Genomic DNA, 53,703 nt, shown 5'->3' with positions numbered 1-53,703 from the left:
TTTCATAGGGTGAGTCCTCTGTGTGTTCAGGCGATGCGTTGCAGCGGGAGCAGATCGATACCGACCAGCCGCTCGCCGAACGTGTGGGTGAAATGCTGGAAGTGGCGCGTTGCGCGGTGCTGATCCAGCGCCTCGGCGTCGCGCCATCGTTCGATCATCACGAACTGCTCGGCGCGCGTTTGATGGCGATGTAGGTCGTACTGCAGGCAGCCGGGTTCGGCGCGGCTGGCGGTGACCAGTTCCTGCAGGCCAGCGGCGACTGCCTCGGTATGCGCCGGCAAAGCGTTGATGGTGGCGATGAGCGTGATTTCAGCGGTCATGGCAGGCTCCGATGTTGGGGTGGCGTCATGCTCGTTTATTTGTATGGCGAGAAAAAGATGATGGTTATAGAGTCTCTTTCATCATAATTTTGAAAATTAGCCATCATGCTGCGTTTCGATGACCTGCAACTCTTCGTGCGTACCGCTGAAACCGGCAGCCTGTCGGCCGCGGCGCGGCTACTCGACGTATCACCGGCGGTAGCCAGCGCCGCGCTCAAGCGCCTGGAACAGCAACTGCAGGTGCGTCTGCTGGCGCGCTCGACGCGCAGCCTGCGCCTGACGCCCGAGGGCGAGCTGTATCTGGTGCACGCGCGCCTGGCCTTGCAGAGCCTGGAAGAGGGGCGCCAGCAACTGGCCGGCAGCCAGGAAGGCATTCGTGGAGTGTTGCAGCTGTCGGCGCCCTCGGACTTCGGCCGCAACACCCTGCTGTCCTGGCTGGACGAGTTCCAGGGCGAGCATCCGCAACTGCAGCTGCGCCTGCTGCTGGCCGACCGGGTCGCCGATCTGTTCCGCGAGCCGGTGGACATCGCCCTGCGCTATGGCGCGCCGGAAGACTCCAGCCTGGTGGCCTTGCCGGTAGCGCCGGACAATCGCCGCGTGCTCTGCGCCTCGCCGGCCTATCTTGCGCGGCAGGGGGCGCCGCAGACGGTGGAGGCGCTGCGCCAGCACAACTGTCTGTTGTACATGCTGCACGGCCGCGTACATGACCGCTGGCGTTTTCAGGACGGCAAGCGCGAGATGGTCATGAGCGTTGCCGGCAATCGGGTGTGCGACGATGCCGATGTCACCCGGCGCTGGGCTGTGGCCGGACAGGGCGTGGTCTACAAGTCCTGGCTGGACGTGGCCGACGATGTCCGTGAAGGGCGCCTGCAGGTGCTGTTGCCCGGCTGGTTGGGCGAGCCGACGCCGCTGTATCTGGTCTGCGCGCACCGGGCTCAACTGAGCAAGGCGGTGCATTTGCTGCGCGAGTTCCTCCAGGTGCGCTGCGAGACGTTGCTGGCAGCGGCACCCTGGCGATGACGATAAAGTGCCGGGCGCCTGCTAGACTCCCGTACCAGGCCTCTGCGGCAACGTACCGCAGTGTCGCGCTGCCATCCTCTGTTTAGAGTCACGCTCCATGAAACTGGCCCGCAAAGACCGCTCACTGACCGCCTGGGTGCTGTACTTCAGCATTCTGTTCAGTGCGTTCGTCTGCGCCATCAGCCACGGCCAGATGGCCGGCATGCAGCTCAGCGGTCTGGACGGACAGTACTGTTCGTTCGAAGGCAACTTCGGCGCAGGAGCCGACCTCGACGGCTCCGGCATCGTCGCGCCGAACCCGGCCACAGGCTCCAACTGCGCCCTGGCCAGCCTGTTCAGCGCCATCATTCTTGCGGCTTTCTTCGGCCTGCTCGGGTTGCTGGCTGCCGAGCGCAGTTGGTCGGCATCCGCGCTGCATCTGCCGCGTATCACCCGTTATCGCTGGCCTCCGGCCAATCCCCGCGCTTCTCCTTTGTTCGCCTGATCCGTCCGCCCGCTCCGGGCGTCCCTATCATGCGAATGCCTGACCGCGCGTCGACGACCGCGGTGGGCTGGAGAAAGCTTCATGGCGTCTTCCCCCGATTGCACCGCGCCTGCTCGTGCGGCCCCGTCTTTCTATAACCTGGCCTGGCGCTGGCATTTCTATGCCGGGTTGTTCGTCATCCCGTTCATGATCCTGTTGTCGATCACCGGGATGATCTATCTGTTCAAGCCGCAGCTCGATACTTGGCTGTACCCGCATCTGATGCTGGCGCCGGCGGCCGAGCAGCGCGTCAGCGCCGACCAGCAGCTGGCCTTGGTCGAGCAGTTGTATCCCGGTGCCGCGGTGAGCAAGTACCTGCCCCCGGTCGGCGAGGGGCGCAGCGCGCAGTTCGTCATCGAGCATGATGGCCGCCTGCTCAACCTGTTCGTCGATCCCTACCGCGGCACCCTGCTCGGCGAGCAGGACGGGCAATGGAACCTACAGGCCGTGGCGCGCACCCTGCACGGCGACCTGATGATCGGCACTCTGGGCGACCGGCTGATCGAGCTGGCTGCCGGCTGGGGCATCGTGTTGGTGGTGTCCGGCCTGTATCTGTGGTGGCCGCGCGGCAACAACCCGGCCGGCGTACTCTGGCCGCGGCTGCATGCCCGAGGACGCCTGCTGTGGCGCGACCTGCATGCAGTGATCGGATTCTGGGGCTCCCTGCTGCTGTTGTTCATGCTGCTCACCGGGATGACCTGGACAGGCTTCTGGGGCGCTCAGTTCGCCGGTGCCTGGAATCAGTTCCCGGCAGCGATGTGGGATGACGTGCCGAAGTCCGGGCAGCTTGCCGGCAGCCTCAACAGCAGCCGCGAGCAGACCGTTTCCTGGGCGGCGGAGGTCACGCCGCTGCCGGCATCCGATGCGCATGCCGCGCATCGCGGCCATGTCGGTCACGACCAGGGTCCGGCGGCGCCACGCATCAGCCTGCAGCAGGTGGTCGACAGCGCCGATGCGCGTGGCGTGCAGCGCGGCTACAGCATCAGCTTCCCGCAGGGCGCCAGCGGCGTTTACAGCGTCGCATTGTTCGCCGATGACCCTCGCAACGACGCCACCCTGCATCTGGACCAGTACAGCGGCGCGGTGCTGGCCGATGTGCGCTGGGCGGACTACGGCATGGTGGCGCGGGCGGTGGAGAGCGGGGTGAAGCTGCACGAGGGCAAGATGTTCGGCCTGGCCAACCAGATCCTGATGGCGCTGGTCTGCCTGCTGATCCTCTTCAGCTCGGTCAGCGGCCTGGTGCTCTGGTGGAAACGCCGCCCGGCTGGCCGCCTCGGTGTACCGCCACTGCGCCATGACCTGCCGCGCTGGAAGACCGCCATCGGCGTGATGATCGTGCTGGGCATGGTCTTTCCGCTGGTGGGCGTCTCGCTATTGCTGATGTGGGCGCTCGACCGCTCCCTGGGTTTGCTGCCCAGACCCCGACTCGCCAACTGAAGACGTGCCATGATTTTCAACGATACCAACCCGGAGACAACTCATATGAACCTGCGCAAAACCCTGCTGGGCCTCGCTCTGATCCTGCCCACGATGCTGGCCCAGGCCCACGAGTACGAAGTCGGCCAACTGCATATCGATCACCCCTGGTCGCGCGAGATGCCGCCAGTGGCGCCAACCGCGGCGGCCTATTTCGTTGTGCACAACAAGGGCAGCGAGGCCGATCGTCTGCTTACCGTCAGTAGCCCGGTGGCCGGCAAGGCCGAACTGCACGAGCACGTACACGCCGATGGCGTGATGAAGATGCAGCAGGTTCAGGACGTTGCCATCCCCGCGGGTGGCGAGGTGAAGTTCGAGCCCATGGGCTACCACGTCATGCTGTTCAACCTGAAGCAGCAGGCCAAGGACGGTGAACGTTTCCCGTTGACCCTGACCTTCGAGAAGGCCGGCAGCGTCGAGGTGGAGGTGGCCGTGCAGCAAGAGGCTCCGGCCGGCCACGACCATGCGGCCGGCCACGACGCAGGCAAGCACCAGCACTGATGATGAACATGGCGCGCAGACGGACTTTCGCCGCCCATCTCGGGCTGCTGGCGTTCGTCCTCGCGATGCTGGCGCCTCTGGCGTCGCAGCTGCGTGCCGAGTCGGTGGACTGGCGCTGGTTGAACGAACTGGCCTGTCACGAGGGCAGTGATTCCGTTCGGTTGGCCGGCACTATCAGCGAGCCGCTGCTACAGGTGGATGCCTGTGGCTACTGCTCGTTGTTTTCCTATTGCCCCGCGGCGGCAGACAGCCGTTGGCCGTTAGCTGGGCGGCTGCCCCCCGCTCATGAAACTGGCGCAGCGCTGCCGCTGGTGCCTCGTACTGAGCCTCACTTCCCCCGTGCGCTGTCACGCGCACCGCCCACGCGCGCCTGAATTCATCTTCAGCGAGGGCTAGCCGGCCCTTTTTGCAAATCGACCATTCAGGTATCCGCATGTCCGTTTCCTTCGTACCGGGCAGCGCCTCCGTGCGCGCTCGTTTTCCCCTGTCTGCCCTGGCCATCGCCTGTGGCTTGTGCACCATTACAGCGTTGCATGCCGAGGAGCATGTTCACGAACTGCCGCCTACGGTGATCACGGCAATCCAGCAGAGCTCACCACTGACCGTGGTGGCCGACCCCAAGGACCCGCGCCAGCCCGTGCCAGCCAGCGACGCTGCTGATTACCTCAAGACCATCCCGGGTTTCTCGGCGATTCGCAGCGGCGGCAGCAACAGCGACCCGGTGCTGCGCGGGATGTTCGGTTCGCGCCTGCTGCTGCTCACCGACGGCGGCCAGATACTCGGCGCCTGCCCCGGTCGGATGGATGCCCCAAGCTCCTATATCGCTCCGGAAACCTATGATCTGCTGACCGTGACCAAGGGCCCGCAGACGGTGATCTGGGGCCCAGGTGCCTCGGCCGGCGTGGTGCGCTTCGAGCGTGAGCCGGAGCGTTTCGGCGAGCTGGGCGCGCGCTTGCATGCCAGCGTGCTGGCTGGTTCCAACGGCCGCTTCGACCGCCTGCTCGACGGCGCCGTAGGCGGTGAGCAGGGTTACCTGCGGGTGATGGCCAACCGTTCGCATTCGGATGATTACGACAATGGTGACGGCGACACCATCGGCTCGCGCTGGGATAAATGGAACACCGACGTGACGTTGGGCTGGACGCCGGATGCCGACACCCTGATCGAACTCAGCGCCGGCCGTGGCGATGGTGAGGCGCGCTACGCCGGGCGAGGCATGGACGGCACCCAGTTCAAGCGCGAAAGCCTGGGCTTGCGCATCGAGCGCAGCAACCTCGGCGGCGTGCTGGATAAGGTCGAGGCCAAGGTCTACTACAACTACGCCGACCACATCATGGACAACTTCCGCCTGCGCGTGCCGAACCCGGCCAGCATGATGGCCATGCCGATGGCCTCGCAGGTCGACCGGCGCACCCTCGGTGCCCGGTTGGCGGCGATCTGGAAGTGGGACGACCTCGAGCTGATCACCGGCATCGATGCGCAGCGCAGCGAGCACCGTGGACGTCGCTCCACCTACAGCATGATGACGGGCTACACGGACGCCGACCGCTTCCCCTGGAGCAAGGACGCGCTGATGCACAACTACGGCGCATTCGCCGAGGCCACCTGGAGCCTGGCCGAGCGTGATCGGCTGGTTTCCGGGGCGCGGGTGGATCGAGCCTCGGCCAAGGACTACCGGCAGAGTTTTCGCAGCATGATGGGCATGGCGCGGCCCAACCCGACGGCGGGTGAGACGCGCGCCGAGACCCTGCCCAGCGGTTTCGTGCGCTACGAGCATGACCTGGCCGGTTCGCCGACCACCCTCTATGCCGGCCTCGGCCATGTGCAGCGCTTCCCCGATTACTGGGAGCTGTTCTCCGCAGGGCTGAACGGCCCGGCCGGTTCGCGCAATGCGTTCGACGGCATCGAGCCGGAGAAGACCACCCAGTTCGACATCGGCATCCAGTACCAGGACGACAAGCTGCAGGCCTGGGCTTCGGCCTATGTCGGGCAGATCCGCGACTACATCCTGTTCGACTATCGCGGCATGGGCACCCAGGCCGACAACGTCGATGCGCGCATCGTGGGCGGCGAGCTGGGCGTGGCCTACGCCTTCGCCTCCAACTGGAAGGCCGATGCGACCCTGGCCTATGCCTGGGGCAAGAACAGCTCGGACGGCGAAGCGCTGCCGCAGATGCCGCCGCTGGAAGCGCGCCTGGGCCTGAGCTACCAGCGCGATGATTGGAGCGTCGGCGCGCTCTGGCGTGTGGTCGATGGCCAGGGTCGCACCGCCGACGGGCGCGGCAACGTGGTCGGGCAGGACTTTGGCGACAGCGCCGGCTTCGGCGTGCTCTCGCTCAACGGTGCCTACCGCCTCAGCGAGCAGGTCAAGCTCAGCGCCGGGGTGGATAACCTGCTCGACAAGCGCTACGCCGAGCACCTCAACCTGGCGGGCGATGCCGGCTTCGGCTTCCCGGCCGAAAGCCGCATCGACGAGCCAGGCCGCACACTCTGGGCCAAGGTCGATTTCGACTTCTGAAGTGTTTGTGGAAGGGGCTTCAGCCGCGACTGACAAGGCTGCAGCTCTTCCCCGCAGTTATTGGATGCGTAGCCTGGATGCAATCCGGGCTACCGATTCGTGCGCGCTAATAGAGCCTTAAGGTTCAGGCGCGAGAGTGGTCCCCGCAGACCTACTTTCCCCTGCACCGAAGAGGATTCGATCATGCGCAAATTGCTTCTGCTTTCGCTGGCTCTGGCCAGCCCGTTGACCTTCGCTGCCACGCAATGCACCACCGCCGACAAGTCGCAGTGGCAGGACCAGGACAAGTTCCAGGCTGGCCTCAAGGCCCAGGGCTACGAGATCAACAAGTTCAAGGTCACCAAAGGCAACTGCTACGAAATCTACGGCTTCAACAAGGACGGCAAGAAGGTCGAGATCTACTTCGACCCGGTCAGTGGTGATGCCGTCAAGAGCAACGTGGAAAATTGATGGGCGCCGCGACCGTACGCCTGTGGGACCCAGTGGTGCGCCTGTTCCACTGGTCCCTGGCCGGCGCTTTTCTGGCCAACTACTTCCTGACCGAAGAGGGCGAGGAGTGGCATCGCTGGTTCGGTTACTACGCGGTGGCCTGGCTGGCGATTCGCCTGGTCTGGGGTTTCGTCGGTACGCCAGCGGCGCGCTGGGCCGATTTCTGGCCGACCCCGGCACGCCTCGGTGCGCATCTGCGTGCGTTGATTGCCGGGCAGCCGTATCACCGTCTCGGGCACTCGCCGCTGGGCGCGCTGGTGATGATCCTGATGATGACGCTGATGCTCGGTTTGGGCGTGACCGGCTTTCTGATGGAGGAGGTCGATTATTTCTGGGGCGCGGATCTGCCACTAGAGATCCACGAGTTCTGTGCCAATGCGCTGATGGCACTGGTGGGCCTGCATATCGCCGCCGCCTTGTTCGAGAGCTACCGGCTGCGCGAGAACCTGCCGCTGTCGATGGTGACTGGCAAGCGGCGCAAGCTCTCGGAACACTGATACTCAAGTCGCGGCTGAAGCCCCTCCCACAGTTCGCACGCCCCGTGGGAGGGGCTTCAGCCGCGATGGCCTTGCTCAGGCCAGGCGCGCGTCCAGGCTGTTCTGCGCCAGGCGTTTGGCCTGTGCCTCGGTCATGCCCAGGTGTTCGTGCAGGGCGGCGAAGTTCTCGCCGACGTAGCCGCCGAAGTAGGCCGGATCATCGGAGTTCACCGTGACCTTCACGCCGCGCTCGAGCATCTCGAGGATGTTGTGCTGGCCCATGTGCTCGAACACGCAGAGCTTGATGTTGGACAGCGGGCAGACGGTCAGCGGGATCTGCTCGTCGATGATGCGCTGCATCAGGCGCTCGTCCTCGGTGGCGCGCACGCCATGGTCGATGCGCTTGATCTTGAGCAGATCCAACGCTTCCCAGATGTACTCGGGTGGGCCTTCCTCACCGGCATGCGCCACCGCGTGCAGGCCTTCGCTGCGCGCCTTGGCGAACACCCGCTCGAACAGGCGGGGCGGGAAGCCCTTTTCCGAGCTGTCGAGGCCGACGCCGATGAAGGCATCGCGGAACGGCATGGCCTGCTCCAGGGTCTTGAACGCCTCCTCTTCTGGTAGGTGACGCAGGAAGCTGAGGATCAGGCCGTGGCTGATACCCATTTGTTTCTCGCCGTCGAGCAGCGCCTGCTGGATGCCACGCAGCACTACCTCGAAGGGAATGCCACGGTCGGTGTGGGTTTGCGGGTCGAAGAAGGGTTCGACGTGGATGACGTTCTGCGCCTTGCAGCGTTGCAGGTAGGCCCAGGTCAGGTCGTAGAAGTCCTGCTCGGTGCGCAGCACGTTGGCGCCGGCGTAATACAGATCGAGAAATTCCTGCAGGTTGTTGAAGGCATAGGCCGCGCGCAGGGTCTCGACATCGCTCCAGGGTAGGGCGATCTGGTTGCGTTCGGCCAGAGCGAACAGCAGTTCGGGTTCCAGCGAGCCCTCCAGATGCAGGTGCAGTTCGGCCTTGGGCAGGGCGTTGAGCCATTCGGGCATGGTGGTTTCTCGTGGTCAGGCTTGGGTAACCGGTAAGTTTAACCGCTCGGACAGGATCGTGCTGTGCCGATGGGCGGGGCTCCCCTTGTGGGAGCGGACTTGTCCGCGAATGCCGGGTTCGTCTTGAGTATCCTGTAGGAGTGGATTCATCCGCGGATTTCCGATCATTCCCGCGCTCCGCGTGGGAATGCCGTTGCAGACGCTCCGCGTCTGAGGGACGCAGAGCGTCCCTGGCTGGTCTCCCACGCCGGAGCGTGGGAGCCATCATCACGCCCGCTTCAGCCCTGCGTTTCCTCGCGCCGATAGGCATAGGTATCGGCGAAGCGCGACAGCAGGTACTCGGCGCTGGTTACCGGTGTGTATTTGGCCGGGTTGTCCGCGCTGGAACAGTTCGGCAGGCAATCGATCAGCGTGTCGGGGTGCGGTTCGGCGAAGAAGGGCATGGAGTAGCGATCCACCCCCAGCGGGCTGATCACCCGGTGCGGCGTCGAGGTGTAACGGTCGTTGCTCCAGCGCGCCATCATGTCGCCGATGTTGACCACGAAACTGCCGGCAATGGGCGGCGCGTCGATCCACTTGCCACTGCGCGCGCGAACCTGCAGGCCACCGGCTTCATCCTGATAGAGCAGGGTGACGCAGCCGTAGTCGGTGTGTGCGCCGGCGCCCTGTTGCTCGGCGCTGCTGGCGGTATGGCGCGGCGGGTAGTGGATCATGCGCAGCACGCTGATCGGCTCATGAAAGCGTGCCTCGAAGAAGTCGTGCTCGATGTCCAGCGCCATGGCCATGGCGCGCAGCAGGGTCTTAGCCAAGTCCTGCATGTCGCCGTAGTGGGCTTCCATCAGCTCGGCCCAGCCGGGCATGTCCGGGTGACGGTTCGGCCCACGCAAGGGTTTGCCGGCCAGCACCTCGGGGTGATCGGCGGGCATGTGGAAACCCATGTCGAAGGTTTCCTTGAGGTCGCTCGGCTTGCTCGGGTCGAGCTGTTCGGTGGCGATGGCGCCGTAGCCGCGGTGGTGGGCGGTCTGGGTGATATCGATCCTGAGTTTTTCCTCGGCCGGTTGGGCGAAGAAGGTCTTCGCCGCGCTGAGCAGGGCGTCGATTCGCTCGGCGCCGATGGGATGGCCGACGATATAGAAAAAGCCCCAGTCGCGGCAGGCACGGTCGATCTGCTCGGCCACGGCAGGCCAGGCCGAAGCGTCGTCGGCGTAGAGAGGGGCGATGTCGATGATGGGTAATGCGTTCATGTTGAGCCTCGGGTGGGCGGTGCTGCGAGTCTTCTCGTACCCAGGGCAGCGGAAAGAGACCTCGGATGAGATCCCCTTGATGCGGTTCTGCCGGTAGCAGGGACGGCATCGGTGATTTCTTGATCATCGCGGCTGAAGCCGCTCCTACGGGGGCAGGAGGCATTCCGCTTCAGCCGCGATGCTTTGTGTAGTTACTTCGGCAGCTCGGCCTTCACGTTTTCCACGTAATAGTTCATCGCAGCCAGCTCGGCATTGGTCGCGCTCACGCCATCGGCGATGCGCACTGCGCCGCTCTGATCCTTGATCGGGCCGGTGAAGGGGTGGAACTTGCCGCTGCGAATGTCGGCGATGATCTGCTCGGCCTCGCTCTTCACGCCGGCAGGCACCAGATCGCTGATCGGCAGTGAGAGGGTGTCCTCGGCCAGGCCGCCCCAGAAATCTTCGGATTTCCAGGTACCGTCGATCACCGCCTGGGTGGACTTGATGTAGTGCGGGCCCCAGTCGTTGACGATGGAGGTGAGCACGGCCTTCGGCCCGAAGTGAGCCATGTCCGAGGCGTAGCCGACGGAGTAGATGCCACGGCGCTCGGCGGTCTGGATCGGCGCCGGGCTGTCGGTGTGCTGGAACATGACGTCCACGCCCTGGTCGATCAGCGCATTGGCGGCGTCGGATTCCTTGCCCGGATCGAACCAGGTGTTGACCCACACCACCTTGATCTCGGTGCCCGGGTTGTACTTGTCCAGGGCCAGCTGGATGGCGTTGATGTCGCGGATCACCTCGGGGATCGGGAAGGAGGCGATGTAGCCGACTTTCTTGGTCTTGGTCATCTTCGCCGCGAGGAAGCCGCCGACGTAGCGCCCCTCGTAGGAGCGCGACAGGTAGGTGCCGACGTTCTTGTCCTGCTTGTAGCCGGTGGCGTGCTCGAAGGTGACCTTGGGGAATTGCTTGGCCACCTTGATGGTCGGGTTCATGTAGCCGAAGGAGGTGGTGAAGATCAGGTCGAAACCGCCCTTGGCCATGTTGCGAATCACCCGCTCGGCATCGGCACCTTCCGGCACGTTCTCTACGAAGCTGGTGGTGACCTTGTCGCCCATTTCCTTGATCAGCATCTGCCGGCCTTGTTCGTGCTGGTAAGTCCAGCCGTGGTCGCCGATAGGGCCGATGTAGACGAAGCCGACTTTCAAGGGATCGGCGGCGGAGGCGCTGAGCATGGCGCCAAAGCCCAGGGCGGCGACGAGGGTGCGCAGCAGCGGTTTTTTGCTCTTCTCGAACATGGTGGGTGCAGCTCCAGTCTTGGTATTGGGATGGCCGTTGGTTGGCTGATCCCATGACTGCAAAAAGCTGACCAATAAGACAGATAGCCGTGGCGGACCCATTTCATGCAGATGCGGTTGTACGGGATGGAACGGTCTTGGTGCGCAGCGCGTGCAGTTGCCGTTTTGTGGTGCGCAAAGGGCGACTGCTTGTGGGATGTACGCAGGTAGGAGCGAGCTCTGCTCGCGAAGCTTTCTAGGTATGAGCCTTCGCGAGCAGTGCTCGCTCCTACAGCCGATTAATCGCTGACCGCTCGTAGGGTGCGCCGTGCGCACCTTGGTTCACCAGCGCGCACGGCTCACCCTGCGGATCGTCCTCAGCCGTTGATCAGCTCACGCGCCGCCTGGCGGTGATTGGCGATCAGCTGCGCCACATCGAGCCCTTCGATCTGCCCATCGATAACGCGCCAGGTGCCGCCGATCATCATCCGGTCGGCGCGGTCGGCGCCGCACAGCAGCAGTGCGGAGAGTGGATCGTGACTGCCGGAGAAGCGCAGCTCATCGAGCTTGAACAGCGCCAGGTCGGCCTGCTTGCCTACAGCCAGTTCACCGATGTCGCTGCGCCCCAGCAGTTTCGCCGAGCCCTTGCTGGCCCAGCCAAGCACGCGCTGCGGGGTGATCTGCTCGGCGCCGTAGCGCAGGCGCTGGATGTACAGCGCCTGGCGCGCTTCGAGGATCATGTTCGAGGCATCGTTGGAGGCAGAGCCATCGACGCCCAGGCCCAGCGGCGCACCGGCGGCTTCCAGCTCGACGCTGGGGCAGATGCCCGAAGCCAGGCGCATGTTGGAGCTGGGGCAATGACAGATGCCGGTGCCGGCAGCGCCCAGACGGGTGATCTCGTCAGGGTTGAAATGAATGCCATGTGCCAGCCAGGTGCGCGGGCCGAGCCAGCCGACGCTGTCCAGGTAATCCACGGTGCGCAGGCCAAAGCGCTGCAGGCAGAAGTCCTCCTCGTCGAGGGTTTCGGCCAGGTGGGTGTGCAGACGCACGTCCAGCGCCTCGGCCAGTTCGGCGCTCTGGCGCATGATTTCCTGAGTCACCGAGAAGGGCGAGCAGGGCGCCAGGGCGATCTGGATCTGCGCCCCGTCGCCGCGCTCGTGGTACTGGCCGATCAGGCGCTGGCTGTCCGCCAGGATCACCTCGCCCTGCTGTACCGTTTGCTGCGGCGGCAGGCCGCCGTCGGCTTCGCCCAGGCTCATCGAACCGCGGGTGAGCATGGCGCGCATGCCCAGTTCGCGTACCGCTTCGACCTGCACATCGATCGCGTTCTCCAGGCCGCCGGGGAACAGGTAATGATGATCGGCGGCCGTGCTGCAGCCGGACAGCAGTAGTTCGGCCAGCGCCACCTTGCTGGCCAGGGCGAGCTTCTCGGGAGTGAGGCGTGCCCAGACCGGATAGAGCGTCTTCAGCCAGGGGAACAGCGGCTGGTTGACCACCGGCGCCCAGGCGCGGGTGAGGGTCTGGTAGAAGTGATGGTGGGTATTGATCAGGCCCGGCAGCACCACGTGCTCGCGGGCATCGAACACTTGCTGGCAGGGCGCGGCAGGTTGCTGGCCGGCACCGAGCACTTCGACGATGCGGCCATCCTCGATCACCAGGCCGCCGGAAGCGTCCAGGTCATTGGCGGTGAAGATGGCAAGGGGATTCTTGATCCAGATACGGGTAGCTGCCATGAGCAGGCTCCTCTGAGGTTGATGTCAGGTAAGCCAGCTCAGTGTTGACCCTGTCTGCTGATCCAGGTGCGTCGGCATCGACGTGCGCGGAAGATAGCTGACTTTTTGGTCAGCAAGCAATCGCTGTCAGGCGCGCAGCGGGCAGGTGGTGGTCAGGCGCTGCAGCAGTTCGCTGCGCAATTGCTGCAGTTCGTCGATGCGGCGCTCGATAAGTGCCAGCTTGTCCTGCAGTAGTTGGGTCACCGACTGATCCGGGTCGCTGGTCTGCCACAGGCCGCCGACATGCTGGCTGATCTCGCCAAGGCTGAAACCCAGGCGCTGCGCGGTCTTGATATAGGTGACCAGTTGCACCATCTCGACGGGGTAGTCGCGGTAGCCGTTGGCAGTACGCCGCGCGGCGATCAGCCCGCGTTGCTCGTAGAAACGCAGGGTGTCGCGGCTCACGTCGCAGGCTTCGGCCAGTTCTCCGATTCGCATTTTTTCGCTCGGTGGGGTGTTGACCTTGGAGCATACTCCAGGCCTTAGCCTGGGTGCTCCTTCAATGACTGGAGCAACACCCATGTGGACCCCCGAACACTATCGTCGCCTGGTACGGGCCAGCGGCTGGTATGACCTGCTGGTGGCCGCGGCCTTCGTTACGCCCTGGAGCTTCATGGCGCTGCATGGCCTGCTGCAAAGCCTGCATCACGGCCTCGGCCTGCCGGGCGCGCTGCCGGCCTTCGAACCGATGCATATGCTGCTGGGCAACCTGATGGGCTCGATCATCTGCGTCTGGTCGGTGCTGCGTATTCGCGATCCGCAAGCAGTGTTCGGTCGCTATGACGCGGCTGGTCGCCTGCTGTTCTCCACCTGGCAGATCTACGCCCTGATGCACGGCGCAACGCCGCTGATCGCGATCTTCCTGGTCTTCGAACTGGCCTGGGGCGTGGCGCAGTTGTGGCCGGTTAGGGAGAAGTAAACCTGTCGCGGCTAAAGCCCCTCCCACAGGTTGGCGCTGTTCTTGTGGGAGGGGCTTTAGCCGCGACTATTGACTGTCAATGCCCCGGCTGCCACGGCTGGCCTAGCGACACCGGCGCATACAGCCGGGTCTTGATCGCATCGCGCGAGAGCAGTACCAACACCACGATGGTGGCGACGTAGGGCAGCATGGCCAGCAGGTTCGACGGGATCGACAGGCCGATGCCCTGCGCCACCAGGTGGAGGATGCTGGCCAGGCCGAACAGGTAGGCGCCGAGCAACACGCGGAACACGCGCCAACTGGCGAATACCACCAGGGCCAGGGCGATCCAGCCGCGGCCGGCGGTCATGTTTTCCGCCCACATCGGCGTGTAGGCCAGCGACAGGTAACCACCTGCTAGACCAGCCATTGCGCCGCCGAACAGCACCGCCAGGGTACGCACGCGCAGCACCGGCAGGCCCATGGCACTTGCAGCGTCCGGGTTCTCGCCGACGGCCTGGATGACCAGGCCGACACGGCTTTTCAGCAGCACCCAGGCCACCAGCGCAAAGAGGGCGAAGGACAGATAGATCAGCACGTCCTGGGCGAACAGCATGCGCCCGATCAGCGGGATGTCGGACAGCAGCGGGATGACGATGGGCTCGAAACCGCTCAGCGGCTTGCCAACCCAGGCTGCGCCGACGAAGGTGGAAAGACCCACGCCAAAGATGGTCAGGGCCAGGCCGGTGGCTACCTGGCTGGCGTTGAAGCCCAGCGCCACAGCGGCGAACAGCATCGACAGCAGCATGCCGGCGGCAATCGCCAGCAGCACGCCCAGCCACAGGCTGCCGGTGCTGAAGGCGACGATAAAACCGATCACCGCACCGAACAGCATCATGCCTTCCTGGCCGAGGTTGAGCACGCCGCTCTTCTCGCACACCAACTCGCCCAGGGCCACCAGCAGCAGCGGTGTGCCGGTGCGCACCATGGCGTAGAAAATATTGGTCAACAGATCGAGATCCATGGGGATTCCTTGGCGTTCAAGTGGTGGCTTCGGCAAGCGTTTCGCGACGTGTCCATTTCCACTTCAGCCGTGGCCGGTAGAGGATCAGCACGTCACAGGCCAGCAGGTAGAACAGCATCATTCCCTGAAACAGCTGGGTGATCGCCTGCGGCAGATTGAGGTTCATCTGCGCGTTCTCGCCGCCCAGGTACAGCAGCGCCATCAACAGGCTGGCAAACAGAATGCCGAGCGGATTGAGACGGCCGAGAAAGGCCACGGTGATCGCCGCATAGCCGTAGCCCGGCGAGACCTGCGGTACCAGTTGGCCAATCGGCCCGGCCACTTCGCCGACGCCGGCCATGCCGGCCAGCGCGCCGCTGACCAGCAGGGCGAACCACACCAGGCGCTTCTCGCGAAAGCCGACGAAACCAGCGGCTCGGCTGTCCAGGCCCAGCACCTTGATCTGGAAGCCGAGAAAGCTCTTGTGCAGCAGCACCCACACCGCCACCAGTGCCAGCAGCGCCAGGTACAGGCCGCCGTGCAGGCGCCCGTCCTCGCTGACCAGCGGCAGGCGGCTGGCATCGCCGAACATCGCCGATTCGGGAAAGTTGAAACCGGCCGGGTCTTTCAGCGGCCCATGCACGAAGAACAGCAGCAGGTTCAGCGCGATGTAGTTGAGCATGATGCTGGTGAGGATTTCGTTGGCGTTGAACTGCGTGCGCAGCCAGGCGGTCAGCCCGGCCCAGGCCGCGCCCGCACAGGTGCCGGCGAGCACTACCCAGGCCAGCGCCCAGCGACTGTCCCAGTCGATCAGTTGCAGGGCCATGGCGCTGCCGGCCAGGGCGCCGATCAGCAACTGGCCTTCGGCGCCGATGTTCCAGATGCGCGCCTGGTAGGCCACCGTCAGGCCGAGGGCGCAGAGCAGAATCGGCAGCGCCTTGACCAGCAGTTCGGACACGCCGTACCAGTCGCTGACCGGGGCGATGAGCAGGGTGTGCAGGGTTTCCAGCGGGGCATGACCGAGCAGGGTGAATAGCAGCATGCCGCTGAGCAGCGTCAGCACGGCGGCCAACAGCGGCGACAGCCAGAGCATGGGGCGCGACTCCTGGCCGCGCGGTTCCAGGGATAACAACATGACGGCTCCGTCAGCAGGCCGCAGCGGCGGCGGGTTGATCGAATTCACCGGCCATCCAGCGGCCGACTTCCACGGTGGACACTTGCGCCGTCGTGGCCAGCGGCGACAGCCGCCCGCTGCACAGCGCGCCGATGCGGTCGCTGATCTGGAACAGCTCGTCGAGGTCTTCGGAGATCACCAGGATCGCTGCGCCGGCATCGCGCAGGGCGATCAGCGCACGGTGGATGGCCGCAGCGGCGCCAACGTCCACGCCCCAGGTCGGGTGCGCGGCCACCAGCAGTTTCGGGTTCTGCAGAATCTCGCGGCCAAGGATGAACTTCTGCAGGTTGCCGCCGGACAGGCTGCGCGCCGCCGTGTCGGCATCCGGCGTCTTTACCGCGAAGCGCTGGATGATCTGCTCGGCCAGCGCGCGCACCTTGCCGCGCTGCACCAGGCCACCCTTGACCAAGCCCTGACCGAAGGCAGTGAGCAGAGCGTTGTCCACCAGGCTCATCTCCGGCACCGCACCATGGCCGAGGCGCTCGGCGGGGACGAAGGCCAGGCCCAGCCCGCGCCGCGCATCCGGGTGCAGATTGGCTACCGCTGCGGCATCCAGGCTGACCCGCTCACGCTCGCCACGCGGCAGGCGGGTTTCGCCGCTGAGCAGGGCGAGCAGCTCGTCCTGGCCATTGCCAGACACCCCGGCGATACCGACGATCTCGCCGCTACGCACCTCCAGGCGAATGCGTTCCAGCGAGCAGCCGAAGGGATCGGGGTTGTGCCAACTGAGGTCATCGACGCGCAGCCGTGGCAGGCCCCCGCTGACTTTCGGGTAACTGCTTTCCAGCCCCTCGGCGTCGCCGACCATCAGCCGCGCCAGCTCCAGGTCGCTGCATTCGGCCGGTACGCAATGGCCGGACACCCGCCCGCCGCGCAGCACCGTGGCGCTCTGGCACAGCGCGCGCACTTCGCCGAGCTTGTGGCTGATGAAGAGGATGCTGCAGCCCTCGGCGGCCAAACGGCGCAGGGTGACGAACAGCTCGTCGGCCTCCTGCGGGGTGAGCACCGAGGTGGGCTCGTCGAGGATCAGCAGTTTGATGTCCTGCATCAGGCAGCGCACGATCTCCACTCGCTGACGTTCGCCGATGGACAGGCTGTGCACCAGGCGCGTCGGCTCCAGCGCCATGCCATAGCGCTGCGACACCTCGCGAATCTTCGGCTCCAGCTGCTTCGGCGTGCCGGCCTCCGCCCCCATGGCCAGGGCGATGTTCTCGGCGACGGTCAGCGTCTCGAACAGCGAGAAATGCTGGAACACCATGCCGATGCCCAGCCGGCGCGCCATGGCCGGGTCGCGCATCGTCAGCCGCTCACCCTGCCATTGAATCTCGCCGCTAGTGGGTTGAGTGACGCCGTAGATGATCTTCATCAGCGTGCTCTTGCCGGCGCCGTTCTCGCCGAGCAGGGCGCGGATCTCGCCTGGGGCGATGGTCAGGTCGATACGGTCGTTGGCCAGGCAGCCGGGGTACTGCTTGCTGATGGCGGTCAGTTGCAAGCGTGGGGAATCGGGTGAGGCAGACATGGAAAGCGCTCATGGAGATAACTGAGCGGGGCTAAAGCAAAAACCTGGCCATGGAGTCAGAAAATGCGCTGGCACGAGGCTCGCCCTCGGCCACGAGTTTTGGGGTGCCCACCATTGGTGCGCGCTCCTGCGTGCGAAGTGGTAGATGCACCGTATTTGTACGTGCGGCTACTACGTTATGGGCGCACTCGTGTAGGAGCGGCTTCAGCCGCGATTCGCAGCGCTAAAGCCTTGTGTGGTGCGCGACACCCCAGCCAGGCGACCTCCCGGTGGCAGGTCGCCTGGATTAAGCGCCGTGATGCCCAGCGTGTGTGGTGATGATGGGGCACTGGTGTCAACCAATCCTTATATCTTGGCCGTGCAACGTCTGTATTCGAGCGTCAGATAAAGATGCCCACCACAGCCAGCATCCACAGCAAGGCACAGGGAATGATGAACAGCAGGTTCTGGCCGCTGATCCGTGCATTGCTCTGCCCATCCTCATCACCGCTGGCCTGGTTGGCCTGTCGCTGGATCTGCGCCAGAGGAAGGGCTGGCGCCATTACGCAGCCGAGCAATAGCAGCAGGTCGAGAGCGCCGTTCTGGATATCCACCCGTGACAGGCCATTGCTGACGAAGAGCAACAGGACATAGAGCCAGGCGGTGCCCGAATAATCCCATGATCCCAGCCCCTGGCGCTGCTGGCGCTCGCTGATCAGGCGGCACAGCGAGTGGGTGTAGAAAATCTGAAAGAGTGAACGTGCCGCCGGCATGATGTGTTTCGGCAGCATCGTGGCGCGCTGACTATCCCACTGCTTGTAGAACCAGTAGAGGGAGTACAGGCCGAAGGTGGCGAAATTCAGCAGATAGAGTTTTTTCTCTGAGGTGACGAAGAAGGCGTTACGGGAGGGCGATTGTTCGTCCAGCAGTTCGGCTTTGGGCGGCTGATACAGGTTGTCCATTGACCTGGTCCCGGATAATGGCTGTGGGAGGCTCGCATCCTGCGAGTGTTTAGGGCGCTGATTATACGAATATCGTGGCGCGCTGGTTGAGCGCGCCGGCGCATCTGGCACTGTAGCGACGCAGAGCGTCGCGCTCTTGCCCTCACGCTGGTGCCTGGGAGCTATCGCCTTAGCCGCTATGTGCGTGCGAGTTGGCGTCGCATTTCAATGAGCTGATGTTCGCCGACGATTTCAACTTCCTTGATGAACTCAAACCCGAATTTTTCGTAATAGCCTTTCAGGTGGCTGTGCGCATGAAGCTCAATGGAGGTGGCGCCTATCTCTTGCGCATGCTGCATCAATGCCTGGACAACGGCCGAAGCAACTCCTGCGCTCCGATAAGCCTCACTGACCGCCACCCTGGCGATGGTAGAAGACCCGTCCTCTTTCAGCGTTAGGCGGGCCATGGCAATTGGCTCACCCTGTTCTATCGCCAGCGCATGGTAGGACTCTTCATCCAGTCCATCGAGGTCCAGCTCCGCAGGAATCCGTTGTTCACATGTGAAGACCTGATAGCGGATACCTTGAGCCAGGCGGATCAACGCTGGGTCATTACCGATGTTTACTTCCATCGTTATTCTTCTCCAACACAATTGCACGGCCTGCCTGGTGGCAGGCCGATATCCAGCGCTGAGGCTTACCAGGGCAGCGCATTGCCCTCGAAGTCGAGATAGCGCAGGCCGGGTTGGCCGACGGCGGCGCTGACCTGTCGGACCATGCCCTTGCAACTGCTGTCGATATCCAGCGGCGCGTCGGCGCCGCCCATGTCGGTGCGTACCCAGCCCGGGTGCATGAGCAGCACGCCGAGCTTTGGGTTGTCCTGAGTACGTACGAAGCACTGCGCGAGGTGGTTGAGCGCGGCCTTGCTGGCGCCATACAGCGGCATGCCCAGGCCGGCGCCGGTCTCGATGCTGCCGAGGATCGAACTCATGAATACGATCAGCCCGTGCCCGGCGGCCAGGTTCGGCAGCAGGCGCTCGGCCACGCGTAGCGGGGCGACGGCGTTGGTCAGAAACAGCTGACCCATTTCCTCGGCGCTGGCCTGGGCAGTGCTGTGGTGGTCGGGACCGGCAACGCCAGCGTTGACGAAGATGACGTCGAACTGCTGGCCGCTCAGGCGCTTGGCCAACTGTTCGAGGCTGTCTGGATCGGTCATCTCCAGTTGCTCGACACGTACGCCGGGCAGTGCCTGCAGCGGCGCTTGTTGCGCAGCGCTGCGCACGGTAGCGGTCACGGCCCAGCCCTGGGCAGCGAATTCACCGGCCAGACCAAGGCCGAGGCCGCGCGAGGCACCGATGATCAGGATGGATCGGGAGGCAGTCATGTCAGGCTCCATGAGAGATGAGAACGGTGAGTCAGGATAGCGCACTTATTCCGTCAACCAGGCGCCCTGGCTACGGCCATGGCCGGTCTGCTGGTCGTACTGCCGCGTCGCTGCAGGATGGCATTGGCGCGCTGGTTGGCCTGCTGTTGCAGCTCGGCGCAACTGGGGTATTCGGGCGTTTGCAGCAGGGCGGCGTCGATCTCGGCGGCGGCAGCCTGGCCGATGCGGTAATGGCCCAGCTCATGCTCGCGCAGTGCATTCAGGTACTGTTCGAAACGCTGGCGCTGCTGCGCGTCGCCACCGCCCAGGCGGGGCAGGGTGACGGTGGCGTTCAGCTGGGTGCGGGTGAGGTCGATCTGGCAGCGACCGTCGCGTTGCTCGCGCCACCAGAAATTCCATTGCACCTGCCAACGGGTGTAGGCGTGGTAGATCTGGCCGTTCTGGCGAATCGGCGAGGCCTGGTCGATGGCGCGGCTGAGGGACTCGCCGGACGTTACATGCAGGTCGTAGTACTGCTCCTGCAACTGCTCCTGTATTTCGGCCTGGGCCGGCAGGGCCAGCCATAGCAGCGGCAGCAGTGCAGCGGTCGTTCGCTTCATGGCGCTTGCAGGCTCTCGCGGCCACGGCTGATATCGCCCAGCAAGCGTTCCAGCGCCGCATGTTCGGCTGGCGCCACGGCCAGTTGCAGGCGTGCGCCGGTGGCGTCGTAATTCTCGCTCTCGATCAGGCTGTCGAACTCGTTCAGGCGTGCCTTGAACAGGGGCAGTTCGGCGAACTGCAAATGACAGGTGAAGGATTGGCGCACCACCAGCTCACGGCGCTCGCCAGCTTGCAGGCATTTCGCTGCGCTGCCGCCGTAGGCGCGGGCCAGCCCGCCGGTGCCGAGCTGAATGCCGCCGTACCAGCGGATCACCAGTACCACGACCTGATCGCAATCCTGCCCCTCGATGGCGGCGAGTATCGGCCTGCCAGCGGTGCCGCCCGGCTCGCCGTCGTCGTTGAAACGGTACTGGTTGCCGACTTTCCACGCCCAGCAGTTGTGCGAGGCGGCCAGGTCACTGTGGCTGTCGATGAAGGCCTGTGCGTCCGCCGCGCTGGCAACCGGCGCGGCGAGTGCGATGAAGCGGCTCTTGCGAATCTCCTCGCGGTATTCGCAAGGTCCGAGCAGGGTGAAGGCCATCAGGCTTTGGCAGCGGGTGTCAGGCCGCAGCCCTTGAGAATGATCTGTACCAGTTGGTCGGCAGCTTCCTCGAAGTCCTGCTTGGTCAGGCGCGAGCACTGCTTCACGCGGCAGATCTGCGAGGCGAAGTCGGCGTAGTGCTGGGTGCTGCTCCACAGCAGGAAAATCAGGTGGATCGGATCGACCGGGTCCATCTTGCCGGCGGCGATCCAGCCTTCGAACACTGCGGCACGACCACGGAACCAGTCCAGATAGTTCTGGTTGAAGTATTGCGACAGGCAGTCGCCGCCGCTGATCACTTCCATGGCGAAGATGCGCGAGGCCTTCGGCTGGCGCCGGGAGAACTCCATCTTGGCGCGGATGTAGCGCTCCAGCGTCTCGGCCGGATCATCCTCGACGCTGAGGTTGTTGAAGGTGCTGTCCCACAGTTCGAGGATGTTGCTCAGCACCGCCAGGTACAGCCCCAGCTTGTTGTTGAAGTAGTAATGCAGGTTGGCCTTGGGCAGGCCGACGTTCTGCGCGATGGTGTTCATGCTGGTGCCCTTGAAGCCGTGCCGGGCGAACTCTTCTTCGGCAGCCTTGATGATGGCTTCTTCGTTCTTCTGGCGAATGCGCCCGGCGGGTTTGCCGGTGGCGCTGTGGGCGGGGACTTCGAAGGTCATGGGGTGATTCCGAACTGATCAGGGAGCCGAGCGATTGCACAGATACCCCAGCCTTGGCTGGGTGACAAGCGTCACGGCGTGAAAAAGCCCGTTTACGTCGGGCGCGTCACCTTGCGTTGGCTGCCGTGGGGCAGGGGTGGCCCACGGCTGTACCCGTCACACCTTGAAGTTGGCGATCAGGCCGTGCAGGTCGCGAGTCATGCCAGTCAGCTCGTCGCTGACGTTCACCGTGCTTTGCGCTTCGTGGGCGTTGCTGTCACTGAGACTCTTGATCTCTAGGGTGTTCTGCTCGACGCCCTGAACCACCGCCGCCTGCTGCTCGGCGGCTGAGGCGATCTGGATGTTGTGGTCGATGATCTGATCCATGCTGCCGGTGATCTGCTCGAAGATATTTGCCGTCAGGGTGATCTGCTCGACGCTCTGCGCCGCGCTCTGGTGGCTGCCACGAATGGTCTTCACCGCACTGCCGACCTGCTGGCGCAGGCGACCGATGGTCTGGTCGATTTCGCCGGTCAGTTCGTGCGAGCGAATGGCCAGGCTGCGCACTTCGTCGGCGACCACGGCGAAACCGCGGCCCTGTTCGCCGGCACGGGCGGCCTCGATGGCGGCGTTGAGCGCGAGCAGGTTGGTCTGTTCGGCGACGCTCTTGATCAGGTCGACGGCCTTGGCGATCTCTTCGCTTTCCTTTTCTACCGAGGTGATGGCGCCGATGGAGTCGTCCATCTCGCTGAACAGCTGATTGATGCGCGACACGGCGTGATCAACCTGCACGCGGCCTTCACGGCATTTCTCGCCCGCGGTATTGGCCTTGTCGGCAGTCACGTGGGAGTTCTGGCTGACCTCCTGGACGTTGCTGACCAGCTCGCTCATCGAGGTGGCGATCAGCTCCAGTTCATTGGCCTGACGCTCGACGCTGCGCTGGCTGGTGGAGGCGCTGTCGCTGACGCTCTGCGCCTTGTCCAGGGTGGTTTCGGAGAAACGTGCGACCTGGGCGATCAGTTCGCTCATACGCGTCTGCATTTCGTTGAAGTCCTGGGCCAGGTCGCCCAGTTCGTCACGCGCGGCGGTCTGCACGCGCTGGCGCAAGTCACCTTCGGCCATGCGCCGGGTGGCGCTGGTGAGGTCGCGAATGGCGCCCCGTACCGAGAGGTAGAAACCGATGAACAGGTACACCAGCAGGGCGATCACCACCAGCAATGCACCGGCCCACAGCATCAGCTCGCGCAGGTTGGCGTCGGTGCGAGCCTGCAGCAGTCCGGCAGTTTCCTCCAGCAGCAGGCTCGCGGCCTTGTCCAGCTCGGCTGCCTGCGGCGCATAGGATTCGTAGCGCTGCAGCCAGTGTTCCACTGCGTTCTGGTCGAAGTAGCCGCTCTGGGTATAGGTATCGACGATTTCGCGCTTGTATTGCTCGGCGGCATCACGCGCGGCGCTCGTCATCAACTGCTGGGCCTCGGCGTTGCCCTTGGCCTCGATGCCGCCGGCGTAGCGTTGCAGGGTGCTGAGCTGGTTGGTGATGGCCGAACGCGACGAGGATTCGAGGAAGCCGTAGGCGGTCATGTAGCCGGCATAGGTGCGGGTCTGGGTCAGCACTTCGTACAGCGGCAGCAGTTGATTGAGCAGCAGGTCGATGTTGCGGTAGATGCGCGGGTTGCTGTCCTGGCTCAACTTGGACATGGCGGCGATCTCGCGCATGTTGGCGCCCAGGTCGTGCACCGAGGCGACGTGCTCGATCATCTGCGAGCTGAGGCCCTGCACCGAGAGTTTCTTGTCGGCGTTGAACCCGGGGTCGCTTTCGGCCAGTTTCATGTCGGCGAACGAGCCTTGCTCGAGGCTGGCATTCAGGTTCGCGATAGCGCCGACGAAAGCCTGGCTGCGACGCTCGATCTCCTGCCTGGCGTCATCCTTGTTGCGCGCGTAGCCGATCACGTGCATGCCGGCCTGCTCCAGGGCCTGGCGATACACCGGCAGATACTGTTCGAGGGTCTGCAGGCCCTCTAGCTCATGCTGCGACTGCTCCAGCGTGGCATTGACGTCGAGCAGCTTGCTTACCGACAGCCAGCAGTAGGGCAGCATGAACACGGCGAAGATCAGCAGGAATTTGTGGGCATAACGTGCGCGGTTCATCAAGGTTAGAACCGGATTGAAGAAGAACATCGTGAGCCTCTAGAACCAGGGGGAGCGACAACCAGGCAGACGGCCAGGGCAGCGGAGAATGGCGGCGGTGCAAGCCTTTCTGGCTATTTGCCAGCAAGAAACTTGCCGTCATTTATATGGCGACGTGGTGCTGACGGCAAGGCGCATGACGTTGCGCTTCATGTCGCATCGCTACACCGGGCCCCAGGGCATGACGTTGCGCCCGAGCAAAACGTCATGCCCGATCATGGTGCCCGTGCGCTTCCATGGTGCGCGATTCAGGCTTCGGCCAGGGCTTCCAGAAAGCTCTCCAGCACCAGGTGCGCGCGACGTCCCTTGCGCGTGACCGCAGCCAGGTTGATGTCGTAGAAGCGGCTGCTGGCCTTGAGCGCGCGCAGGCGGCCCTGCTGTACCCAGGCCTGGGCATAGTGGTCGGGCAGATAGCCGATGTAGCGGCCGGTGAGAATAAGGAAGGCCATGCCTTCGCGATCCGAGGCGCTGGCCGTGCAGTTCAGTACCTGGTAGTGGTTCTGTACTTCCGGCGGCAGGCGAAAGGTCGGGGCGATGGCTTCCTGCGCGTTGAGTCTTTCGTCTTCAAGCTGTTGGTCATCGACATAGAACAGCGGGTGGCCGACGGCGCAGTAGAGCAGCGAGCGCTCGTCGTACAGAGGCTGATACTCCAGGCCGGAGAGGGCACCGACCTGCGGTACCACGCCGATATGCAGGCGGCCATCGAGCACACCCTGTTCCACCTCCGACGGCGGCGTCATGCGGATGTTGATGCGCACGTCCGGCCCCTGCACCTTGAGGCGCGCCAGAGCATTGGTGATGCGCATGTGCGGGATGGTCACCAGGTTGTCGGTCAGGCCGATGTTCAGTTCGCCGCGCAGGTGCTGGTGCAGGCCGTTGACCTCGGTGCGAAAGCTCTCCAGCGCCGCCAGCAGTTGCAGGGTGCTCTGGTACACCTCGCGACCTTCCTCGGTCAGGGCGAAGCCGGCGCGCCCGCGCTGGCACAGACGCAGGCCGAGGCGTTGCTCCAGGTCGCTCATCTGCTGGCTGATGGCCGAGCGACCGATGCCCAGGGCGCTTTCCGCCGCAGAAAAACCGCCACATTCCACCACGCTGCGAAACAGTTTGAGCAGGCGGATTTCAAAGTCGCTGACCTGGGCCAGCGGATCGGGACGGCGGCTGCTCATTTGTTTAGTAGGCCTTGAACTGAAGATAAGAAGAGTATTGTTTTACTGACTCTATGCCCGTGGCACCTTTGCTGGCAACAGACGCTGTATCTGTGGGAGGCGCTTCAGCGGCGACAGTCGCGGCCAAAGCCCCTCCCACATTGCTCCCGATCACGCCGCCACTGCCGAGGCCACCCCGATGAACATGCCGCAGACCGCAACCCCGTCCCTGGCCAGCCAGCTCAAGCTGGATGCGCACTGGATGCCGTTCTCCGCCAACCGCAACTTCCAGCGTGACCCGCGACTGATCGTCGGTGCCGAGGGTAGCTGGCTGGTCGACGACCAGGGTCGCAAGGTCTACGACAGCCTGTCCGGCCTGTGGACTTGCGGCGCCGGCCACTCGCGCAAGGAAATCCAGGAAGCCGTGGCCAAGCAGCTCGGTACCCTCGACTACTCGCCGGGTTTCCAGTTCGGCCATGCGCTGTCGTTCAAGCTGGCCGAGCAGGTTGCCGACCTGATGCCAGGTGATCTCAACCATGTATTCTTCACCGGCTCCGGCTCCGAGTGCGCCGACACTGCGGTGAAGATGGCCAAGGCCTATTGGCGCCTGAAAGGCCAGGCTTCCAAGACCCGCTTCATCGGCCGTGCCCGTGGCTACCACGGCGTCAATATCGCCGGCACCGCCCTCGGTGGCATCGGCGGCAACCGCAAGATGTATGGCCAACTGATGGATGCCGATCACCTGCCGCACACCCTGCAGCCGGGCATGGCCTTCACCAAGGGCATGGCCGAAACTGGCGGCGTGGAGCTGGCCAACGAACTGCTCAAGCTGATCGAGCTGCACGACGCCTCCAACATCGCTGCGGTGATCGTCGAGCCGATGTCAGGCTCGGCTGGCGCCCTCGTGCCGCCGGTGGGCTACCTGCAGCGTCTGCGCGAAATCTGCACCCAGCACAACATCCTGCTGATCTTCGACGAAGTGATCACCGGCTTCGGCCGCATGGGCAAGTGGAGTGGTGCCGAGTTCTTCGGCGTGACCCCGGACCTGATGAACGTCGCCAAGCAGATCACCAACGGCGCCATCCCGCTGGGGGCGGTGATCGCCAGCAGCGAGATCTACAACACCTTCATGCAGCAGCCATCGCCGGAGCATATGATCGAGTTCACCCACGGCTACACCTACTCGGCGCACCCGGTGGCCTGTGCCGCTGGTCTGGCGACGCTGGAGCTGCTCAAGCGCGAGAACCTGATCCAGCAATCCGCCGAGCTGGCGCCCAAGTTCGAGGCCGCGCTGCATGGCCTGAAGGGCACCAAGCACATCATCGATATCCGCAACTGCGGCCTGGCTGGCGCGCTGCAGATCGCCCCGCGTGACGGTGACGCCGTGATTCGTCCGTTCGAGGCCGGCATGGCCCTGTGGAAGGCCGGTTTCTACGTGCGCTTCGGTGGCGATACCCTGCAGTTCGGCCCAACCTTCAACGCCAAGATCGAAGACCTCGACCGCGTGTTCAATGCCGTCGGCGATGTGCTGAACAAACTCGACTGATTCCTGGCTCCCCTCTCCCGCTTGCGGGAGAGGGGGCGGGGGAGAGGGCGCCTCTCCCCAGTACCCGATTCTTTGATGGAGACCCCCATGAGCCACATCCCCCACCTGATCAATGGCGAACGCGTTGCCGGCAACGGTCGCAGCGCACCGGTTTTTAACCCGTCCACCGGCGACTCCACCAGCGCCGTCGGCCTGGCTGATCGCGCCACCATGCAACTGGCCATCGACGCTGCCAAGGCTGCCTTCCCGGCCTGGCGCAACACCCCGCCGGCCAAGCGTGCGCAGATCATGTTCCGCTTCAAGCAACTGCTGGAGCAGAACGAGAACGAAATTGCCGCGCTGATCAGCGCCGAGCACGGCAAAACCATCGAAGACGCCGTCGGTGAACTCAAACGCGGCATCGAGAACGTCGAGTTCGCCTGCGCCGCCCCAGAAATTCTCAAGGGCGAATACAGCCGCAACGTCGGCCCGAACATCGACGCCTGGACCGATCTGCAACCCATTGGTGTCGTGGCAGGTATCACCCCGTTCAACTTCCCGGCCATGGTGCCGCTGTGGATGTACCCGCTGGCCATCGTCTGCGGCAACTGCTTCATCTTGAAGCCGTCCGAGCGTGACCCCAGCTCCACCCTGTTCATCGCCGAGCTGCTGAACCAGGCCGGCCTGCCCAAGGGCGTGCTGAACGTGGTCAACGGTGACAAGGACGCAGTCGACGCGCTGATCGAGGCGCCTGAGGTCAAGGCGCTGAGCTTCGTCGGCTCGACGCCGATCGCCGAGTACATCTACAGCGAAGGCACCAAGCGCGGCAAGCGCGTGCAGGCCCTCGGCGGCGCCAAGAACCACGCCGTGTTGATGCCCGATGCCGACCTCGACAACGCCGTCAGCGCACTGATGGGCGCGGCCTACGGCTCCTGCGGCGAGCGCTGCATGGCCATCTCCGTGGCCGTGTGCGTGGGCGACCAGATCGCTGATGCGCTGGTGGAGAAGATCGTCCCGCAGATCCAGGCGCTGAAGATCGGCGCCGGTACCTCCTGCGGCCTCGACATGGGCCCGCTGGTCACCGCCGCTGCGCGTGACAAGGTCAAGGGCTATATCGACGCCGGCGTGGCGCAGGGCGCCAAACTGGTGGTCGACGGTCGTAACCTGGTCGTGCCAGGCAACGAGAACGGCTACTTCGTCGGTGGCACCCTGTTCGACAAGGTGACCCCGGAGATGACCATCTACACCGACGAAATCTTCGGCCCGGTGCTGTGCATCGTCCGCGTCGGCAGCCTGGAAGAAGCCATGCAGCTGATCAACGATCACGAGTACGGCAACGGCACCTGCATCTTCACCCGCGACGGTGAAGCCGCGCGCCTGTTCTGCGACGAAATTGAAGTGGGCATGGTCGGCGTCAACGTGCCGCTGCCGGTGCCGGTCAGCTACCACAGCTTCGGCGGCTGGAAGCGCTCGCTGTTCGGCGACCTGCATGCCTACGGCCCGGACGGCGTGCGCTTCTACACCCGCAAGAAGGCCATCACCCAACGCTGGCCGGCACGCAAAAGCCATGAGGCCGCGCAGTTCGCTTTCCCCAGCAATGGCTGAGTGAGCTGAGGCGTTGAATGAAAAGGCCGATCGCGAGATCGGCCTTTTTCGTTAGCGGGCGAGGCGGTGGTTCTGCCGCAGTTCGACCAGATCCTGATAGGTGCAGGTCTGCGGCGCCGGGCCGGTCAGGTCGTAGCAGCGCTGGCCGAAGCCCATCGGCCAGTAGGCGATACCGACTGGCGGCCAGAAGATCGAAGCAACGCGGAAGCGCGTTTTCAGGCGACCGTTCTGGATGACATGGGATTGCTTGTCCTCCAGACGATAAGGCACGCCGCCCGCCGCTCCCCAAGAGAACGGACGCGTCTTGACCAGGCCCTGATTGTGGAGAACCGGGCGTTCATTGACGACGAGGGCGCTGTCTTTGGGGAGCTTGACCCAGGTTGCAGTGGAGCAACCGCTGACGATGAGGGCGGCTGCCAGCATGGCGGCAGACATGATGGAGGGCATCCGGATTACATCCTTGTCCTGAGGGGCTGATAGGGGCGCGTACTATAAAGGCCTGTGGTCATAAGGCGAAATGTCGGTCGTGGAATGGGTGTTTTGGCTATCGACCCTATGCATATCTCCCATCTGCCGCGTCTGGTAAAACAGCCGGCATGCAGAAAGGGAGAAGCACGATGAGCGAAGCATTCAAGCTGGACCTGCACACTTACTTAGGGCGCCTGGGCTATTGCTCGGCGCCACCTCCAACGCTCGACACCCTGCGCGAGCTACAGGTGCGGCACACCGCCGAATTCCCCTTCGAAACCCTGGCCAACATGCTAGGCATACCGGTGGAAGTCGAGCCCGCCGCGATCCAGGACAAGCTGCTACGCCAGGGGCGTGGTGGTTATTGCTTCGAACTCAACCGCCTGTATCTGCTGCTATTGCAGGCGCTGGGCTTCGACGCGCGTGGGCTGACCGGCCGTGTGGTCATGGGCGGCCCGGAAGATGCCCTGCCGGCGCGCACCCATATGCTGGTGCTGGTGACCATCGATGGCGTGCGCTATATCAGCGATGTCGGCTTCGGCGGCATGGTGCCGACCGGCCCGCTGCTGCTCTACATCGACGCGGAGCAGTCCACACCGCACGAGCCCTATCGTCTGACGTTGGTGGACGGCACCTACACCCTGCGTGCCCTGGTGGCTGACACCTGGCGGGCGATGTACGTGTTCGACCTGCAGAAGGTGGCGGATATCGATTACGTGGTGGGCAACTGGTACGTGTGCACCCACCCGGATTCGCCTTTCCGCGGCCAGATGATCGCCGCCCGCACGGGGCCAGGCCTGCGCAAGACGCTGAACAATGGCAGCTTCGCCATACACCGCCTGGGGCAGGCGAGTGAGCGGGTGCAGTTGCAGAGTGTCGATGAGGTGCTGAGGGTGTTGCGCGAGGAGTTTGGGATTCGGGTGCCGGAGCATCCTGAGCTACGGCAGATCATCGAGCGGTTGATTGCAGTGGCGTGAAAGCAAGGCGGCTGGTATCGCCACGTTCTTGTAGGAGGGGCTTTAGCCGCGACCCGAAGCCACCCAAATCTGTAGGAGCGGCTTCAGCCGCGAAAATCTCGGAAGCCTCGAAGGCTCGCTGAGTTTGCTGAATGAACACGATCAGTTCCCCTCTCCCGCTTGCGGGGCGTAAGCGGAAATAGCGAAGCACTGCTTCGCCCGCTGAAGCGACCTGAGCTCTGCGAAGGGCTGGGGCGCAGGGCGGGGCTAGGGGAGAGGGCGCTTTGGGCTTTTGCTGGGGTATTGCACTCCGACGCCGCAAGTTTGTTGTCTGAAATTACGGTTTCGCCCTTACGGCGACTCACTTTTTTCAAACGCCAAAAAAGTAAGCAAAAACGCTGTGCCCCGCCATCCGGGTCTCGCTTCGCTCGACTTCCCTCACTCCATCATTGCTCCGAGGGCCCGCCGCGAAGGGCCATCCCTGGCCCATCGCGGCTCTCGCGGCATCCATGCCGCTCAACCCTCTACACAACGATTCCGTTCGGCCTAATGAAGGGGCGATTGGTGTAGGACAGAGATCTCGACACGCAGCACGACAGGGTGGACAAGCTTCGCGTTGTCCACCCTACTTACAGTTGCAAGTTTAGTGCCTCCACTCTACTTGCAATATGGATTCAAGTCACTTTAACGAAAGTATTAAAATTAATGGTGTGAAAATCGTGAGGAGGAAGATTATTGACGAAAAGTAGTAATGGGCTAATGTCAGGAGGCGGTTTTTATGTGGGGATAGCTCTGGATGATCAATCTTAAATTTTTCGTAATCTACAGAGGAGTGATTTTCAGGGCATGAATTTATGATGTCTGTATATTCTTCTGATATCAATGTGGCACTTTCGAGTGTGTTTGCGCTAGTTTGGGAAGTGGCTAGCTGATCTAGCTTTTCTATTAGTGGAGAGAGTTTTTTTGCATTTTCATGTAGGTTGTAAGCTGCTATCTCATACCGTGAGGAGCTTTCAATTACACTCAATAGTAGTATTATTAGGGATGAAGAGAATAAAACGATTTTAAGGGTGGATGGCGCTTCAGGGAAGTAGATGCTTAGTTGCTCTTCGAAGGAGCTGGCTATTAGTACGTAAGCAGAGTAGATGCTAATTAAATATGTGGTTATTCTTGATCGCCTGCTCAGTCTTCTGTAAGCGTTAAATCTTGCCCCTCGAGTGGTCCATATTTTTGTTTTTAGTGTTTGTATGTAGTCATTTTCTTGTGTGTTCATAGTGGCCTCCCCCTCAGGATTAACCCTGTTAATATCCCCGTTATACGGAGCCCTAGCCTAAAAGGCAGAATAACCATTACCCATTAAAATGGATCTGCACGCGTCGTGCAAGGGGGAGGCTCATGAGAAGCTACCTAGATCCACTTCGAGTTGCAAGAGGTTTTTTTGCTTTTTTATTTCGAAGGCTTTTTCAATATGCTCTGCTGCATAGCTATGTTGTCCGTCTGGGTCAATTATTCCCATGGTGATAAGATAGTTTATTTTTTCTTGTAGTGTGTTGTATTTGTTGTAGTTGTGTATGTAGTTGCCATGGGTATTATGCTTTGCTTCGTGATACGCTCTTGATAATCTTTTTAGACGGGGTAAGTGGCTTTTTAAACCTGCTTTGCAAAAGTTTTTCCTTACAATGGAATCTATTTCGTGCAGGAGCTTCATGTCGTTTATTTCTATAAAATAAAATATCCATCCGTATCTTTTCTTTTCGCTGATGGCTCCAGTTATTTTCTCATTTAGAGTTTCTATAAGTATGGTTACTCTCGCTTCATCTGTGAGCCAGTGTTTGGCATTGGGGTTGTTTTTTGTGTTCTTGTATCTAGTTATTGTGGCAATGAGACTTCGGATGAATCTTTCTTTTGAGGAGTTTCTTACGGATACTAGGTTTTTCCCATGAAATAAATATCCTAGGTACTCCATTCCTTGACTTATTTTTCCTTCGCTTGATTTGTCATTTGTTTCTAGTTTTAGTTTCTTTAGGTCGTGCTTTATGTTCTCTGATGTTTCTAATGTTTTGTTTTCTGAGATTATTAAGATGTCATCGACAAAGCGATTGTATGTGTGTGTTGAGTATTTTTTGTCGATCTTGTTTAGATAGATGTCTGATAATATGTTTGATATGCAAAGCCCTTGTGGCACTCCTATTTTGTTGGAGGAGGGGTATTCGTTCTTTTTTGTGGTATGTGTGACAGTTATATTTTTTATTGCTTTAGATGTTAGGGTTAATGTTTTGGGGTCCAGTTTTTTTTCAAGTTTTTTAAGTAGCTTGCGGTGATTGATGTTGTCATAAAAGGCTGTTATGTCTATCTTTACATAGCTTAAATCTTTCTTTGCTTTGCTGATTTCTTCTTTTATTTTTCTAATTATTTGGTTTGGTAATTCGCGCTTTACCGATTCTGAATATTCCTCTTGTAGGATTGATAGCAGTCCGGCCAGGATAATTCGGTCCCTGTTTGTTGGTTTGGATATGACTCGCGGAGTTTTATTTTTCCCTTTAATTTTTAGTTCTTCAAGATACGGGGAGAATTCGAACTTTTCAGATAATATTTTTTTGCTGGCGATGGATAATGTTTTTAGGGCTGTTTTTGAGAAGGTTTCAATGTTGCTTCCATCAATTCCAATAGAAGGCTTTGGTAGGATTTTTTTCTCAAAAATCTCATAGAGGTTTGCTGTGTTGAAAACTTGCTCGAATTTTTCTTCTTTCATAGTGTGAGTCTAAGTTATTTGTGTTAAGCGAGCTTTTCCAATCGCCATAGATAAGCCTGTAGTGAGTAACTTTCCAGAAAATTAACAACGATAGTGTCCTGAGCACTATTCGCTTTGATCAAGATAGCGAAGTGCTTATGCTGGCGGGCGGTGTTGGGTTTGCTGGCCATGGTGCGTCCTTGCTGGGCGATGGATCGACATTACTGCGAATAATGGCGTTGCGCCATACTTCATCAGTCGATCCATTGACCTGGCTCACTCAGCGGCCTGGGTGAGTGAGCCGTGGGTAATCAGGCCAGCGCCGTGCGCTGTCTACCTTCCACCCGGCGTTTCAACGCTGCCCCTTCGACGATTTCCAGCCCGCCGCCTTGGGCTCGGGCGGAGCGGCCCCAGTCTTCCAGCAGTTCCATGCAGGCATGGTCGATATAGCTGACCCGCGCCAGGCTCAGGTGCACACTGGTGCCCGGCTCGACGCTGGCCAGCAGCTTGGCCAGTTGTGGCACACGCAGGAAAGTGGCGGCGCCGCTCATGCGTAGTTCGGCGCTGTTCGGGCCGGAGGGCACCAGTTTCACGCGCAGGCGCGAGGCGCTCCACACCAGTTTCAGCAAGGTCAGGGCGAAGCCCACCAGCACGCCGGTCAGCAGGTCGGTGAAGACGATGCACAGCGCCGTAGCGATATAGATGAACACTGGGGCGCGGCCGTACTGGCCGAGGTTGCGCATGGCCTTTGGGTCGACCAGCTTGCAGCCGGTGTACACCAGCACCGCGCCGAGGCTGGCCACCGGGATGCTCTGCAGTACGCCGGGCAGCAGGGCGACCAAAGCCAGTAGCCAGGCGCCGTGGAGAATGGTCGAGGCGCGGCCGCGAGCTCCGGCCTGGACGTTGGCCGAGCTGCGTACGATCACGCCGGTCATCGGCAGGGCGCCGACTGCACCGCAAAGCATGTTGCCGATGCCCTGGGCGGCCAGTTCGCGGTTGAAGCGCGCACGCGGGCCATCGTGCATGCGGTCCACGGCGGCGGCAGACAACAGCGTCTCGGCGCTGGCGATAAAGGCCAGCGCCAGTGCCGCAATCAGCAGTTGTGGGTCGGCCAGGCTGGCCAAGCCCTGCGGAGTAATCCAGTCGATGGCATCGCCGAGGTTGGCTGGCAGCTCCACGCGCTTGACCGGTAGCGCCAGCCACAGGCTGGCCAGGGTGGCGAGCGTCACCCCGACCAGCGCGCCAGGCAGAAAGCGCAGCGGCGCCGGGCGAAAACGTTCCCACATCCAGATGCTGGCGATGGTGCCGAGGCCTACTGCACCGGCGATCATGGCGTTGCTGCCGAGCAGACTCAGCGCGTCACGCACGGCGCCGGGGAAGGCCAGCAGGTTGTCGAGGCCGGAGGCCTTGGGCGCAGCGTCGATCATCACGTGCACCTGCGACAGCACGATAAGTACGCCGATACCGGCCAGCATGCCGTACACCACAGCAGGCGCGGTGACGCGAAACCAGCCGCCCAGGCGCAGAGTGCCGGCGACCAGCTGGATCAACCCGGCGAGCAGCAGAACCGGGCCTAGTGCAGCCATGCCATGGGTGCGCACCAGCTCGAATACCAGCACCGCGAGGCCGGCTGCCGGGCCGCTGACCTGCAGCGGCGCACCTGCGATGAAGCCGACCACCAGACCGCCGATGATGCCGGTGATCAGGCCCTTGGCCGGCGGCATGCCGGAGGCGATGGCGATGCCCATGCACAGCGGCAGGGCGACGAGAAAGACCACCACGGACGCTAGCACGTCCCGTGGCAGTGTGCGAAATACATTCATGGCGTTATCTCTCCTTGCCCAACGCGTGGGCAAACGCAGCCCGTGCCCGCGCCTTGATGGGCGCAGGCTCTGGAAAGTGGGGGATCAGGCGCTGGCGTAGCGCGGTTGCGGGGTGGCGCAGGGCTGCTCGTCGCCATCGAGCGCAAGGAAGTTGCCCGAAGCGGCGTCGTAGGCGCGGATGCCGCCACTGTCGATGTCGTATACCCAGCCATGGATGTGCAGTTGGCCGCTAGCCAGGCGTGCGGCGACGGAAGGGTGAGTACGCAGGTGGTCTAGCTGGGCCACCACGTTCTCCTCGGTCAGCACGCCGAGGGTTTCATGGGCGCTGCCGCAGTTGCAGTTGCTCTCGACCACACTTCGCGCCACTTCGGCATGGCGCAACCAGGCGCGCACCGTGGGCATGTCGTCGAGGCTGGCCGGGTTGAGCACGGCCTTCATCGCACCGCAGTCGGAATGGCCGCAGACGATGATGTGCTGCACGCCGAGCGCCAGTACCGCGTACTCGATGGCCGTGGAAACGCCGCCGTTCATCTGTCCGTAGGGCGGCACCACGTTACCCACGTTGCGGGTGACGAACAGGGTGCCGGGGTCGCTCTGGGTAATCAGCTCGGGGACGATGCGCGAATCGGCGCAGGTGATGAACATGGCGCTGGGCGATTGCGCCGAGGCCAGGCGCTTGAACAGTGCCTGCTGCTGCGGGTAGACCTCCTGGCGAAAACGGCGAAAGCCCTGCACCAGTTGGTGCAGGGCGGCCTGGGCCTGGTCCTTGGCAACTGGGCGCAGGGTCTTGCCGGTTCGGGAAGCGGTTGAGTTCATCGTTGCATCTCCTGTCATTTTCATGAGTGACGTTCTCGACTGCCAGCCAAACGCCTGTGACCGTTTGGTCACTTCCGGGGCAACGATAAAGATTCTTACTTAAGCAAAACTGAACGAGAGGCTCTAAAACGCCACTATTGGCCAGTAGACCGGTGCGCAGCGAGAACCACTGCTCGCCTTCATGGCCGCCCTGCTTGTCAGGCAGTGCGGTGCTAAGCATCATGCCGACTCGTTTTCATCGCCAGGGAAGGTTATCCATGCGCATGCCCGTGTTGCTCGCTCTGTGTCTGTCGCCGCTAGTTGCTGCCGCAGAAGGTACGCTCACTGCTACCGTCGTTCACGCCGATTTCTCCCAGGCACCGGAGGTGCGTTTGTTGGTGCGCGTGCTGGATGAGGCCTTCGGCACCGACTTGGATTCCATCGTGATCAAATGCCCGGTGGCGAAAGAGCCGGAGCAACGTCTGGCGCCGAACAGTTGTTTCGAGGTGAGCATCGACGAGGGCAGCGGTCCTCAGCAGCCGATCTACCAGACGCTGTTGGCCAAGCCGGAGCGTGCCAGCGACCCTATCTATCTCGAGCTGGTCTATCGCACCCAGTTGCAGCCGCATCACGACGACTTTTACAGCCGGCCCACGGCGCGTTTGCGGGTAGAGACCAATGGCTTCTACAACTGGAACGACGAGATGCCTCAGGCGTTGCCGCAGAACCTGATGGCGCTGGGTGGAATCAGTGCGCTGGTATTGGGAGATGCCGATGCGCTGCTCAATACGGCCTATCGCGAGCGCCAGAGGCAGTTGTCGGAGGAGGCGGGTACGGCGCTGCGCCAGGCGCAGCGTAACTGGATTGCGATGCGTGATGCCGAATGCAAACCCTATGGCGAGAAACAGCCCTATTCGGTGTTCGGCGAATTCAGCTACGACTGCATGGTGCGTCTGACGCTCGACCGCGCCCGCCAATTGGCCGTGGTACGCGGTGATCAGAGTTGATCAGTTATCGCCCTTCATCGCGCCGCTGAGGCCGAACATCAGCACCAGCAGGTTGGCGTCCGGTTTTACGGCGGGCTGCACCTGCTTGCGCAACGGCGTGATGGAGCAGGGCTCGACGGTGGTGCATTCGCGCGCTTCCAGTACGCGGGGGCCGGGCTCCTGCCAGGCTGCGGCAGCAATTGCCGTTACGCTGAGTGCGAGGCCAAGGAACAAACCTCGTGCTATTTCTAATTTCATTTTGCTAACCCCTTGAAAGCGCTGCCAAACGCTGTTTGCTAAACCTAGATCACCCATTGCTTCGTCGTCGTCTCATGCGACGAACGGTCTTAGCGTGTAGCTGGCATCAGCCGGGGCTGTGCTGGGACTCGGGCCTTTTCGGTTGGTTCAACAATGGTGCAGGTAACGTCTTAACGTAACCTTAGGTGCTTGTTGCGGTGCCTGGTAACAGCCGGCCCTGGCAGTTGCAGTTGCCTGCAGTTCATCTCATAACCCGGCGCAAAGGCGCGAGGTAGAGCCACTTCCTGGTGGGGTACAGCGATGGAGCGAGTTGGCGCGGGTAAAAGGCTGTCGGCCAAGGAGCCGACGGCCGGTTGGTCAGGCAAGAGCTATGCCGAGACCTTTGGCGCCATCGGCGAAGATCTGGCGATACCCCTCAAGCACTTGCTGCCAGTCGGCGTCGGACCACGGGCTGTGGCGGCGTAGCTGCGGCAGGTCATGCTGGGCGGCCTGCACGCGGGTCAGGCGGCGGCGGCTTTTTTCCAGATCGAGCAGGGCCACCTGCGGCGTTTCGCCGTCGATGCGCACGAAGATGTGTTTGGCATACAGGCAGCCGTGCTGCCAGCGCCCCAGATGCATGCGTGCCAGCGTCGCACCGACAAGTTGCAGCAACTGGGTATGTATCGCCTCGCCGCACGCTTCACGGCCGCCCTGGGCATACCAGAGCTCGATGTTCTCGAAGCCTTCCAGCGCCTCTGTCACCAAAAGGCCGCGCCAGCCTTGCTGCTGGTCATAATCGATACCGCAATAGATCATCCGCGGCACCATCACGCCCAGAGAGGGCAGGGCCTGCAGGGCTTTGCGTTCGCGCAGGACGGTGGGGCGCCCTTGCGGATGCAGCAGGCTGCGATAGATATGACCGATCTGCTTCTTGGCGTAGAGCACGCCGGTTTCATCCAGCAGGCGCTGCACACCACTTTCGCCACCACGACGGACATTGGGCTCTTCGACCCAGTCGCCTTGCTGTTGCCACCAGTGCTGGAACGCCTGCTGAGGAATTTCGCTCGTGCTGCAAAGGGCCATATTGTTCTTCTTCTATGGGTGGTTCGTGCAGGTTCCGCCTCGTGAACGGGTACTGCGTCGTTCAGGGTTGTAACGAAACATAAGCAGATAACGTTCCCGAGTCCACAGGAAATGCCCGTGAATTTTCGATAGGTCTGGCTCTTTCGCAGGCAATAAAAAACCCCGCGACTAGCGCGGGGTTCTTCGTACTGCGTGGGAGCCGGTCGGCTTACATCATGCCGCCCATGCCACCCATACCGCCCATGCCACCCATATCAGGCATGGCCGGAGCCTTGTCGTCAGCCGCTTCGGCAACCATGGCCTCGGTGGTGATCATCAGGCCGCCGATGGAGGCAGCAGCTTGCAGTGCCGAGCGGGTGACCTTGGCCGGGTCGAGGATACCCATCTCGATCATGTCGCCGTAGGTGTCGGTCGCGGCGTTGAAGCCGAAGTTGCCCGAACCCTGCTTGACCTTGTCGACCACTACGCTCGGCTCGCCACCAGCGTTGGAAACGATCTGACGCAGCGGCGCTTCGACAGCGCGACGCAGCAGAGCGATACCGACGTTCTGGTCTTCGTTGTCGCCTTTCAGGCCTTCGATGGCCTGCAGGGCACGCACCAGGGCTACACCACCGCCAGGTACCACGCCTTCTTCCACGGCAGCGCGGGTCGCGTGCAGGGCGTCTTCAACGCGGGCTTTCTTCTCTTTCATCTCGACTTCGGTGGCCGCGCCAACCTTGATCACGGCAACACCGCCAGCCAGCTTGGCCAGACGCTCTTGCAGCTTCTCTTTGTCGTAGTCGGAAGAGGTTTCTTCGACCTGCTTGCGGATCTGCGCAACGCGGGCTTCGATGTCGACCTGAGCGCCAGCGCCATCGATGATGGTGGTGTTGTCCTTGTTCAGGACGACGCGCTTGGCGTTACCCAGGTGCTCCAGAGTGGCGCTTTCCAGGGACAGGCCAACTTCTTCGGAGATCACGGTGCCGCCGGTCAGGATGGCGATGTCCTGCAGCATGGCCTTGCGGCGGTCGCCGAAGCCCGGCGCCTTGACGGCTGCGACTTTGACGATGCCACGCATGTTGTTGACGACCAGGGTAGCCAGGGCTTCGCCTTCGACGTCTTCAGCCACGATCAGCAGCGGACGGCCAGCCTTGGCAACGGCTTCCAGAACCGGCAGCAGTTCGCGGATGTTGGAGATCTTCTTGTCGACCAGCAGCAGCAGCGGGCCTTCCAGCTCGGCAACCATGGTGTCCGGCTTGTTGATGAAGTACGGCGACAGGTAGCCGCGGTCGAACTGCATGCCTTCTACGACGGACAGTTCGTTTTCCAGGCCCGAGCCTTCTTCAACGGTGATGACGCCTTCTTTACCGACCTTGTCCATGGCTTCGGCGATGATGTCACCGATGGAGCTGTCGGAGTTGGCGGAGATGGTGCCTACCTGGGCGATGGCCTTGGAGTCGGCGCACGGCTTGGCCAGGTCTTTCAGCTGAGCAACGATGGCGGTGGTCGCCTTGTCGATGCCGCGCTTCAGGTCCATCGGGTTCATGCCGGCAGCGACGGACTTCAGGCCTTCGTTGACGATGGCTTGAGCCAGAACGGTAGCGGTGGTGGTGCCGTCACCGGCTGCATCGTTGGCCTTGGACGCTACGTCCTTGACCAGCTGGGCGCCCATGTTTTCGAAGGCGTCTTTCAGTTCGATTTCCTTGGCAACCGAAACACCGTCTTTGGTGATGGTCGGGGCGCCGAAGGATTTGGCCAGAACCACGTTACGGCCTTTCGGGCCGAGGGTGGCTTTGACGGCGTCGGCCAGTACGTTGACGCCAACGAGCATTTTCTTGCGGGCGGAATCGCCAAACTTGACTTCTTTAGCAGCCATTTTGATCAGTCCTCAAATTCTTGAAGGTTAAACGGAGATTCGTGGGAATCAGGCTTCGATGACAGCGAGGATTTCGTTCTCGCCCATTACCAGCAGGTCTTCGCCGTCGACTTTGACGGTGTTGCTGCCGGAGTAAGGGCCGAATACCACTTTGTCACCGACCTTGACGGCCAGCGGACGGACTTCGCCGTTATCCAGAACCTTACCGGTACCGACGGCAACGACTTCACCCTGGTTCGGCTTCTCGGCGGCCGAACCCGGCAGCACGATGCCGCCTGCGGTTTTGGTCTCTTCTTCGCTGCGACGGATCACGACGCGGTCATGCAGAGGACGAAGCTTCATTGTCGATCTCTCCTAACAATTGATGGCCAACTTGCCGACTCTTGAGTGGTCGGCGGGTTTGTAAAATCCGGCGAGGCCGGGTGCGGCACGCTGGGCGCACCGCGAAAGTCGGACTGCCTCAGAGGGCAGGCACCTTGCGGTGACTGCTACATGTGGGCGGGCAAGGGCATTTCAAGGGGGCTGACGTAAATTTTTTACAGGCGCCCGGCAGGGCGAGGGAGCGGGCGCCTCAAATGGCGCCCGCACTGAGGCAGTTAGTCGCGACGCTCGTACTCGCCTTCGAGGATGTTCGGGTTGGTCTTGCCGGTGCGGGCAGCCTGGTCGTCGAAGAAGGCCCGCTGACGCAGGGCCTGTTCCTCGGCACTACGACGAATCTTGCCGACCAGCAGGCGACGGGTGAAGGGAATCAGGCAGAGCACGCCGAAGATGTCGCTGATGAAGCCCGGCAGCAGCAGCAGGCCACCACCAACGGCGATCAACAGGCCTTCGAGCATTTCCTGCTCGGGCAGTTCGCCGCGCGCGAGTTTTTCACGAGCGCGCCAGGCGGTTGCGACCCCGGCAACGCGCAGCAGGATGCTACCAAGCACTGCGGTACCAATGATCAAGAGCAGGGTAGGCAATACGCCAATAGCGCTGCCGACCTTGATCAACAGCGCCAGCTCGATGATCGGGAACAGCAGGAAGAGAAACAGAAACGCGCGCATTTTCAGGTGTCCTTGGCGGAAGCGAGCTTCCAGTAGGAGTTAAGTATGGGGTGATGGCCTGAATTCAAGCTGAAGACGCACCGCTGGTCGGCCAACTTTCAGCGCGAGCCAGCATCACCAGGGCTTCACGCACTTCTTTCGGGTTGTTGCAGGATGTTGGAAAGGCCAGCCAGTACAGGCTCTGGCCAATGCGCAGGTGGAAGCCTTCGGTGTCGACACCGACCATTTGCGCCGGTTCATGCTGGGGCAGGCCGGTCAGTTCGACGTAATGAGCAATTGCCTTGGCGTGGTCTTCATTCATGTGCTCGACCATGCTCGCTTCGCTGCCGTTTGTCGCAAAGGGGTTGGCCAGAACGACCTGATCGAGCCAGTGAATGGCCCCGAAACCGCCAATGAAGCGCCAGCGCACCGGCTGCAGTCGCCAGAAATCGAAATCATGCGCCCGATGGTAGTCGCGCGATTGCGGGAAAAAGCGGTAATAACGCTGTGCGGCTGCTTCGATTTCGCTTTCGTCATGCAACTGACGTGCTTCGGCGAGCAAAGTGAGGCGGCCGACCGCCTGCACATCTTCTGCGCCACGTTCTCCGACCAGCAGTGAGCATTTGGCGTCCTGCCCGAGATTATGGGTGTGCTGGGCGATGCGGCTGATCAGGATCAGAGGCCGGCCCTCGGCGTCCAGGCAGTAGGGCACCACCGATCCAAAAGGGAAACCCGGCATAGCCTTGGAGTGGGTGCTGAGCACGCCACGGTATTCCTTGAGCAGCAATTCTCGTGCATGCTTGCCGGCTTTCACGCTCACCTATATGACTCCTCGCAAAGAATCTGGAGGAACCTGTTCACTGTCAGCTGCGCGTCGGCGCTACTGCGTTTAAAACAGGCTCGGAATGCTCATTTACAACTCGTAGATTGCGCTTCCTCGCCTGTTTTTGACTTGTGTCGCTCTAGCTCGCAAGACCGTGAACAGATTCCTAATAAACGGACAGACGCCCTAGCATAGCGGTTAGCGGGCATCAGCGGGGTCGGTAAATGCTGCACCTTGAGGGGATAAAGCGATGCAACTGAAAGACAAAGTCATCATCATCACTGGCGGTTGCCAGGGGCTGGGCCGTGCCATGGGTGAGTACCTGGCGGCCAAGGGCGCCAAGCTGGCGCTGGTCGATCTGAACCAGGAAAAACTCGATGAAGCCGTGGCCGCTTGCAAGGCTGCCGGTGGTGACGCTCGTGCCTACCTGTGTAACGTCGCCGATGAAGAGCAGGTGACTCATATGGTCGCCCAGGTGGCCGACGACTTCGGTGCCATCAACGGGTTGGTCAACAATGCCGGCATCCTGCGTGATGGCCTGACCATCCGCGTGAAAGATGGTGAGATGACCAAGATGAGTCTGGCGCAGTGGCAGGCGGTGATCGATGTCAACCTGACCGGCGTGTTCCTCTGCACTCGCGAAGTGGCGGCGAAGATGATCGAGCTGAAGAACGAGGGCGCGATCGTCAATATCTCCTCCATTTCCCGTGCGGGCAACATGGGCCAGGCCAACTACTCCGCTGCCAAGGCCGGCGTCGCTGCCGACACCGTGGTCTGGGCCAAGGAGCTGGCGCGTTACGGTATTCGCGTCGCGGGCGTGGCGCCGGGCTTCATCGAAACCGAGATGACCGGCAGCATGAAGCCGGAAGCGCTGGAGAAAATGACCTCGGGCATTCCGCTCAAGCGCATGGGCAAGCCGGCCGAGATCGCTCATTCCGTGGCCTATATCCTGGAGAACGACTACTACACCGGTCGAATCCTGGAGCTGGACGGCGGCCTGCGACTGTAAACCGCGCCCGAATGCAAAACGCCCCGACTGGTTCGGGGCGTTTTTGTTTGAGTTGTTGCTATGTATCGCCAGCCTGTAGCCCGGATGCAATCCGGGGCGAATCGTTTGGGTAAGGCTTTCCCGGATTGCATCCGGGCTACTTCTTAGTGTGTGCGGGCGACGGCGAAGCGGCTTAGCTCGATCAGCGCGTCGCGGTACTCACCTGCGGGCAGCACGTCCAGGCAGGCGATGGCGCGTTCGACATAGTCGCGTGCGAGTTGTGCGGTGTAATCCAGAGCGCCGGCTGCATCGACCGCGGCACGGATGCTTTCCAGATCTTCGATACCACCTTTCTGAATGGCACGGCGCACCAGGGCAGCCTGCTCCTCGGTGCCTTCGCGCATGGTGTAGATCAGCGGTAGGGTAGGCTTGCCTTCGGCAAGGTCGTCGCCGACGTTCTTGCCCAGGCTGGCGGCGTCGCCCTTGTAGTCGAGCAGGTCGTCGACCAGCTGGAAGGCGATGCCCAGATGGTCGCCGAAGGTGCGCAGGGCTTCGCGCTGCGTTTCGTTGGCGCCGCCCAGTGCGGCGGCTGCATGAGTGGAAGCCTCGAACAGCATCGCTGTCTTGCCGCGGATGACCTCCATATAGGTCTCTTCCGTGGTGCTGGCATCGCGCACCTTGGACAACTGCAGCACTTCACCTTCGGCGATCACGCGCGTGGCGTGGGAGAGAATCTTCATCACCGGCATGGAGCCGAGCTCGACCATCATTTCGAACGAGCGTGAATAAAGGAAGTCGCCTACCAGCACGCTTGGTGCGTTGCCCCATTGGGCATTGGCGGTGCTGCGGCCACGGCGCATGTCGGACATGTCGACCACGTCGTCATGCAGCAGGGTGGCGGTGTGCAGGAATTCGATGGTGGCGGCCAGCAGGCGCAGGTCGTCGGCCTGGTAGCCCAAGGCACGGCCGCTGAGCAGTACCAGCAGTGGACGCAGGCGCTTGCCGCCAGCGGAGATGATATAGTCGCCGATCTTTTCCACCAGCGGCACGCGAGAAACCACCTGCTGGCGAATGATGGCATCGACGGCGGTGAAATCGTCCGCTACCACGCGGTAAAAAGCCTGGGGTTGCATCGGCGACTGGTGCTCCTTTGAGGTTGCGCGGCATGCTAGGTGGCAGGGTGGGGGCTGTCAAGGCAAGTGCCTGTGGCCCTTGCGCAGCGTTCGGCGCTTGCGTACAATCGCGCACCCTGAACTTCCCCCTGGGCATTTCCCTGCCTTACGCAATTGCAAGGGTGTCACTTCCGGCCCCGAGCAGCCATGCCAGCCAATAACGACTTTTCTAAAGCGCTGGGTGAGCAGGATTAACGGAGATTTACCATGTACGCAGTAATTGTTACTGGTGGCAAGCAATACAAAGTCACCGAAGGCGAATTCCTCAAGATCGAGAAGCTCGAAGTCGCCACTGGCGAAGCCGTGACTTTCGATCGCGTTCTGTTGATCGGCAATGGCGACGACGTTCAGATCGGCGCTCCGGTCGTAGACGGCGCTAAAGTGGTTGCCGAAGTCGTTTCGCAAGGTCGTCACGACAAAGTGCGCATCATCAAGTTCCGCCGTCGTAAGCACCACATGAAGCGTCAGGGCCACCGTCAGTGGTTCACTGAGATCAAAATCACCGGTATCCAGGCCTGATTCGTCGGCCCCGATCCCTTTATAGGAGTATTGACTCATGGCACACAAAAAAGCTGGCGGTTCTACCCGTAACGGCCGCGATTCCGAAAGTAAACGCCTTGGCGTGAAAATGTATGGTGGTCAGGTCATCAAGGCCGGCAACATCATCGTTCGTCAGCGCGGCACCGAGTTCCACCCGGGCTTCGGCGTGGGCATCGGCAAAGACCACACCCTGTTCGCCAAGATCGAAGGCGTGGTCAAGTTCGAAGTGAAGGGCGCTTTCGGCCGTCGCTACGTGAGCGTCGTTCAGGCCTAATCGCCTACGCGCTGGAAAAGCCCTGTCCGTAGGACGGGGCTTTTTTGTTTCTGTATCCTTGGGTTCTTGCCCGATGACCCGTAACGCCACGCTGCCTGCGTGGGGTCATCCGGCAAGGGCCTTTACGTTGTTTTGTTGACCCGCAGCGCTTGCGGGAGGCGTATCCATGAAATTTGTCGACGAAGTTTCGATTTTTGTAAAAGCCGGTGACGGCGGTAACGGCATGATGAGCTTCCGCCGCGAGAAGTTCATCGAGAAGGGCGGCCCCAACGGCGGTGACGGCGGTGACGGTGGCTCGGTATTCCTTGAAGCCGACGAGAACCTCAACACCCTGATCGATTACCGCTACACCCGCAAATTCCAAGCGCAGAATGGCGAGAAAGGCGGCAGCACCGATTGCACCGGAGCCAAGGGCGAGGATCTGATCCTGCCGGTACCGGTCGGCACCACGGTGATCGACGTGGCCACCCAGGAAGTTATCGGCGACCTGGTCAAGGCCGGTCAGCGCCTGATGGTCGCTCAGGGCGGCTGGCACGGGCTGGGCAACACGCGCTTCAAGTCCAGTACCAACCGTGCGCCGCGTCAGACCACGCCTGGCAAGCCGGGCGAGTCGCGTGATCTCAAGCTGGAGTTGAAAGTGTTGGCCGACGTCGGCCTGCTCGGTCTGCCCAATGCCGGCAAGAGCACCTTCATTCGCGCCGTATCCGCGGCCAAGCCGAAAGTCGCTGATTACCCCTTCACCACCCTGGTGCCGAATCTGGGCGTGGTCAGTGTCGACCGTTTCAAGAGCTTTGTTGTCGCCGACATTCCCGGTCTGATCGAGGGCGCTTCCGAAGGCGCCGGTCTGGGCATTCGCTTCCTCAAGCACCTTGCACGTACCCGCCTGTTGCTGCACTTGGTGGACATGGCGCCGCTGGACGAGAGCGATCCGGCCGAGGCGGCTCAGGTGATCATCGACGAACTGGGGCGTTTCAGCCCGGCGTTGGCCGAGCGTGATCGCTGGCTGGTGCTGAACAAGATGGACCAGGTACCCGAGGACGAGCGCGAAGCGCGCAAGGCCGATATCGTCGCCCGTCTGAACTGGCAGGGCCCGGTCTACGTGGTGTCGGCCATTAGCCGCGACGGCACCGAGCGCATCAGCCGCGACATCATGCATTACCTGGAAGTGCGTGCCGAGCGCATCGCCGAAGACCCGGTCTTCGCCGAGGAGCTGGCCGAGCTGGATCAACGCATCGAGGACGAGGCGCGTGCCCGTCTGCAGGCGCTGGATGACCAGCGTGCGCTGCGTAAATCCGGTGTGCGTAGCGTCGACGATATCGACGAAGACGACGACTTCTTCGATGATGAAGACGACGATGGCCCGGAAATCATTTACGTCCGGGATTAAGCAAATTTTCAACGCCGCTTAATTGCGGCGTTTTTGTAGGTGGGGTGGGCCCCATCGTTTTCTGGCTAAGGTTGGAAGATCATGCGTGACAAGGTGACCGGCGCACGGCGCTGGGTGGTGAAGATCGGCAGTGCGCTGCTGACCGCTGACGGGCGTGGCCTGGATCGTGCAGCCATGGCGGTTTGGGTCAAGCAGATGGTGGCCCTGCGCGAACAGGGTGTCGAATTGGTGCTGGTGTCCTCCGGCGCTGTGGCGGCTGGCATGAGCCGTCTGGGCTGGACCAGCCGACCTAGCGCGATGCATGAGCTGCAGGCGGCTGCGGCCATTGGCCAGATGGTTCTGGTGCAGGCCTGGGAGTCGAGTTTCGCTGAGCATGGCCGGCGCACCGCGCAGATTCTCCTGACTCACGACGATCTCTCCGACCGCAAGCGCTACCTCAATGCGCGCAGCACCCTGCGCACCCTGGTCGACCTCGACGTTGTGCCGGTGATCAACGAGAACGATACCGTGGTTACCGATGAGATCCGCTTCGGCGACAACGACACGCTGGCCGCACTGGTGGCCAACCTGGTGGAGGCCGATTTACTGGTAATCCTCACCGATCGCGACGGCATGTACACCGCCGATCCGCGGCACAATCCGGATGCCGAGCTGATTTTCGAAGCGCGTGCCGATGATCCGGCGCTGGATGCCGTGGCCGGTGGCGTTGGTGGTGCGCTGGGGCGTGGCGGCATGCAGACCAAGCTGCGCGCTTCGCGCCTGGCGGCGCGTTCCGGTGCGCACACTGTCATCGTCGGCGGTGCCATCGAGCAGGTCTTGGCTCGTCTCAAGGCCGGCGAGCGCCTGGGTACTTTGCTGGCCCCCGAGCGTGGCCTGCTGGCGGCACGCAAACAGTGGCTGGCCGGCCACCTGCAGACCCGCGGTACCCTGGTGCTGGACGCTGGTGCAGTGAAGGCGTTGAGCCAGGACCGCAAGAGCCTGCTGCCGGTGGGCGTGAAGGCCGTGCAGGGCAGTTTCCGCCGCGGCGAAATGGTGGTTTGCGTCGCTCCGGACGGCCGCGAAGTGGCACGTGGCCTGGTCAACTACAGTGCACTGGAGGCGCAGAAGATCATCGGCAAGCCGTCCGATGCCATCGAGGGGCTGCTGGGCTATGTCGATGAGCCGGAACTGGTGCATCGCGACAATCTGATCCTCGTCTAAGGAGCATGTATGCGTCCGTTCAAGGGAGTGTTGTTGGGGCTACTGATGCTGCCCGGCCTAGCACTGGCCGAAACCATCGGCGAAGTGTCTACAGTGTTCAAGTGGGTCGGTCCAAACGACAAGATCGTCGTCGAGGCCTTCGATGATCCCAAGGTGGCGGGCGTGACCTGCTACCTGTCACGGGCCAAGACCGGTGGTGTGAAAGGTGGTCTTGGGTTGGCCGAGGATCGCGCCGAGGCTTCGATTGCCTGCCGTCAGGTCGGCCCTATTGCCTTCAAGGGCAAGCTCGAGGACGGCGAGGAAGTGTTCAAGGAGCGCACCTCGCTGGTGTTCAAGACCATGCAGGTGGTGCGTTTCTTCGACGCCAAGCGCAATACCCTGGTGTACCTGGTCTACAGCGACCGGGTCATCGAGGGCAGCCCGCAGAATGCGGTGACGGCCATTCCGATCCTGCCCTGGGGGCAGCAGTAGCCCGAACGGCACCCATAAAAAACCGCCCCGAGGGGCGGTTTTTTCATACCTGCTGATCAGCTAGGTATGTCCAGTTGCAGGCGCTTGTTCGATTGCGTCTGCACCTCATGGTAGCGCTCGGCATCCTTGGACAGGACGTCGGCCATGGCCGGGAAGATTTCGTCCAGCTTGGTACGCCAGCCTTCGCTCTTGGCCTGCTCGGGAAAGCAGCGGCGAATCAGGTCGAGCATGATCGACACGGTCACTGAAGCGCCCGGCGAGGCGCCGAGCAGAGCAGCGATGGTGCCGTCTGCAGCCGCTACCAGCTCGGTACCGAACTGCAGGATGCCGCCGCTCTTGGCGTCCTTCTTGATGATCTGCACGCGCTGGCCAGCCACTTCCAGGCGCCAGTCCTCGGCCTTGGCCTCCGGGTAGAAGCCGCGCAGGGTTTCCAGGCGTTGCGCTTCGGACTGCATCACTTCCTTGATCAGGTAGCGGGTCAGGTCCATGTTGTCGCGCGCCACCGCCAGCATCGGGCCGAGGTTGTTGGGGCGCACCGACAGCGGCAGGTCGAGGAACGAGCCGTGCTTGAGGAACTTGGTGGTGAAGCCGGCGTAGGGGCCGAACAGCAGGGACTTCTTGCCATCCACCACGCGGGTATCGAGGTGCGGCACGGACATCGGCGGCGAACCCACCGCAGCCTGGCTGTAAACCTTGGCCTGATGCTGCTTGACGATTTCCGGGTTGTCGCAGCGCAGCCACTGGCCGCTGACCGGGAAGCCGCCGAAGCCTTTGCCTTCGGGGATGCCCGACAGTTGCAGCAGCGGCAGTGCGCCGCCGCCAGCGCCGAGAAAGACGAACTTGCTCTTGACCTTGCGCGTGGCGCCGGAGCGGGTGTCCTTGATATCCACCAGCCAGCCTTCACCGTCGCGCTTGAGGTCGGTGACTTTCTGGTTGCAGGTGACCTTGGCGTTGGGCTGTTTGGTCAGGTAGGCGAGCATCTGCTCGGTAACCGCACCGAAGTTGACGTCGGTGCCTGCCTGTACGCGGGTCATCGCCAGCGGCTCGCTGGTGTCACGACCCGGTATCAGCAGGGGCGCCCATTCGGCGATGGTGGCACGATCCTCGGTGTATTCCATCTCGGTGAAGGCGTGATGCTGACGCAGTGCCTCGAACCGCTTCTTGAGGAAGGCGATACCGCTGTTGCCGCGCACGAAGCTCATGTGCGGAACCGGGTTGATGAAGGTCTTCGGCGCGTTGATTGCACCCTTATCGATCAGGTAGGCCCAGAACTGCTTGGTCTCTTCGAACTGGGCATTGATGTTCACCGACTTCTTGATGTCGATGCTGCCATCTGCGCCTTCCGGGGTGTAGTTCAGCTCGCACAGTGCGGCGTGACCGGTACCGGCGTTGTTCCAGGGGTTGGAGCTTTCCACCGCACCGGACTCGCGCAGTTCCACCACTTCCAGGGTGATGCCAGGGTTGAGTTCCTTGAGCAGTACGCCCAGGGTCGCGCTCATGATGCCAGCGCCAACCAGCACCACATCTACGCTTTGGTAATCGTTATGCGCCATTAACCTCTCTCCAAGAAAAACTGCACCAGATGGACGGCCGTTCGGCCTTTAAGGGCTAGACCGGCAGACTCAGGCGTGATGCCCTGTCGTTCGGCGGGGAGGGTCAAGGCTGGGATTTGCGGACGCAAAACTGTTCATCTGTTCGCCACACTCTTGTGAAGTTTGTAAAAACCGTTTTTTCACGCTCTTTTGGAGCGGTGAACCTCAAAAGCTCGACTGCCTCGGCGCGCTTTTGCCCATGCAAACATGCGATGCATGGCTGCCATTGGCTCTGCATATGGGCTAAAAAGCGGCTGGCCTGACTCGGCAGCTCGAAGTGGGCGACTCTCTGAGGCGGGGCGATGACGTTGCATCGGCGAGGTCGTGCGGCCCGATCAGGAGACGTCCTTATAATCGGGGCGCGATTATAACGGTGAATGAGGGGAAATTGGTCGCCCCTGCGTGACTTTTATTCTTCCACCGGTCAGGCCGCCAACGGGCGAGCGGCGCGTGCGTGTGTGACGACCGGTGTAATGCGCGCTCCGGCGGGCAGGGGGGCGCCGAGCCAGGAGAGGTTCGGCTCGCGCACTTCCACCCAGCCCGCTTGGCTCGGCTGTTCCTGCATCTGGCGCAGGGCGCGACAGAGTCCCTGGGCATCGATCAGGGCAAAATGGCGCATCGGACGAGAGCGGCTGAAAAGGCGGCGCAACAGCATGGCGAAGGCTCCAGCGAGTGACACTGTCTTTATGCCTGGGCGTGGTGACAGCCTGATGACAGGAACCGCAACGGTCTGCCAGCGGTCTTAGCCTGCACTACTGTCGGCCTCAGGCCGCGCTGGGTATACTGCCGGCCACTTTTACCTCACTCGGAGAGATGAGCATGCTGCACCGTGCGTTGATCGCCTTGCTCGCTGCCACCAGCTTGACGCTGGCCGGTTGCGCCCTCAGCCCTCAGCAACTCACCCCGCAACCCAAGCTCACCAGCTCGCTGACCCCAGTGGGGCAGGGGCAGCCGGTAGTGGTGCGGGTGGTCGATGGTCGTCCTTCGCCGGTGCTTGGCACTCGCGGCGGCCTGTATCCTGAAACCAGTTCGATCAGCGTCAGTGCTGAGCACGTGCTGCCGAAGCTGCAGGCCGAGGCCGAGGCGGCCGTACGGTTGCTCGGCTTCACCCCGTCGCCCAACGCTTACAACGCGCCGCAACTGACCATCACTCTGGCGGACCTGAAGTACCAGTCGCCGAAAGAGGGCATGTATGTCACCGAGGCAGACATCTCCGCTTCGATCCGTGCCGATGTACAGGGCGGTAGCCGCCGCTACACCGGCCGGTACGGCGCCTCGCTGAATCAGCGCTTCGGCACTGCGCCGAATCAGCAGACCAATACCAAGCTGGTGGGTGACGTGCTCAGCGATGCGCTGACTCGCGCCTTCAAGGACCCGACGATCGGCCAGGTCCTGCTGCAGTAATTCGTAGCGCCGCTATAAAAAACGCCCCGCATTGCGGGGCGTTTTCATTTGCCTTGGCTCTTCACGCGGCTTCGGCGTAGAACTCCGGCAGGCTCATGCCGGTACGGTTGTCGATGTCCGGCAGATCGTAATGCTCATGGCCACCCAGTGCGCAGTACACCAGCCAGTGCTGGTCCTGCACGTTGAAGGATAGTTCGTCGACCACGGCGTCCACTTCATCCAGCGAGTCGATCAGGTAATCGCGATCCAGCGGTTGTGAATTGAGCATGGCGGGTCCTCCACGGACATTGAGGTTTGGCTCCAGCACAGTCGTGACTGTTTGGTCACTGTGAGAGATACAAACCCTAGGCCAGGCATATGACAGTTTTCAGACGATTTCGGGATAGCGGGCTGCGTTCGTCGGAAACGAACCTTATAAACGCGGGATTTCAGTACACTGCGCGACGACTTTTCGGGGGCTGAGGCGCACCTGTTTCAGCCGAAATCCCCATTCTGGTGCGGTGACGCGCTCACTGCACCATGCTGTTCTTGAGGTGTTGTATGTCGCTCCAGGTGTTGTGGTCGCTGTTCCTCGCTCATCCGGCCGGGGCGGTGAATTCGCTGGCGCTGTTCTTTGCCGTGGCCGGTGGCTGGCTGTGCCTGATGACCCGCCTGCGCGAGCAGCGCGGCATGGCGCGCGTGCTGGCTCAAGGTGGCCTGGACGAAAGTGAAGTGCAGGATGAACGTACCGTGCGCATCAATCGCTTCTTCTATCGTTTCGGCGCCATTTGCCTGGTCACGGCCCTGCTGTTGTCCTGGTTCAGCACGCGGCTTTGATGCTGAGCGATAAACGAAAACGGCAGCCTGATGGCTGCCGTTTTCGTTTATACCGGTGCACTTACAGCGGCAGCCCCGCCTTGACTCGATACTGATTTCGTACCGGATTGGCGTACTGCAGGATCAGGAACGGCTTTTCTTCGGCGCTGCAGGCGGCCAGGCGCTTCTGCCACTCGGCTTCGGCCTTGGCCAGTTCTGCGGCCGGGAACAACTCGCTTGCCGCCGGCACGTTCAGCTCGGCTTCGCGACCTTCCCACATGGCGTAGGCCAGGTAGTGCACCGGGAACAGACGGTATTGGCCGAGAATGCGGCGGTCCATCTCCTGGGCCAACTGCTTGGTGTCCTCCAGGCCTGCTACCGGCGGGCCGAAGTGCAGGTGCACACGGCCCTTGTAGCCGGTGATGCCAAGGGCAATGCTGGCGTCGTCCTCGCCAGGCGCCTTGGTGTAGCTGCCGGTGGCGGCGCGTACGCTCAGCTCGCGGGCTTTGGCCAGGTCGCAGGGGTCGTATTCATAACTGATCGACACGGGGATCAGATTCAGCGAGTCGATCACCTCAGCAAACGGCTCGTCCTTGCGGCTCATGTGGAACATCTTGAGGATGGCCGAGTCGGTGCGGTCGTCTCCGTCCTTGGCACGGCCTTCGGCCTGGGCGATCCAGATCGATTCGCCGTCTTCGCGGATCGAATGGTTGATATAGGCCGAGAGCAACTGATAAGCCGCCAGCTTCTCGCGTCGGCCGCTGATCGAACGGTGCACGATGAAGCTCTTGTTCAGGCGCATCAGGTCGCTGACGAAGGGGCGCTGCAGCAGGTTATCGCCGATGGCGATGCGCGGCGTTTGCAGGCCGGCATGGAAGACGGCGTAGTTGACGAAGGCCGGGTCCATGACGATATCGCGGTGATTGGCCAGATACAGATAAGGTTTTCCAGGCTGCAGGTGTTCCAGGCCGGAGTAGCTGATGCCGTCGCTGGCATGCTCGATGGTTCGATCGATATAGGGCTCGATCCTCGCCTGCAATTTGGCGACCGAATCAATACTGGCGAATTCGCTGCGCAGGCGCGCTGCGATCAGCGGCTTGAGCAGCCAGCCCAGTGGCCCGGCCAGTCGCGGGAAACGAAAGCGGGTAAGGGTGCCGAGAAACGCCGGGTCGGCGAGCAGGCGCGCCAGTACGGGGCGTACTTCTGCATCGGCATAGGGTCGGATGGCATCGAATGCGCCCATCATGTTCTCTTGTGTTCTGGAACGGCTAAGGTTGAAGTGATGTCTGCTTAACAGAGTGAGCAGTAGACCGGCGATTATAACGCCAAGTCACAAGGAGGCCGCGATGCTGGAAAGCGAGTCGTATCATTGCCCCTATTGCGGTGAGCCGGCCGAGGCGTTGCTCGATCTGTCGGGCGGTGATCAGTCCTATATCGAGGACTGCCCGGTATGCTGCCGGCCGATCGAGTTCGAGCTGCGTACGGATGGGGTCGAATGGGAACTGGACGTGCGCGCGGAGAACGACTGATGCAACGAATCTATGAGCCGGAAAATCTGCTGGAAGGGCAGATGCTGGTGGACATGCTGGCCAGCGAAGGTATCGAGGTGCATCTGCTCGGTCAGCATCTGGTCGGTGCGGTGGGGGAGTTGCCGGCCTGTGGTTTGCTCGGTCTGGTTGTCGCCGACTCAGAGGCGGAGCGGGCACGAACGCTGATCGCTGAGTACAATGCCGCGCAACCTGTGCCTGGCGATGAGCCAGAGTCTTTCCAGGGTGTGTTGCTCTGTTGACGCGCCCCCTGTCTGTCGAGTCGTTTCATGTGTGGACGTTACGCCCTGTTTCGCTGGTCGCCGGCTTTTGCGGCGTTGCCCGGCTTCCCTGCTGATCAGAAACCGCACTGGAACCTGGCGCCCAACGGCCAGGTACTGATGCTACGCGGTGGCGATAATGGACCGCAGGCAGCTGCGGCGCGCTGGGGGCTGACGCCCGCCTGGCTCAAGGACTTGTCCAAGACACCCGCCCATGCCCGCGCCGAAACCCTTGCCGAGCAACCAATGTTTCGCGAGCCTTTTCGCCTGCGTCGCGGCCTGCTGCCGGCCAATGGTTTCTACGAGTGGCGTGGTGCGACACGCAAGCGACCGTACTGGATGACCAATGGCGATTCGCTGATGTATTTCGCGGCGCTATGGGAGGTGTATCCGGTCGGCGGGCACGAATACCTGAGCGTGGCGCTGATTACTCAGGAGGCCGCGACGCTACGTCGGCCGCTGATTCTCGACGAGCACCAGCAGGCGCTATGGCTGAGCAACGATACGCCGCCCGAACAGTTGGCTGCGTTGCTGGCCAAACCGCAGATAGCGTTGCGCGAGCGCGCGCTGGCAACGCTGGTCAACGACCCGAAGCTGGACGCGCCAGAGTGCCTGACCCCAGCTTGAGCCTGCTTAAGATGTCGTTGCACCATGACCGATGCGAGAGCCGCGCCTCTGCCGATGGTGCAGCCCCTTAGACCTTGAACTGGTTGATCAGGCGGCGTTGCTGTTCGGCCAGTTTGGTCAGCTCGGCGCTGGCCTGGCTGGCTTCGTCGGCACCGCTGGCCACTTCGTTGGCGACCTGACCGATATTGGTCACGTTGCGGTTGATGTCCTCGGCCACTGCGCTCTGCTCCTCGGCTGCACTGGCGATCTGCGTGTTCATGTCGTTGATCACCGACACCGCCTGAGTGATGGATTCCAGCGACTGCGCGGCCTGGTTGGCGTGTTCCACGCTGTCATCGGTCTTGCTCTGGCTCTGTTCCATCACCTTGACCACTTCGCGGGTGCCCTGCTGCAGCTGCTGGATCATGCTCTGGATTTCTTCGGTGGCCTGCTGGGTCTTCTGCGCCAGGTTGCGCACCTCATCGGCGACCACGGCAAAACCGCGCCCCTGCTCGCCAGCTCGTGCAGCCTCGATGGCTGCGTTGAGCGCCAGAAGGTTGGTTTGCTCGGCGATGCCGCGAATGGCGACGAGGATGGCGTTGATGTTCTCGCTGTCCTTGGCCAGGTTCTGCACCACGCCTACGGCGCGTCCGATCTCGCTGGCCAGCGCGGCGATGGCAGCGGATGTTTCCTGTACCACCTGCTTGCCCTGATTGGCTGCGCGGTCGGCGTGGTTGGCTGCCTCGGCTGCGTGAGTGGCGTTACGTGCAACGTCCTGGGCGGTGGCGGTCATCTCATGCACTGCAGTGGCGACCAGTTCGATCTCGGCCAACTGCTTCTGCATGCCCTGGTTGGTGCGAATGGCGATGTC

59 protein-coding genes (2 of these 59 cut by a window edge) are annotated in these 53,703 nt (G+C 62.1%); 24 read left to right on the top strand and 35 right to left on the bottom strand.

Features of this window, described 5'->3' with window-relative positions:
• Together EL191_RS19330 and EL191_RS19325 are read right to left on the bottom strand one after the other, a co-directional pair.
• Positions 1–6, bottom strand: partial view of a zinc-binding alcohol dehydrogenase family protein gene (locus EL191_RS19330; protein WP_017363616.1) — the 5' end (the start) only. 1,011 nt of this gene lie to the left of the window's left edge; the window shows 6 of its 1,017 coding nt (coding positions 1–6); it begins with the start codon at positions 4–6; its stop codon lies off the left edge, out of view.
• 20 nt (positions 7–26) lie between these two features.
• Positions 27–320 carry a putative quinol monooxygenase gene (locus EL191_RS19325; RefSeq protein WP_013717104.1) on the bottom strand — a complete coding sequence of 98 codons (294 nt, stop codon included), beginning with the start codon at positions 318–320 and terminating at the stop codon, positions 27–29.
• A 105-nt stretch (positions 321–425) separates the two neighbouring features.
• On the opposite strand from EL191_RS19325, the gene EL191_RS19320 reads away from it, so the two are divergent.
• The 8 genes from EL191_RS19320 (at position 426) to EL191_RS19285 (ending at position 7,344) form a co-directional block, all read left to right on the top strand.
• Positions 426–1,340, top strand: a complete 915-nt coding sequence (locus EL191_RS19320) for a LysR family transcriptional regulator (protein WP_013717103.1) — start codon at positions 426–428, stop codon at positions 1,338–1,340.
• A gap of 97 nt (positions 1,341–1,437) precedes the next feature.
• Positions 1,438–1,824 (top strand): DUF2946 domain-containing protein, encoded by a 387-nt coding sequence (locus EL191_RS19315; protein WP_013717102.1) that lies wholly within the window; start codon positions 1,438–1,440, stop codon positions 1,822–1,824.
• 81 nt (positions 1,825–1,905) lie between these two features.
• Positions 1,906–3,300, top strand: a complete 1,395-nt coding sequence (locus EL191_RS19310; protein ID WP_041980636.1) for a PepSY-associated TM helix domain-containing protein — start codon at positions 1,906–1,908, stop codon at positions 3,298–3,300.
• 45 nt (positions 3,301–3,345) lie between these two features.
• Entirely contained in the window at positions 3,346–3,840 is a 495-nt protein-coding gene (locus EL191_RS19305; protein ID WP_041980758.1) for a copper chaperone PCu(A)C, read from the top strand.
• An 8-nt stretch (positions 3,841–3,848) separates the two neighbouring features.
• A complete protein-coding gene (locus EL191_RS19300) occupies positions 3,849–4,214 on the top strand; it encodes a DUF2946 domain-containing protein (RefSeq protein WP_232005491.1) in 366 nt (121 codons plus the stop codon).
• Between the two features lie 59 nt (positions 4,215–4,273).
• On the top strand, positions 4,274–6,358 hold the full coding sequence (locus EL191_RS19295) for a TonB-dependent copper receptor (RefSeq protein ID WP_041980638.1): 2,085 nt from the start codon (positions 4,274–4,276) through the stop codon (positions 6,356–6,358).
• 183 nt (positions 6,359–6,541) lie between these two features.
• A complete protein-coding gene (locus tag EL191_RS19290) occupies positions 6,542–6,808 on the top strand; it encodes a PepSY domain-containing protein (protein ID WP_017363621.1) in 267 nt (88 codons plus the stop codon).
• Complete coding sequence (locus EL191_RS19285) at positions 6,808–7,344, top strand: cytochrome b/b6 domain-containing protein (RefSeq protein ID WP_041980639.1); 537 nt, start codon at positions 6,808–6,810, stop codon at positions 7,342–7,344. Before EL191_RS19290 ends, EL191_RS19285 begins: the two co-directional genes overlap by 1 nt.
• A 75-nt stretch (positions 7,345–7,419) precedes the next feature.
• On the opposite strand, the gene EL191_RS19280 is transcribed toward EL191_RS19285, so the two are convergent.
• From EL191_RS19280 to EL191_RS19260, 5 genes are all read right to left on the bottom strand, one after another.
• The gene (locus tag EL191_RS19280) at positions 7,420–8,367 is read right to left on the bottom strand and encodes an adenosine deaminase (protein WP_041980641.1); all 948 of its coding nucleotides are present in this window, start codon (positions 8,365–8,367) and stop codon (positions 7,420–7,422) included.
• A gap of 278 nt (positions 8,368–8,645) precedes the next feature.
• On the bottom strand, positions 8,646–9,611 hold the full coding sequence (locus tag EL191_RS19275) for a 2-oxoglutarate and iron-dependent oxygenase domain-containing protein (protein ID WP_041980642.1): 966 nt from the start codon (positions 9,609–9,611) through the stop codon (positions 8,646–8,648).
• Positions 9,612–9,802: 191 nt separating this feature from the next.
• Positions 9,803–10,885, bottom strand: a complete 1,083-nt coding sequence (locus tag EL191_RS19270) for a BMP family ABC transporter substrate-binding protein (protein ID WP_041980643.1) — start codon at positions 10,883–10,885, stop codon at positions 9,803–9,805.
• Between the two features lie 356 nt (positions 10,886–11,241).
• A complete protein-coding gene (locus tag EL191_RS19265; protein WP_041980644.1) occupies positions 11,242–12,597 on the bottom strand; it encodes an 8-oxoguanine deaminase in 1,356 nt (451 codons plus the stop codon).
• A gap of 126 nt (positions 12,598–12,723) precedes the next feature.
• Positions 12,724–13,074 carry a MerR family DNA-binding transcriptional regulator gene (locus EL191_RS19260; RefSeq protein WP_017363626.1) on the bottom strand — a complete coding sequence of 117 codons (351 nt, stop codon included), beginning with the start codon at positions 13,072–13,074 and terminating at the stop codon, positions 12,724–12,726.
• 82 nt (positions 13,075–13,156) lie between these two features.
• On the opposite strand from EL191_RS19260, the gene EL191_RS19255 reads away from it, so the two are divergent.
• A complete protein-coding gene (locus tag EL191_RS19255) occupies positions 13,157–13,555 on the top strand; it encodes a hypothetical protein (RefSeq protein ID WP_013717090.1) in 399 nt (132 codons plus the stop codon).
• A gap of 76 nt (positions 13,556–13,631) precedes the next feature.
• On the opposite strand, the gene EL191_RS19250 is transcribed toward EL191_RS19255, so the two are convergent.
• The 11 genes from EL191_RS19250 to EL191_RS19200 all read right to left on the bottom strand — a co-directional run bounded on the left by EL191_RS19250 (position 13,632) and on the right by EL191_RS19200 (position 24,705).
• The gene (locus EL191_RS19250) at positions 13,632–14,558 is read right to left on the bottom strand and encodes an ABC transporter permease (RefSeq protein WP_041980646.1); all 927 of its coding nucleotides are present in this window, start codon (positions 14,556–14,558) and stop codon (positions 13,632–13,634) included.
• 16 nt (positions 14,559–14,574) lie between these two features.
• Positions 14,575–15,672 carry an ABC transporter permease gene (locus tag EL191_RS19245; protein ID WP_041980648.1) on the bottom strand — a complete coding sequence of 366 codons (1,098 nt, stop codon included), beginning with the start codon at positions 15,670–15,672 and terminating at the stop codon, positions 14,575–14,577.
• A 10-nt stretch (positions 15,673–15,682) separates the two neighbouring features.
• Positions 15,683–17,230 carry an ABC transporter ATP-binding protein gene (locus EL191_RS19240; protein ID WP_041980649.1) on the bottom strand — a complete coding sequence of 516 codons (1,548 nt, stop codon included), beginning with the start codon at positions 17,228–17,230 and terminating at the stop codon, positions 15,683–15,685.
• 380 nt (positions 17,231–17,610) lie between these two features.
• Positions 17,611–18,171, bottom strand: a complete 561-nt coding sequence (locus tag EL191_RS19235; RefSeq protein WP_041980650.1) for a DUF4234 domain-containing protein — start codon at positions 18,169–18,171, stop codon at positions 17,611–17,613.
• A 176-nt stretch (positions 18,172–18,347) separates the two neighbouring features.
• Positions 18,348–18,782: a GNAT family N-acetyltransferase gene (locus EL191_RS19230; protein WP_041980653.1), complete on the bottom strand. Its 435-nt coding sequence runs from the start codon at positions 18,780–18,782 to the stop codon at positions 18,348–18,350.
• 65 nt (positions 18,783–18,847) lie between these two features.
• Positions 18,848–19,534: an SDR family oxidoreductase gene (locus tag EL191_RS19225; RefSeq protein ID WP_041980654.1), complete on the bottom strand. Its 687-nt coding sequence runs from the start codon at positions 19,532–19,534 to the stop codon at positions 18,848–18,850.
• A gap of 53 nt (positions 19,535–19,587) precedes the next feature.
• Entirely contained in the window at positions 19,588–20,133 is a 546-nt protein-coding gene (locus EL191_RS19220; RefSeq protein ID WP_232005490.1) for a DUF922 domain-containing protein, read from the bottom strand.
• The gene (locus tag EL191_RS19215) at positions 20,130–20,714 is read right to left on the bottom strand and encodes an IMPACT family protein (RefSeq protein ID WP_013717081.1); all 585 of its coding nucleotides are present in this window, start codon (positions 20,712–20,714) and stop codon (positions 20,130–20,132) included. The genes EL191_RS19220 and EL191_RS19215 overlap by 4 nt, the downstream gene beginning before the upstream one ends.
• A complete protein-coding gene (locus tag EL191_RS19210; RefSeq protein WP_013717080.1) occupies positions 20,714–21,376 on the bottom strand; it encodes a TetR/AcrR family transcriptional regulator in 663 nt (220 codons plus the stop codon). Before EL191_RS19210 ends, EL191_RS19215 begins: the two co-directional genes overlap by 1 nt.
• Before the next feature lie 156 nt (positions 21,377–21,532).
• The gene (locus EL191_RS19205) at positions 21,533–23,530 is read right to left on the bottom strand and encodes a methyl-accepting chemotaxis protein (protein ID WP_041980655.1); all 1,998 of its coding nucleotides are present in this window, start codon (positions 23,528–23,530) and stop codon (positions 21,533–21,535) included.
• A 257-nt stretch (positions 23,531–23,787) separates the two neighbouring features.
• Positions 23,788–24,705 carry a LysR family transcriptional regulator gene (locus tag EL191_RS19200; RefSeq protein WP_017363636.1) on the bottom strand — a complete coding sequence of 306 codons (918 nt, stop codon included), beginning with the start codon at positions 24,703–24,705 and terminating at the stop codon, positions 23,788–23,790.
• A 178-nt stretch (positions 24,706–24,883) separates the two neighbouring features.
• On the opposite strand from EL191_RS19200, the gene EL191_RS19195 reads away from it, so the two are divergent.
• Together EL191_RS19195 and EL191_RS19190 are read left to right on the top strand one after the other, a co-directional pair.
• Positions 24,884–26,230, top strand: coding sequence for an aspartate aminotransferase family protein (locus EL191_RS19195; protein WP_017363637.1), 1,347 nt, complete (start codon positions 24,884–24,886; stop codon positions 26,228–26,230).
• A gap of 87 nt (positions 26,231–26,317) precedes the next feature.
• A complete protein-coding gene (locus EL191_RS19190; RefSeq protein ID WP_041980656.1) occupies positions 26,318–27,814 on the top strand; it encodes a CoA-acylating methylmalonate-semialdehyde dehydrogenase in 1,497 nt (498 codons plus the stop codon).
• Positions 27,815–27,865: 51 nt separating this feature from the next.
• Here the strand turns inward: EL191_RS19190 and EL191_RS19185 are convergent, their stop codons facing one another.
• Positions 27,866–28,261, bottom strand: coding sequence for a hypothetical protein (locus EL191_RS19185; protein WP_041980657.1), 396 nt, complete (start codon positions 28,259–28,261; stop codon positions 27,866–27,868).
• Positions 28,262–28,431: 170 nt separating this feature from the next.
• Between EL191_RS19185 and EL191_RS19180 the strand changes: the two genes are divergently transcribed.
• Complete coding sequence (locus EL191_RS19180) at positions 28,432–29,259, top strand: arylamine N-acetyltransferase family protein (RefSeq protein ID WP_041980658.1); 828 nt, start codon at positions 28,432–28,434, stop codon at positions 29,257–29,259.
• A 658-nt stretch (positions 29,260–29,917) separates the two neighbouring features.
• Here the strand turns inward: EL191_RS19180 and EL191_RS19175 are convergent.
• The 4 genes from EL191_RS19175 to EL191_RS19160 form a co-directional block, all read right to left on the bottom strand.
• A complete protein-coding gene (locus tag EL191_RS19175) occupies positions 29,918–30,511 on the bottom strand; it encodes an SLATT domain-containing protein (protein WP_126403519.1) in 594 nt (197 codons plus the stop codon).
• Between the two features lie 120 nt (positions 30,512–30,631).
• Positions 30,632–31,990, bottom strand: coding sequence for a reverse transcriptase domain-containing protein (locus EL191_RS19170; RefSeq protein ID WP_080764309.1), 1,359 nt, complete (start codon positions 31,988–31,990; stop codon positions 30,632–30,634).
• Between the two features lie 290 nt (positions 31,991–32,280).
• Positions 32,281–33,792: a SulP family inorganic anion transporter gene (locus tag EL191_RS19165; RefSeq protein WP_041980659.1), complete on the bottom strand. Its 1,512-nt coding sequence runs from the start codon at positions 33,790–33,792 to the stop codon at positions 32,281–32,283.
• Between the two features lie 84 nt (positions 33,793–33,876).
• The gene (locus EL191_RS19160) at positions 33,877–34,608 is read right to left on the bottom strand and encodes a carbonic anhydrase (RefSeq protein WP_041980660.1); all 732 of its coding nucleotides are present in this window, start codon (positions 34,606–34,608) and stop codon (positions 33,877–33,879) included.
• 257 nt (positions 34,609–34,865) lie between these two features.
• On the opposite strand from EL191_RS19160, the gene EL191_RS19155 reads away from it, so the two are divergent.
• Complete coding sequence (locus EL191_RS19155; protein ID WP_041980661.1) at positions 34,866–35,594, top strand: lysozyme inhibitor LprI family protein; 729 nt, start codon at positions 34,866–34,868, stop codon at positions 35,592–35,594.
• On the opposite strand, the gene EL191_RS19150 is transcribed toward EL191_RS19155, so the two are convergent.
• The 6 genes from EL191_RS19150 to EL191_RS19125 form a co-directional block, all read right to left on the bottom strand.
• On the bottom strand, positions 35,595–35,831 hold the full coding sequence (locus EL191_RS19150) for a hypothetical protein (RefSeq protein WP_041980662.1): 237 nt from the start codon (positions 35,829–35,831) through the stop codon (positions 35,595–35,597).
• Positions 35,832–36,188: 357 nt separating this feature from the next.
• The gene (locus EL191_RS19145; protein ID WP_041980663.1) at positions 36,189–36,893 is read right to left on the bottom strand and encodes a lipopolysaccharide kinase InaA family protein; all 705 of its coding nucleotides are present in this window, start codon (positions 36,891–36,893) and stop codon (positions 36,189–36,191) included.
• A gap of 208 nt (positions 36,894–37,101) precedes the next feature.
• Positions 37,102–38,748, bottom strand: coding sequence for a chaperonin GroEL (gene groL, locus EL191_RS19140; RefSeq protein ID WP_017363647.1), 1,647 nt, complete (start codon positions 38,746–38,748; stop codon positions 37,102–37,104).
• Positions 38,749–38,796: 48 nt separating this feature from the next.
• Positions 38,797–39,090 carry a co-chaperone GroES gene (locus tag EL191_RS19135; protein WP_013717065.1) on the bottom strand — a complete coding sequence of 98 codons (294 nt, stop codon included), beginning with the start codon at positions 39,088–39,090 and terminating at the stop codon, positions 38,797–38,799.
• 254 nt (positions 39,091–39,344) lie between these two features.
• Positions 39,345–39,794 carry an FxsA family protein gene (locus tag EL191_RS19130; RefSeq protein ID WP_041980664.1) on the bottom strand — a complete coding sequence of 150 codons (450 nt, stop codon included), beginning with the start codon at positions 39,792–39,794 and terminating at the stop codon, positions 39,345–39,347.
• A 64-nt stretch (positions 39,795–39,858) separates the two neighbouring features.
• Entirely contained in the window at positions 39,859–40,593 is a 735-nt protein-coding gene (locus tag EL191_RS19125) for a HugZ family pyridoxamine 5'-phosphate oxidase (RefSeq protein ID WP_013717063.1), read from the bottom strand.
• 253 nt (positions 40,594–40,846) lie between these two features.
• On the opposite strand from EL191_RS19125, the gene EL191_RS19120 reads away from it, so the two are divergent.
• Complete coding sequence (locus EL191_RS19120) at positions 40,847–41,605, top strand: SDR family oxidoreductase (RefSeq protein ID WP_013717062.1); 759 nt, start codon at positions 40,847–40,849, stop codon at positions 41,603–41,605.
• Between the two features lie 143 nt (positions 41,606–41,748).
• Here the strand turns inward: EL191_RS19120 and EL191_RS19115 are convergent, their stop codons facing one another.
• Entirely contained in the window at positions 41,749–42,717 is a 969-nt protein-coding gene (locus EL191_RS19115; protein ID WP_017363651.1) for a polyprenyl synthetase family protein, read from the bottom strand.
• Between the two features lie 246 nt (positions 42,718–42,963).
• On the opposite strand from EL191_RS19115, the gene rplU reads away from it, so the two are divergent.
• The 5 genes from rplU to EL191_RS19090 all read left to right on the top strand — a co-directional run bounded on the left by rplU (position 42,964) and on the right by EL191_RS19090 (position 46,628).
• On the top strand, positions 42,964–43,275 hold the full coding sequence (gene rplU, locus EL191_RS19110) for a 50S ribosomal protein L21 (protein ID WP_004424548.1): 312 nt from the start codon (positions 42,964–42,966) through the stop codon (positions 43,273–43,275).
• 37 nt (positions 43,276–43,312) lie between these two features.
• Positions 43,313–43,570, top strand: a complete 258-nt coding sequence (gene rpmA / locus EL191_RS19105) for a 50S ribosomal protein L27 (protein ID WP_013717060.1) — start codon at positions 43,313–43,315, stop codon at positions 43,568–43,570.
• Between the two features lie 166 nt (positions 43,571–43,736).
• Positions 43,737–44,957, top strand: coding sequence for an Obg family GTPase CgtA (cgtA, locus tag EL191_RS19100; protein WP_041980665.1), 1,221 nt, complete (start codon positions 43,737–43,739; stop codon positions 44,955–44,957).
• Positions 44,958–45,038: 81 nt separating this feature from the next.
• Entirely contained in the window at positions 45,039–46,157 is a 1,119-nt protein-coding gene (gene proB, locus EL191_RS19095) for a glutamate 5-kinase (protein ID WP_041980666.1), read from the top strand.
• Between the two features lie 9 nt (positions 46,158–46,166).
• Positions 46,167–46,628, top strand: coding sequence for a CreA family protein (locus EL191_RS19090; RefSeq protein WP_041980667.1), 462 nt, complete (start codon positions 46,167–46,169; stop codon positions 46,626–46,628).
• A 56-nt stretch (positions 46,629–46,684) separates the two neighbouring features.
• Here EL191_RS19090 and mqo read toward each other — a convergent pair whose 3' ends face one another.
• A complete protein-coding gene (gene mqo / locus EL191_RS19085) occupies positions 46,685–48,181 on the bottom strand; it encodes a malate dehydrogenase (quinone) (protein WP_041980668.1) in 1,497 nt (498 codons plus the stop codon).
• A gap of 463 nt (positions 48,182–48,644) precedes the next feature.
• Positions 48,645–48,875 (bottom strand): hypothetical protein, encoded by a 231-nt coding sequence (locus tag EL191_RS19080; RefSeq protein ID WP_013717055.1) that lies wholly within the window; start codon positions 48,873–48,875, stop codon positions 48,645–48,647.
• Between the two features lie 164 nt (positions 48,876–49,039).
• Between EL191_RS19080 and EL191_RS19075 the strand changes: the two genes are divergently transcribed.
• The gene (locus EL191_RS19075) at positions 49,040–49,624 is read left to right on the top strand and encodes a YajG family lipoprotein (protein ID WP_026042225.1); all 585 of its coding nucleotides are present in this window, start codon (positions 49,040–49,042) and stop codon (positions 49,622–49,624) included.
• Positions 49,625–49,685: 61 nt separating this feature from the next.
• Here EL191_RS19075 and EL191_RS19070 read toward each other — a convergent pair whose 3' ends face one another.
• The gene (locus EL191_RS19070) at positions 49,686–49,892 is read right to left on the bottom strand and encodes a hypothetical protein (RefSeq protein WP_004424534.1); all 207 of its coding nucleotides are present in this window, start codon (positions 49,890–49,892) and stop codon (positions 49,686–49,688) included.
• A gap of 272 nt (positions 49,893–50,164) precedes the next feature.
• Between EL191_RS19070 and EL191_RS19065 the strand changes: the two genes are divergently transcribed.
• Entirely contained in the window at positions 50,165–50,440 is a 276-nt protein-coding gene (locus tag EL191_RS19065; protein ID WP_013717052.1) for a hypothetical protein, read from the top strand.
• 61 nt (positions 50,441–50,501) lie between these two features.
• Here EL191_RS19065 and EL191_RS19060 read toward each other — a convergent pair whose 3' ends face one another.
• The gene (locus tag EL191_RS19060; protein WP_036994741.1) at positions 50,502–51,665 is read right to left on the bottom strand and encodes a 1-acyl-sn-glycerol-3-phosphate acyltransferase; all 1,164 of its coding nucleotides are present in this window, start codon (positions 51,663–51,665) and stop codon (positions 50,502–50,504) included.
• A gap of 100 nt (positions 51,666–51,765) precedes the next feature.
• Here EL191_RS19060 and EL191_RS19055 point away from each other — a divergent pair, with 100 nt between their 5' ends.
• Genes EL191_RS19055 through EL191_RS19045 form a run of 3 tightly spaced genes read left to right on the top strand, consistent with a single transcriptional unit; the run spans position 51,766 to position 52,853 of the window.
• Complete coding sequence (locus EL191_RS19055) at positions 51,766–51,948, top strand: CPXCG motif-containing cysteine-rich protein (protein ID WP_013717050.1); 183 nt, start codon at positions 51,766–51,768, stop codon at positions 51,946–51,948.
• Positions 51,948–52,208 carry a putative signal transducing protein gene (locus EL191_RS19050; RefSeq protein ID WP_013717049.1) on the top strand — a complete coding sequence of 87 codons (261 nt, stop codon included), beginning with the start codon at positions 51,948–51,950 and terminating at the stop codon, positions 52,206–52,208. The genes EL191_RS19055 and EL191_RS19050 overlap by 1 nt, the downstream gene beginning before the upstream one ends.
• A gap of 27 nt (positions 52,209–52,235) precedes the next feature.
• The gene (locus EL191_RS19045) at positions 52,236–52,853 is read left to right on the top strand and encodes an SOS response-associated peptidase (protein ID WP_017363656.1); all 618 of its coding nucleotides are present in this window, start codon (positions 52,236–52,238) and stop codon (positions 52,851–52,853) included.
• Positions 52,854–52,920: 67 nt separating this feature from the next.
• Here EL191_RS19045 and EL191_RS19040 read toward each other — a convergent pair whose 3' ends face one another.
• Positions 52,921–53,703 carry the 3' end of a methyl-accepting chemotaxis protein gene (locus EL191_RS19040; RefSeq protein ID WP_041980669.1) on the bottom strand. 1,368 nt of this gene lie beyond the right edge of the window, so the window shows 783 of its 2,151 coding nt (coding positions 1,369–2,151); its start codon lies off the right edge, out of view — the gene reads right to left on this strand; the stop codon is at positions 52,921–52,923.

Source organism: Pseudomonas mendocina, assembly GCF_900636545.1.
Classification (GTDB): domain Bacteria; phylum Pseudomonadota; class Gammaproteobacteria; order Pseudomonadales; family Pseudomonadaceae; genus Aquipseudomonas; species Aquipseudomonas mendocina.
This window is presented reverse-complemented; position numbering and strand designations above follow the sequence as displayed.

What these genes read in the sequence shown, in the direction of transcription:
- EL191_RS19250 (WP_041980646.1), bottom strand. Translation starts at nt 14,558, where the DNA reads ATGGATCTCGATCTGTTGACCAATATTTTCTACGCCATGGTGCGCACC.
- EL191_RS19300 (WP_232005491.1), top strand. Translation starts at nt 3,849, where the DNA reads ATGGCGCGCAGACGGACTTTCGCCGCCCATCTCGGGCTGCTGGCGTTC.
- EL191_RS19210 (WP_013717080.1), bottom strand. Translation starts at nt 21,376, where the DNA reads ATGACCTTCGAAGTCCCCGCCCACAGCGCCACCGGCAAACCCGCCGGG.
- EL191_RS19195 (WP_017363637.1), top strand. Translation starts at nt 24,884, where the DNA reads ATGAACATGCCGCAGACCGCAACCCCGTCCCTGGCCAGCCAGCTCAAG.
- EL191_RS19230 (WP_041980653.1), bottom strand. Translation starts at nt 18,782, where the DNA reads ATGGAAGTAAACATCGGTAATGACCCAGCGTTGATCCGCCTGGCTCAA.
- EL191_RS19185 (WP_041980657.1), bottom strand. Translation starts at nt 28,261, where the DNA reads ATGCCCTCCATCATGTCTGCCGCCATGCTGGCAGCCGCCCTCATCGTC.
- proB (WP_041980666.1), top strand. Translation starts at nt 45,039, where the DNA reads ATGCGTGACAAGGTGACCGGCGCACGGCGCTGGGTGGTGAAGATCGGC.
- EL191_RS19275 (WP_041980642.1), bottom strand. Translation starts at nt 9,611, where the DNA reads ATGAACGCATTACCCATCATCGACATCGCCCCTCTCTACGCCGACGAC.
- EL191_RS19310 (WP_041980636.1), top strand. Translation starts at nt 1,906, where the DNA reads ATGGCGTCTTCCCCCGATTGCACCGCGCCTGCTCGTGCGGCCCCGTCT.
- EL191_RS19315 (WP_013717102.1), top strand. Translation starts at nt 1,438, where the DNA reads ATGAAACTGGCCCGCAAAGACCGCTCACTGACCGCCTGGGTGCTGTAC.
- EL191_RS19325 (WP_013717104.1), bottom strand. Translation starts at nt 320, where the DNA reads ATGACCGCTGAAATCACGCTCATCGCCACCATCAACGCTTTGCCGGCG.
- EL191_RS19260 (WP_017363626.1), bottom strand. Translation starts at nt 13,074, where the DNA reads ATGCGAATCGGAGAACTGGCCGAAGCCTGCGACGTGAGCCGCGACACC.
- EL191_RS19240 (WP_041980649.1), bottom strand. Translation starts at nt 17,230, where the DNA reads ATGTCTGCCTCACCCGATTCCCCACGCTTGCAACTGACCGCCATCAGC.
- EL191_RS19075 (WP_026042225.1), top strand. Translation starts at nt 49,040, where the DNA reads ATGCTGCACCGTGCGTTGATCGCCTTGCTCGCTGCCACCAGCTTGACG.
- EL191_RS19295 (WP_041980638.1), top strand. Translation starts at nt 4,274, where the DNA reads ATGTCCGTTTCCTTCGTACCGGGCAGCGCCTCCGTGCGCGCTCGTTTT.
- EL191_RS19175 (WP_126403519.1), bottom strand. Translation starts at nt 30,511, where the DNA reads ATGAACACACAAGAAAATGACTACATACAAACACTAAAAACAAAAATA.
- EL191_RS19080 (WP_013717055.1), bottom strand. Translation starts at nt 48,875, where the DNA reads ATGCTGTTGCGCCGCCTTTTCAGCCGCTCTCGTCCGATGCGCCATTTT.
- EL191_RS19270 (WP_041980643.1), bottom strand. Translation starts at nt 10,885, where the DNA reads ATGTTCGAGAAGAGCAAAAAACCGCTGCTGCGCACCCTCGTCGCCGCC.
- EL191_RS19065 (WP_013717052.1), top strand. Translation starts at nt 50,165, where the DNA reads ATGTCGCTCCAGGTGTTGTGGTCGCTGTTCCTCGCTCATCCGGCCGGG.
- EL191_RS19285 (WP_041980639.1), top strand. Translation starts at nt 6,808, where the DNA reads ATGGGCGCCGCGACCGTACGCCTGTGGGACCCAGTGGTGCGCCTGTTC.
- EL191_RS19225 (WP_041980654.1), bottom strand. Translation starts at nt 19,534, where the DNA reads ATGACTGCCTCCCGATCCATCCTGATCATCGGTGCCTCGCGCGGCCTC.
- rplU (WP_004424548.1), top strand. Translation starts at nt 42,964, where the DNA reads ATGTACGCAGTAATTGTTACTGGTGGCAAGCAATACAAAGTCACCGAA.
- EL191_RS19160 (WP_041980660.1), bottom strand. Translation starts at nt 34,608, where the DNA reads ATGAACTCAACCGCTTCCCGAACCGGCAAGACCCTGCGCCCAGTTGCC.
- EL191_RS19245 (WP_041980648.1), bottom strand. Translation starts at nt 15,672, where the DNA reads ATGTTGTTATCCCTGGAACCGCGCGGCCAGGAGTCGCGCCCCATGCTC.
- EL191_RS19150 (WP_041980662.1), bottom strand. Translation starts at nt 35,831, where the DNA reads ATGAAATTAGAAATAGCACGAGGTTTGTTCCTTGGCCTCGCACTCAGC.
- EL191_RS19130 (WP_041980664.1), bottom strand. Translation starts at nt 39,794, where the DNA reads ATGCGCGCGTTTCTGTTTCTCTTCCTGCTGTTCCCGATCATCGAGCTG.
- EL191_RS19235 (WP_041980650.1), bottom strand. Translation starts at nt 18,171, where the DNA reads ATGGACAACCTGTATCAGCCGCCCAAAGCCGAACTGCTGGACGAACAA.
- EL191_RS19320 (WP_013717103.1), top strand. Translation starts at nt 426, where the DNA reads ATGCTGCGTTTCGATGACCTGCAACTCTTCGTGCGTACCGCTGAAACC.
- mqo (WP_041980668.1), bottom strand. Translation starts at nt 48,181, where the DNA reads ATGGCGCATAACGATTACCAAAGCGTAGATGTGGTGCTGGTTGGCGCT.
- EL191_RS19290 (WP_017363621.1), top strand. Translation starts at nt 6,542, where the DNA reads ATGCGCAAATTGCTTCTGCTTTCGCTGGCTCTGGCCAGCCCGTTGACC.
- EL191_RS19165 (WP_041980659.1), bottom strand. Translation starts at nt 33,792, where the DNA reads ATGAATGTATTTCGCACACTGCCACGGGACGTGCTAGCGTCCGTGGTG.
- EL191_RS19205 (WP_041980655.1), bottom strand. Translation starts at nt 23,530, where the DNA reads ATGTTCTTCTTCAATCCGGTTCTAACCTTGATGAACCGCGCACGTTAT.
- EL191_RS19180 (WP_041980658.1), top strand. Translation starts at nt 28,432, where the DNA reads ATGAGCGAAGCATTCAAGCTGGACCTGCACACTTACTTAGGGCGCCTG.
- EL191_RS19305 (WP_041980758.1), top strand. Translation starts at nt 3,346, where the DNA reads ATGAACCTGCGCAAAACCCTGCTGGGCCTCGCTCTGATCCTGCCCACG.
- EL191_RS19255 (WP_013717090.1), top strand. Translation starts at nt 13,157, where the DNA reads ATGTGGACCCCCGAACACTATCGTCGCCTGGTACGGGCCAGCGGCTGG.
- EL191_RS19115 (WP_017363651.1), bottom strand. Translation starts at nt 42,717, where the DNA reads ATGCAACCCCAGGCTTTTTACCGCGTGGTAGCGGACGATTTCACCGCC.
- EL191_RS19045 (WP_017363656.1), top strand. Translation starts at nt 52,236, where the DNA reads ATGTGTGGACGTTACGCCCTGTTTCGCTGGTCGCCGGCTTTTGCGGCG.
- EL191_RS19120 (WP_013717062.1), top strand. Translation starts at nt 40,847, where the DNA reads ATGCAACTGAAAGACAAAGTCATCATCATCACTGGCGGTTGCCAGGGG.
- EL191_RS19090 (WP_041980667.1), top strand. Translation starts at nt 46,167, where the DNA reads ATGCGTCCGTTCAAGGGAGTGTTGTTGGGGCTACTGATGCTGCCCGGC.
- EL191_RS19280 (WP_041980641.1), bottom strand. Translation starts at nt 8,367, where the DNA reads ATGCCCGAATGGCTCAACGCCCTGCCCAAGGCCGAACTGCACCTGCAT.
- EL191_RS19265 (WP_041980644.1), bottom strand. Translation starts at nt 12,597, where the DNA reads ATGGCAGCTACCCGTATCTGGATCAAGAATCCCCTTGCCATCTTCACC.
- EL191_RS19190 (WP_041980656.1), top strand. Translation starts at nt 26,318, where the DNA reads ATGAGCCACATCCCCCACCTGATCAATGGCGAACGCGTTGCCGGCAAC.
- EL191_RS19070 (WP_004424534.1), bottom strand. Translation starts at nt 49,892, where the DNA reads ATGCTCAATTCACAACCGCTGGATCGCGATTACCTGATCGACTCGCTG.
- EL191_RS19215 (WP_013717081.1), bottom strand. Translation starts at nt 20,714, where the DNA reads ATGGCCTTCACCCTGCTCGGACCTTGCGAATACCGCGAGGAGATTCGC.
- rpmA (WP_013717060.1), top strand. Translation starts at nt 43,313, where the DNA reads ATGGCACACAAAAAAGCTGGCGGTTCTACCCGTAACGGCCGCGATTCC.
- EL191_RS19060 (WP_036994741.1), bottom strand. Translation starts at nt 51,665, where the DNA reads ATGATGGGCGCATTCGATGCCATCCGACCCTATGCCGATGCAGAAGTA.
- EL191_RS19155 (WP_041980661.1), top strand. Translation starts at nt 34,866, where the DNA reads ATGCGCATGCCCGTGTTGCTCGCTCTGTGTCTGTCGCCGCTAGTTGCT.
- EL191_RS19200 (WP_017363636.1), bottom strand. Translation starts at nt 24,705, where the DNA reads ATGAGCAGCCGCCGTCCCGATCCGCTGGCCCAGGTCAGCGACTTTGAA.
- cgtA (WP_041980665.1), top strand. Translation starts at nt 43,737, where the DNA reads ATGAAATTTGTCGACGAAGTTTCGATTTTTGTAAAAGCCGGTGACGGC.
- EL191_RS19170 (WP_080764309.1), bottom strand. Translation starts at nt 31,990, where the DNA reads ATGAAAGAAGAAAAATTCGAGCAAGTTTTCAACACAGCAAACCTCTAT.
- EL191_RS19055 (WP_013717050.1), top strand. Translation starts at nt 51,766, where the DNA reads ATGCTGGAAAGCGAGTCGTATCATTGCCCCTATTGCGGTGAGCCGGCC.
- EL191_RS19135 (WP_013717065.1), bottom strand. Translation starts at nt 39,090, where the DNA reads ATGAAGCTTCGTCCTCTGCATGACCGCGTCGTGATCCGTCGCAGCGAA.
- EL191_RS19050 (WP_013717049.1), top strand. Translation starts at nt 51,948, where the DNA reads ATGCAACGAATCTATGAGCCGGAAAATCTGCTGGAAGGGCAGATGCTG.
- EL191_RS19145 (WP_041980663.1), bottom strand. Translation starts at nt 36,893, where the DNA reads ATGGCCCTTTGCAGCACGAGCGAAATTCCTCAGCAGGCGTTCCAGCAC.
- groL (WP_017363647.1), bottom strand. Translation starts at nt 38,748, where the DNA reads ATGGCTGCTAAAGAAGTCAAGTTTGGCGATTCCGCCCGCAAGAAAATG.
- EL191_RS19220 (WP_232005490.1), bottom strand. Translation starts at nt 20,133, where the DNA reads ATGAAGCGAACGACCGCTGCACTGCTGCCGCTGCTATGGCTGGCCCTG.